This window comes from Psychrobacter sp. MES7-P7E, assembly GCF_002863645.1.
Taxonomy (GTDB): Bacteria; Pseudomonadota; Gammaproteobacteria; order Pseudomonadales; family Moraxellaceae; genus Psychrobacter.
Genome location: NZ_PJBU01000103.1, coordinates 1 through 45428 on the forward strand (window position 1 = coordinate 1; position 45428 = coordinate 45428).

General features: G+C 43.5%; 39 protein-coding genes, 1 pseudogene and 1 riboswitch. Of the genes and pseudogenes, 17 read left to right on the forward strand and 23 right to left on the reverse strand.

What is annotated here, in order from left to right; all coding sequences use genetic code 11:
- Positions 1-1250, forward strand: a 1250-nt coding sequence (locus tag CXF62_RS14725; protein ID WP_197707708.1) for an NACHT domain-containing protein, incomplete at its 5' end; no start/stop codon positions are given.
- 133 nt (positions 1251-1383) lie between these two features.
- Positions 1384-2682: a VWA domain-containing protein gene (locus CXF62_RS09105; RefSeq protein ID WP_102094042.1), complete on the forward strand. Its 1299-nt coding sequence runs from the start codon at positions 1384-1386 to the stop codon at positions 2680-2682.
- Between the two features lie 108 nt (positions 2683-2790).
- Here CXF62_RS09105 and CXF62_RS09110 read toward each other — a convergent pair whose 3' ends face one another.
- Complete coding sequence (locus CXF62_RS09110) at positions 2791-3687, reverse strand: ABC transporter substrate-binding protein (RefSeq protein WP_102094044.1); 897 nt, start codon at positions 3685-3687, stop codon at positions 2791-2793.
- A riboswitch (TPP riboswitch) is annotated at positions 3677-3793 on the reverse strand. Its footprint overlaps the gene before it by 11 nt.
- On the opposite strand from CXF62_RS09110, the gene CXF62_RS14730 reads away from it, so the two are divergent.
- The 3 genes from CXF62_RS14730 to CXF62_RS09120 all read left to right on the forward strand — a co-directional run bounded on the left by CXF62_RS14730 (position 3754) and on the right by CXF62_RS09120 (position 5088).
- Positions 3754-3933, forward strand: a complete 180-nt coding sequence (locus CXF62_RS14730) for a hypothetical protein (RefSeq protein WP_185156628.1) — start codon at positions 3754-3756, stop codon at positions 3931-3933. Its footprint overlaps the riboswitch before it by 40 nt.
- A gap of 279 nt (positions 3934-4212) precedes the next feature.
- Entirely contained in the window at positions 4213-4635 is a 423-nt protein-coding gene (locus CXF62_RS09115) for a YbaN family protein (protein WP_102094045.1), read from the forward strand.
- Positions 4636-4878: 243 nt separating this feature from the next.
- Positions 4879-5088, forward strand: a complete 210-nt coding sequence (locus CXF62_RS09120) for a cold-shock protein (protein ID WP_045453470.1) — start codon at positions 4879-4881, stop codon at positions 5086-5088.
- Between the two features lie 242 nt (positions 5089-5330).
- Here the strand turns inward: CXF62_RS09120 and CXF62_RS09125 are convergent, their stop codons facing one another.
- Positions 5331-6455, reverse strand: a complete 1125-nt coding sequence (locus tag CXF62_RS09125) for a YeiH family protein (RefSeq protein WP_102094047.1) — start codon at positions 6453-6455, stop codon at positions 5331-5333.
- A gap of 221 nt (positions 6456-6676) precedes the next feature.
- Here CXF62_RS09125 and CXF62_RS09130 point away from each other — a divergent pair, with 221 nt between their 5' ends.
- A complete protein-coding gene (locus CXF62_RS09130) occupies positions 6677-7612 on the forward strand; it encodes a LysR substrate-binding domain-containing protein (protein WP_102094048.1) in 936 nt (311 codons plus the stop codon).
- Between the two features lie 110 nt (positions 7613-7722).
- On the opposite strand, the gene CXF62_RS09135 is transcribed toward CXF62_RS09130, so the two are convergent.
- Complete coding sequence (locus CXF62_RS09135; RefSeq protein ID WP_057761630.1) at positions 7723-8184, reverse strand: universal stress protein; 462 nt, start codon at positions 8182-8184, stop codon at positions 7723-7725.
- Positions 8185-8283: 99 nt separating this feature from the next.
- Entirely contained in the window at positions 8284-8745 is a 462-nt protein-coding gene (locus tag CXF62_RS09140) for a universal stress protein (protein ID WP_102094050.1), read from the reverse strand.
- A 290-nt stretch (positions 8746-9035) separates the two neighbouring features.
- Here CXF62_RS09140 and CXF62_RS09145 point away from each other — a divergent pair, with 290 nt between their 5' ends.
- Complete coding sequence (locus tag CXF62_RS09145; RefSeq protein ID WP_102094051.1) at positions 9036-12116, forward strand: insulinase family protein; 3081 nt, start codon at positions 9036-9038, stop codon at positions 12114-12116.
- Between the two features lie 82 nt (positions 12117-12198).
- Here the strand turns inward: CXF62_RS09145 and CXF62_RS09150 are convergent, their stop codons facing one another.
- The 3 genes from CXF62_RS09150 to CXF62_RS09160 all read right to left on the reverse strand — a co-directional run bounded on the left by CXF62_RS09150 (position 12199) and on the right by CXF62_RS09160 (position 15122).
- The gene (locus tag CXF62_RS09150; RefSeq protein ID WP_102094053.1) at positions 12199-12762 is read right to left on the reverse strand and encodes an NUDIX hydrolase; all 564 of its coding nucleotides are present in this window, start codon (positions 12760-12762) and stop codon (positions 12199-12201) included.
- 268 nt (positions 12763-13030) lie between these two features.
- A complete protein-coding gene (locus CXF62_RS09155) occupies positions 13031-14302 on the reverse strand; it encodes an AGE family epimerase/isomerase (protein ID WP_102094081.1) in 1272 nt (423 codons plus the stop codon).
- Positions 14303-14306: 4 nt separating this feature from the next.
- Positions 14307-15122, reverse strand: a complete 816-nt coding sequence (locus CXF62_RS09160) for an SDR family oxidoreductase (protein WP_102094054.1) — start codon at positions 15120-15122, stop codon at positions 14307-14309.
- A 619-nt stretch (positions 15123-15741) separates the two neighbouring features.
- On the opposite strand from CXF62_RS09160, the gene CXF62_RS09165 reads away from it, so the two are divergent.
- Complete coding sequence (locus tag CXF62_RS09165) at positions 15742-16476, forward strand: NUDIX hydrolase (protein WP_102094056.1); 735 nt, start codon at positions 15742-15744, stop codon at positions 16474-16476.
- A gap of 132 nt (positions 16477-16608) precedes the next feature.
- Here CXF62_RS09165 and CXF62_RS09170 read toward each other — a convergent pair whose 3' ends face one another.
- The 3 genes from CXF62_RS09170 to nhaA all read right to left on the reverse strand — a co-directional run bounded on the left by CXF62_RS09170 (position 16609) and on the right by nhaA (position 20095).
- Positions 16609-17997, reverse strand: a complete 1389-nt coding sequence (locus CXF62_RS09170; protein ID WP_228153210.1) for an oxygenase MpaB family protein — start codon at positions 17995-17997, stop codon at positions 16609-16611.
- Positions 17998-18074: 77 nt separating this feature from the next.
- The gene (locus CXF62_RS09175; RefSeq protein WP_102094059.1) at positions 18075-18677 is read right to left on the reverse strand and encodes a DUF2799 domain-containing protein; all 603 of its coding nucleotides are present in this window, start codon (positions 18675-18677) and stop codon (positions 18075-18077) included.
- A gap of 215 nt (positions 18678-18892) precedes the next feature.
- Positions 18893-20095, reverse strand: coding sequence for a Na+/H+ antiporter NhaA (gene nhaA, locus CXF62_RS09180; protein ID WP_102094060.1), 1203 nt, complete (start codon positions 20093-20095; stop codon positions 18893-18895).
- A 465-nt stretch (positions 20096-20560) separates the two neighbouring features.
- Between nhaA and CXF62_RS09185 the strand changes: the two genes are divergently transcribed.
- Positions 20561-21316, forward strand: a complete 756-nt coding sequence (locus CXF62_RS09185; RefSeq protein WP_101206038.1) for a TSUP family transporter — start codon at positions 20561-20563, stop codon at positions 21314-21316.
- A gap of 123 nt (positions 21317-21439) precedes the next feature.
- On the opposite strand, the gene CXF62_RS09190 is transcribed toward CXF62_RS09185, so the two are convergent.
- The 3 genes from CXF62_RS09190 to radC form a co-directional block, all read right to left on the reverse strand.
- Positions 21440-22816: a dicarboxylate/amino acid:cation symporter gene (locus CXF62_RS09190; protein WP_057761609.1), complete on the reverse strand. Its 1377-nt coding sequence runs from the start codon at positions 22814-22816 to the stop codon at positions 21440-21442.
- 524 nt (positions 22817-23340) lie between these two features.
- Positions 23341-26268 (reverse strand): acyl-CoA dehydrogenase, encoded by a 2928-nt coding sequence (locus tag CXF62_RS09195; RefSeq protein ID WP_102094062.1) that lies wholly within the window; start codon positions 26266-26268, stop codon positions 23341-23343.
- Positions 26269-26617: 349 nt separating this feature from the next.
- A complete protein-coding gene (gene radC / locus CXF62_RS09200; RefSeq protein ID WP_102094064.1) occupies positions 26618-27301 on the reverse strand; it encodes a RadC family protein in 684 nt (227 codons plus the stop codon).
- Between the two features lie 128 nt (positions 27302-27429).
- Here radC and coaBC point away from each other — a divergent pair.
- The 3 genes and pseudogenes from coaBC to CXF62_RS09210 form a co-directional block, all read left to right on the forward strand.
- A pseudogene (coaBC, locus tag CXF62_RS15000) lies at positions 27430-28203 on the forward strand (bifunctional phosphopantothenoylcysteine decarboxylase/phosphopantothenate--cysteine ligase CoaBC); the annotation flags it as partial.
- A complete protein-coding gene (locus tag CXF62_RS15005; RefSeq protein ID WP_416220488.1) occupies positions 28198-28842 on the forward strand; it encodes a phosphopantothenoylcysteine decarboxylase domain-containing protein in 645 nt (214 codons plus the stop codon). The pseudogene coaBC and the gene CXF62_RS15005, both read left to right, overlap by 6 nt.
- 80 nt (positions 28843-28922) lie before the next feature.
- A complete protein-coding gene (locus tag CXF62_RS09210) occupies positions 28923-29705 on the forward strand; it encodes a sulfite exporter TauE/SafE family protein (RefSeq protein ID WP_101206033.1) in 783 nt (260 codons plus the stop codon).
- A gap of 32 nt (positions 29706-29737) precedes the next feature.
- Here CXF62_RS09210 and CXF62_RS09215 read toward each other — a convergent pair whose 3' ends face one another.
- From CXF62_RS09215 to CXF62_RS09225, 3 genes are all read right to left on the reverse strand, one after another.
- On the reverse strand, positions 29738-30652 hold the full coding sequence (locus CXF62_RS09215; RefSeq protein ID WP_102094067.1) for a histone deacetylase family protein: 915 nt from the start codon (positions 30650-30652) through the stop codon (positions 29738-29740).
- Positions 30653-30965: 313 nt separating this feature from the next.
- Complete coding sequence (locus CXF62_RS09220; protein WP_102094069.1) at positions 30966-31820, reverse strand: YbjN domain-containing protein; 855 nt, start codon at positions 31818-31820, stop codon at positions 30966-30968.
- Positions 31821-31850: 30 nt separating this feature from the next.
- Positions 31851-32960: a hypothetical protein gene (locus tag CXF62_RS09225; protein ID WP_185156629.1), complete on the reverse strand. Its 1110-nt coding sequence runs from the start codon at positions 32958-32960 to the stop codon at positions 31851-31853.
- 162 nt (positions 32961-33122) lie between these two features.
- Here CXF62_RS09225 and ccmA point away from each other — a divergent pair, with 162 nt between their 5' ends.
- From ccmA to ccmE, 5 genes are all read left to right on the forward strand, one after another.
- A complete protein-coding gene (gene ccmA / locus CXF62_RS09230) occupies positions 33123-33752 on the forward strand; it encodes a heme ABC exporter ATP-binding protein CcmA (RefSeq protein WP_102094070.1) in 630 nt (209 codons plus the stop codon).
- A gap of 84 nt (positions 33753-33836) precedes the next feature.
- A complete protein-coding gene (locus CXF62_RS09235; protein WP_102094084.1) occupies positions 33837-34544 on the forward strand; it encodes a heme exporter protein CcmB in 708 nt (235 codons plus the stop codon).
- A gap of 300 nt (positions 34545-34844) precedes the next feature.
- Positions 34845-35633 carry a heme ABC transporter permease CcmC gene (gene ccmC / locus CXF62_RS09240; RefSeq protein ID WP_057761594.1) on the forward strand — a complete coding sequence of 263 codons (789 nt, stop codon included), beginning with the start codon at positions 34845-34847 and terminating at the stop codon, positions 35631-35633.
- A gap of 16 nt (positions 35634-35649) precedes the next feature.
- On the forward strand, positions 35650-35880 hold the full coding sequence (gene ccmD / locus CXF62_RS09245; RefSeq protein ID WP_102094072.1) for a heme exporter protein CcmD: 231 nt from the start codon (positions 35650-35652) through the stop codon (positions 35878-35880).
- Between the two features lie 243 nt (positions 35881-36123).
- Positions 36124-36624, forward strand: coding sequence for a cytochrome c maturation protein CcmE (gene ccmE, locus CXF62_RS09250; protein WP_102091822.1), 501 nt, complete (start codon positions 36124-36126; stop codon positions 36622-36624).
- A gap of 100 nt (positions 36625-36724) precedes the next feature.
- Here ccmE and CXF62_RS09255 read toward each other — a convergent pair whose 3' ends face one another.
- The 7 genes from CXF62_RS09255 to CXF62_RS09285 form a co-directional block, all read right to left on the reverse strand.
- Positions 36725-37573: an aldo/keto reductase gene (locus tag CXF62_RS09255; protein ID WP_102094073.1), complete on the reverse strand. Its 849-nt coding sequence runs from the start codon at positions 37571-37573 to the stop codon at positions 36725-36727.
- Between the two features lie 327 nt (positions 37574-37900).
- On the reverse strand, positions 37901-38878 hold the full coding sequence (locus CXF62_RS09260; protein WP_102094075.1) for a MetQ/NlpA family ABC transporter substrate-binding protein: 978 nt from the start codon (positions 38876-38878) through the stop codon (positions 37901-37903).
- Between the two features lie 170 nt (positions 38879-39048).
- Entirely contained in the window at positions 39049-39705 is a 657-nt protein-coding gene (locus CXF62_RS09265; protein WP_414559345.1) for a methionine ABC transporter permease, read from the reverse strand.
- Positions 39706-39754: 49 nt separating this feature from the next.
- Positions 39755-40525 carry a methionine ABC transporter ATP-binding protein gene (locus CXF62_RS09270; protein ID WP_057761581.1) on the reverse strand — a complete coding sequence of 257 codons (771 nt, stop codon included), beginning with the start codon at positions 40523-40525 and terminating at the stop codon, positions 39755-39757.
- 256 nt (positions 40526-40781) lie between these two features.
- Positions 40782-42929: a sensor histidine kinase gene (locus CXF62_RS09275; RefSeq protein WP_102094078.1), complete on the reverse strand. Its 2148-nt coding sequence runs from the start codon at positions 42927-42929 to the stop codon at positions 40782-40784.
- An 85-nt stretch (positions 42930-43014) separates the two neighbouring features.
- Positions 43015-43737 carry a response regulator transcription factor gene (locus CXF62_RS09280; RefSeq protein WP_102094079.1) on the reverse strand — a complete coding sequence of 241 codons (723 nt, stop codon included), beginning with the start codon at positions 43735-43737 and terminating at the stop codon, positions 43015-43017.
- A 259-nt stretch (positions 43738-43996) separates the two neighbouring features.
- Positions 43997-45217 carry an efflux RND transporter periplasmic adaptor subunit gene (locus tag CXF62_RS09285; protein ID WP_102094085.1) on the reverse strand — a complete coding sequence of 407 codons (1221 nt, stop codon included), beginning with the start codon at positions 45215-45217 and terminating at the stop codon, positions 43997-43999.
- Between the last annotated feature and the right edge of the window lie 211 nt (positions 45218-45428).

The window sequence follows — 45428 nt, forward strand, 5'->3', positions numbered from 1 at the left end:
AGATTTGTCCTTTACAAAACAATCAAATAATGGCTATTGTTCAGTCTTATTATAAGCCTGGAAAAAATGTAAGATCAGATATATCTAATTTACAACTCTTCAATATGTTGCCAAAAACACCTATGACTGCAATATTGTTAGGTCAAATATTAAGTCATGATCCAAAGGAAATTCCTTCTACTCTTACTGAGCTATATAGCAAGTTTACAGAAATTGTATTATTCAGATGGAGTGGAGATAACTTACAGTCACAAACAGAATATGAAATATTTAAAAATGTTTGTGGTATTTTTTCTAAATACTTATTAGATTATAATTTGACTACTGTATCTATGGGTGAATTAAAAGAAATTATTGATGAGTATCTCTCTGAGAGGAATTTGGATATCGATAAAAATAAAATTTTTGAAAAACTTGCTTATAACAATGAGATTTTCATTACTAATTATAAAGCTAATACAATTCGTTTTAAGCATAGATCTTTTTGTGAGTTTTTCTACGCGAGAGCTTTATTTCAAAATAAATCATATAAGATGAATAAAGAGATATATAACCCTTACTGGCAAAATGCTTACTTTTTTGTTTTCGGATTAATAAAAGATAGTTCCAATTTGATAACTAGTCTGAGTGAAATAGAGTTTGATAGCTATGGATTGAAGATAAATCAAGTAGCTACGAACGCGCAATTTCTTCTAGCAGCTTACGTTTCACCATATACTGCTATCGAAAACCAACTTGACCATAGTATTAATATCGCCGCTAATACAGTTTTAGAAATTTTAAATGATCCTGCAGAGGCCGAAACGCTAAAATCTCTGGACATGGGTCGAATCGAATTAATGATTTTTATGTGCATAGTTATATCTCAATGTTATAGCTATGATTTTTTTGATAAGGCTCTAAGAAATATTGGTGATACAATTACTGGCGATACAAAAGAATTTTCTGATACTGATTGGTTAAAGTTACTTTTTATATCTGCTACATTAGCTGTCAAAGGAGATTCGCAATACATAGATATAATTACAAAAAACTATGTTGAGAAGAAAATGTATTTAGATAATGACCAGTTAAGTATTTTATTGAATTTAATTTACAGTAATAATTTCGAGATAAATAGTAGCACTAGACAGTTTTTGAAACTATATAGACGGAGGGTTCCAAAGAGCTCGAACTTAAATAAAACTATTGATTTGCTGAGTAAAGGTAAGCGTGAAGATGCGCGGATTTTTAATAACTCTAATAGGTAATTACTATAGACATCTTACACAACTCTTCGCTAGCCTGTTAAGGGAAGTCAACGGAATGGTACTTTTACAAGAAGCCTTATGATTTATTAAAATGAGTATTTAATATTTTAAGTATTATCTTTGAGGGAATACCATGAAACATCTTACCGTCGGACAACGCTCGCCTTTAAGCAACCTTGCTATTGACGATACCGCACCCATCACGCTCAAGTTCACTCGCCAAAGCCTGATAGAGATGGACATCAGCTGCTTTGCCTTAGACGCAGCAGGCAAACTGATCAATGATGATTACATGGTGTTTTATAATCAGCCAACCTCACCGTGCGGGCAAATCAAGCTCACCCATTACGAGTCGCAGCCAACGGCAAATAAAGGCATCCAAGCCGAGTTTGAGGTGAATTTATCTAAACTGGCGGATAATATAGACAGCTTGTTTTTTGTATTATCAGCCGACACGCCGCTCAATCAAATTCAATCGTTAGAGATTGGCATTTGGCAGCAGTCGCAAAAAGCGCACGCAGAGTATCAAGCAGCAGACTTTGCTCAGCAGCAAGCCAGTATGCTGATGCAGCTTTACCGTAAGAGTGGCGTGTGGCGAGTCTCCAACGTCGCGCAAGGCTTTAATGGTGGACTTGCCGCCATCGTGCAGCATTTCGGTGGCGATGTAGAAGAGAGTAACCCACAAGTACGCGAGCCGACCGTAGCACCAGTGCAAGCAAAACCGTCGCTCGAGAAGGTCATGCTAGACAAAGCGCCAAAACTGGTCAATCTGGCCAAAAAAGCCACCATATCGCTTGAGAAACGCCAATTGCAGCAATTAACCGCAAAGGTAGCTTTGGTGCTAGATGCCTCAGGCTCAATGAATAGACAGTACAAAAAAGGCCGCGTGCAAGAAGTGGTCAATCGCATATTGCCATTGGCAGTGAACTTCGATGACGACCAAGCACTAGACTGCTGGGCATTTGCCCGAGATCCGCAGTATTTGGGCGAGATTGGACTGAGCAACTATGACGGTTTTATTAACAACGCTCATGGCGGCTGGCGTAAATGGGCACTTGGCCCGCGCATCAACAATGAAGCAGAGGTCATGAAAGCCGTGACAGAGTTTTATCAAAAGGACGGCTTGGATGTGCCTATCTACGTGCTATTTATCAGTGATGGCGGGGTAAATGACAATCGCGGTATCACAAGAGTCATGACGGAAGCCGCGAAACTGCCGATATTTTGGCAGTTTGTGGGCTTAGGTGGTCGTGGTTATGGCATCCTAAAAAAACTAGACGACATGACAGGGCGCGTGATTGATAATTGCGACTTTTTTGAACTCGATGATTTGGATGACATTAGCGAAGAAGCACTGTATGAAAACATGCTAGAAGAGTTCCCAATGTGGCTAAAAGAAGCCAAGCAGCTTGGTATAGTCACTTCACTATAAAAGTATTAGTGCGCTAACCTCACTATTCGATTACAGCTAAATAAAAAACCGCCACAGTTAAACGATGGCGGTTTTTTATTATTTAAAATATTGTAACTTCTAAAGTGTCTATAGCGCCCACAGCGACTGATATTGCTCATCAGTCAACGTCACGATATCGATTTCGGCTAGCATCTCGCGCAGTTCTTGCCATTTATCCGCATCAGGCTTGATAGGCGTGAGCAATCTGCCCAGCGTATTATCAATAATGGCATCCATCAGCGTATCTGCTTCGGTTTTACTATAGTCATAATACATACGGTGGGCTGTGGTTGGCTCGTTTTTACACAGCTCTGTCATTTGATTGGTCACTTGGATAAAGGTATCTATCGCTTCCTTTTTCGCGCTATAGATCTCATCCGTCGTCAGAATCTCTAACGCTGAAAAGTTCGGATAAGGTGACAGATGCTGATCGATAAACGTAAAGTCCAACCCTTCATGAATCGCCTCAATGCCCTCAAAGTTATAGAAGCATAGCCATGCACCATCTAGGCTTGGGTCTTCTTGCAGGTTTTTGATGTGATAAAAGTCTTTTTGTACAAAGCTCACATTATCACGGCTGATACTAAAGCCGTTCTTCTTGGCATAGCGAGCCAATATCTCAAAGCCAATACGATTGGTTTTTTCCTCAGCGGCAGGGGTGCAGATGCGAATCGGTTGATTGTTTTTTAATTTTTCCATGCTAGCGCGTTGCATCAATATGCCGCCATCGGTCTCAAAAAAGCAGCCTAGCGCACGTAGATTAGGCGCGTAATGTTCAAACAGATGGATAGGCTCATTGACATGCAAATCGATACTTTGGTTTTGTAATTCGGCAAAGCCATCATAGTGGTCATCTGGCTCGATAATGGTGATATCAAGCCCTGCTTGCTCATATGCGCCCGTGGTCACACCCGCAATAAAGGGCAGGTGATCAGGGTTCAAAAACCATTCGAGAGTGAGGGTCAGTTTGGTGGTCGACTGCATGGTTGTTTCCTACGTCAGTGCTAACTGCTTCAGGTTCACGGGTGTGTCTCAGCGATGATGTGGGCTGTGTTTACAGCGTTAAATCAAAGCACCCCGACAAGATTGATTGGTATTGCATTGCATTATTTTCGATCAGTACTGCTAATGGCTATTATCGATAGCTACTGCGTCATCATAGACGACTTACAAGATGGGATGCAAGCGTATCGGGAAAGACGATGGCAGGTGATGACTGGTGTTCGTTAACCGCTCTTTACGACAGCTGTTGCTTATCATGGCTTACCATAGCTTTTTATAAATGCTTTCAATCAACGTGTTAATAGAAGAATGCAGCATTTATTATTGGTACTTACCCAATTACTAACCAAACATACCTATCAATAGCAAAAACCTCATATAAATAGTCTTGTGCACAGACGGACGATATTGCATGATTAGCCTTCTATGCCACCGCTTATATAATAGGCGCTACTCTAGACAATCGACATTTGGCATAACTGACAACTTACACGACCGAAAACTTATATGACCGACAATAAAAAAGCGTTCTATTACCGACCCAAGACTGATCAATCCAACAGCCCAATGCTGCGTTGGACCTTTGTGACGCTTGGTTGGCTGTTTTTTATCTTAGGTATTATCGGTATATTGTTGCCAGTGATGCCTACTGCGCCTTTTATCTTGCTAGCAGCAGGCTGCTGGGCACGCAGTTCTCGACGTTTTCATTTTTGGCTGATTAATCATAAATACTTTGGTAAATTCGTCCGTGACTGGGAGGAGAATCATGCCGTTCCGCTTTATGCCAAGTGTTTAGCGACGGTTATGATGGCAGCATCAACAATTATGTTATTTTATCGTTTGCCTGCCGATATGATGTGGATGGCATGGGCGGTAGCCGCTGTCTGTAGTGGGGTAGCGATATATTTGTTCCGTTTACCAAATGCCTAAATCCGTTGCAATTTGCGCCAAAATCAGCCAATAAACGGCTCTGGTTACACGAAACATGAGATAAGACTTGCGATACTGGGATGTACCCCTTATAATACGCCCAAGCTTAAGAGCAGTTCTGCACCAAATCATTACCTCGTAGTATTAGTTATAATCCTTCGTTTTAATATTTATCGTTCAGTAGCTATTTGCAAGCGTTACCGGTCACTAGACCATTAATAAATTTAAAAGTAGGATTATACTATGTCAGACGTTCAAAAAGGTACAGTTAAGTGGTTCAACGAAGCTAAAGGCTTTGGTTTTATCGCTCCAGAAACTGGCGCAGACGTTTTTGCTCATTACAGCGAAATCACTGGTTCAGGTTTCAAAACTTTGGCTGAAGGCCAAGAAGTTGAGTTCACTGTAACTCAAGGCCAAAAAGGCCCACAAGCACATAACATCGTTGCTATCTAATTTGTCTTTATAGACAGATAGATGAATAGATGTAGAAAAGCGAACCTTCGGGTTCGTTTTTTTTCGTCTATGTTTTGGTATTTAAGATATGAGTACTGAAGCGAGTAGAAGTCTTATTCGAAAGATTTTAACTAATCATATTAAATCAAATAACAGATGCAAAAGGGCCTCCGACTATAGATAGTTGGAGGCCTTTTATATTGTGCAATGATACCAGCAGTTAAGAGTGAACATTTAGCTTATTATATAAAGCTAATGCCGATATTAATCAGACCACCGCCCAGTATTAACCAGCCAAACATAATGGCACCTAAGATAAGCGGTCTAACGCCAGCTTGCTTGATCGCACTTAGATGAGTGGTTAGACCTAATGCAAACATGGCCATCGTAAGTAGCACATCATCTAGCATCACCATACTGCGTACGACACTCTCAGACATCGGCACCCATGTATGTATCAACACAATACCGATAAAGATAAACGCAAACCATGGCACTTTAACTTGTTTAACACGAGTCATAAATGATGCTGTCTCGTTTTTACTGCTCTTATCTTCTATAGCGGTATTATCTATGGTGCGCTCTTTGGTTAGCGCAAACGATAACACAAGCAGGAAAGGCGCAAGCATCATGACGCGTATCATCTTGGTCACGACAGCGGTATCACCAACCTCGGTATTGATTGCATTACCTGCGACTACGACTTGCGCCACCTCATGGACGGTTGAGCCAGTGTACATGCCGTACTGCTGGGCGCTTAGCCAAGGTTTTAACCAACCAAGATGATAAAGAAAAGGATATAGCAGCATCGCGATAGTGCCAAAAACCACCACAGTTGCCACGGCGATAGTGACTTTATGAGCTTGCGCGTTGACGACTGGCTCTGCGGCGACGACGGCAGCAGCACCGCAAATACTTGCCCCTGAGCCAATCAAAATCACCGTTTCTTTATCAACTTTTAACCATCTAGTACCTAACCAGTAGGTCAGCATAAAGGTCGATGTCAGTACGAGCGCATCAGTCATAATCGCTGGCATACCGACGCTCGCAACTTGTGTCATGGTTAGCTTAAATCCATAAAACATAATCGCAAGTCGCAATATCTGACCTTTGGCAAAGCAAACGCCACCGTTTAAACGTTCAGCGAGTTTAGGATAGATGGTATTGCCTAATATCATGCCTAGCAAAATCGCTAGCGTCAAAGACGACAAGCCGACGATACGGCCGTTTGACCATACATCCAGACTACTGTCCAACCATAAGCAAAATAAACTACCGATCAGAACAACTACCAATCCTGCCAAGTGACGGTGATTAGGGGTATAGTTATGAACAGAGTTGCTGACTGATTGGACGAGTGTGTGCATGACGCGGCATCCTATTACTTATATTAAGATAAGCATAAGCTTATGAATAGACAGTATATGCCCGCTATATTTATAATAAAAACAGATTAATAAGATATAAACTATCGATTTTTTAGGTTAAGGCTTATGATAGAAGTCGATATGCCGCGTATAAGCTGCAATGAAAGACATGCATATTGAACAAGACAAGCTAAAAAATGACATAAGGTATTATTGATATCATGAAAAAATCTGTGCAGACAGTGCCAAAGATTACGCTTAAGCAGCTTGCTGTTTTTGTCAGCATTTATCAGACAGGCAGCACCAGTCGCGCCAGTGAGGAGCTGCATTTATCACAGTCAGCGGTCAGTAGTTCGCTGACAGAGCTGGAGTCCAGACTACAGATGCCACTGTTTGAGCGCGTCGGTCGTCGGCTCAATCAACACCCTAATGCCCATCCTATTTATATACAGGCTCAGGCTATCTTGGGTCAGTCGCTCACGCTTGAGCATTATCATCAGTATCAAGCAGGACAGATTCATATCGGTGCTAGTACCACTATCGGCAATTATGTGCTGCCATCATTGCTTGGTAAGCTATATGAAGCGCTGCCCGATGCTAATGTTGATATGTATATTGCCAATACCCAAGAGGTAGTTAGCGAGGTTGAGCAATTGAATATAGACATCGCACTGGTAGAAGGAATGCCGCGTCCGATAGATATGAAAGTTATTGAGCAGCGCGAATGGCGTACTGATACACTGATGATATTTGCCAAGCGTGATAGCAAGTGGTTAAAGAATGTGGCTATTTATAGCCAAGATAAGGACTGCTATCAGCTGACCATTCATCAGCTAGCGCAGTTACCACTATTGGTACGTGAGGCAGGGTCGGGCACACGGCAGATTATCGATGAGCAACTGCTTAAGTATCTACCTAATGCAGAAGTGGTGAAGGCGATACATCAATCAGAGGCCATTAAGCACATGGTGAGTGCAGATATTGGTCTTGGTTGTCTATCACAGCATGTGATTGAGACGGAACTCGCGACAGGTGAGTTGGTACAAGTAAATGTAGCAGGAATTGATTTATCGCGTACATGGTGGCTGGTCTGGCACAAAGCTCGGCACCAAAGCCCCATTTGGCAAACCTTTATAGATATTATTCAACAGGGTTAAGCAATGACTCTAAAACCTATCAACCATAAAAAAGCGCAGCGTTAAAAGTTACGCTGCGCTTTTTTGTTTAGGATATGCTTGATATTAGATAAGACAATCGAAGCATATTGTTATGCTGAAACAGGCTTGTCCAGTCGCACCACAAAGCTATCGCAAGGTACATTAGGTAAGATATTATCTGCTGTCGCGCCACTAATCCATGCAGCGATACCGGTACGCTTATGACGACCGATGACCAATAGATCGACATCATGTTTATGACAATAGCTGACGATACCTTCACTGCTAGAGATGGCAGTTGTGACTTCTGACGTTGCTGCATTTAGCTGATTGCGTTCAAGGAACTGCGCCAGCTTTGCACGAGCTTCTTGGCAGCGTTCATCATCAATCTCATCGTATAGGCTAGAGGCAGGTACCAGCTCGTAGCCAAAGCCAACCATGGTGTCTTTGACAATATGCAGAACTGATAGCTTAGAGCCTGGACGGTTTTCGACGATGCGCTTGGCCTTTTGTGCGACTATATCTGCATCAGAGAGTAAGTCGGTAACCAGTAAAATATGTTCGTAACTCATAGCGTCTTCCTCGTGTCAGATAGTATTTACTATAGCACTACTCTAGGGCGCTGTTAAGTAAAGCTTGTCGTCTTTAGCAGCGGATTAGAGTAATGCCAATTATTCCAAGACAGGCTGATCAAGCTTCACCACTAAACTGTCGCAAGGGACATTTGGCAAGATACTATCGGCAGTGGCTCCTACCAACCAAGCGGCAATACCATGGCGTTCATGACGTCCAATGATAAGTAAATCGACGTCTTTTTCACGGCAGTAATTAATGATACCTTTGCTATTAGAGATGGCAGCGGTGACCTCAGAGTTGATCGCTTCTAGCTCGTTACGTGCGAGGAATTGCGCCAGTCTAGCCCGTGCCTCTTGCCACTTTTCACTATCGACATCACCCGAGAGACTAGAGGCAGGCACAAGTTCATAACCAAAGCGTACCATATCATCTTCAACGATATGCAAGACGGACAGTCGGGCTTCAGGAGAGCCTGCGAGAATACGCTTGGCTTTTAGCGCCACTTTGTCCGCATCGGATAGCAAATCAGTGACCAGTAAAACATGTTGGTAGCTCATAAGGTACTCCACTCCTGTTAATAGTTAACTTTATAGTAGCAGTGCAAATCACCTTTGTTAAGCGATAAATCCATAATAAAATTGTGGATATTGATGGATTTGTAATTATAAGGCTTTAATGGCTACCCGCGTAGATTACTGTGTGGTGGATTATTACATGGCTGCTGCCTTGACTTATCCATGTCGCAGCCCCACTAATAGCGCTAAGCCAACTCTTTTTTAGCCAATTTATTACTCTATTTTCCCTGATAGTCAGGGCACTATACGCATGATAAGCGATAAGGATAACTATGACGGACACGCCATTTACTGCTGATTTAACGCTGCATCCAGCATTTGAGCTGATTGAGCATCGCCATATTGAGGCGCTATCGATGGATGTGCTGATTAGTCAGCATGTAAAAACAGGAGCGATGCATTATCATCTGGCACACCCAAGTGATGAAAATGCGTTTTTAGTCGGTTTTCGCACCCAGCCAATGGACTCAAAAGGCGAGGCGCATGTCTTAGAGCACGTGGCATTATGTGGCTCGAACAAGTTCCCAGTACGTGATCCGTTCTTTTCAATGATTAAACGCTCGTTAAATACGTTTATGAATGCGATGACTGCAGCCGATTGGACTGCGTATCCGTATGCGACGCAAAACAAAAACGACTATTTTAACTTGCTCGCTGTATATCTGGATGCGTCGTTTTTCCCAAATATCCATCCGCTCGATTTTGCCCAAGAAGGCATCCGCGTAGAGCTTGACGAAAATGATAAGCCGCAGTTTAAGGGTGTTGTTTTTAATGAGATGAAAGGCGCGATGAGTGGCGAGATTGATCAGCTATATCATACGGTTGCTCATCATCTGTTCCCAACGACGACCTATCATTATAATTCAGGCGGCGATCCTGCTGATATCCCTGACTTGACACACACTGAGCTGACAGAGTTTCACCAGAGCCATTATCATCCGTCAAACAGTGTCATTATGAGCTTCGGTAATATCCCTGTTGCTGAGACGCAAGCGAAGATACACGAAGATGCTTTGATTCAATTTGAAGCAGGCAAAAAGCATGTATCGCGTCCAGAGCAACGTTTGTCTGCGCCAATCAGCGCGGTTGATACTTATACTGCTGACGAAGCCGGCCCAGATCAGACGCATCACGTGGTTGCTTGGTTACTACCATCGATTACCGATCCTAAGCAGCGTTTGGCATTGCGTCTATTAGAGGGCGTGCTGATTGAGCATGCAGGTTCGCCATTGCGTGCTTATCTCGACAGCCATCCGCTGGGTAAAGCACCAAGTCCACTATTGGGTCTTGATGACAGCCATTATGAAATGGTCTTTTATACGGGTCTACGTGGTTCTAACCCTGAACACGCCGAAGCGGTCGAGCAGGGCATTATTGATTTGCTGACCGAAGTGGCAAATTCACCAGTTGATGACGAGACAATCGAAACCATTCTGCATCAGATTGAGATTGATCAGCGTCACATCGGCGGCGATAGCATTCCTTATGGTCTAAACCTTATGCTAGAGGGCTTTAGTACCGCCATTCATGATGGCAACCCTATCGATGTTTGGGAAGTAGACGAGCATCTACAGTGGCTACGCGAGCAAGTCGTCGATCCACAGTGGCTACCGAACTTGATTAAAACGCATCTATTGGACAATCAGCATCGCGTACGCGTAACGATGACCCCTGATAGCGAAAAAACAGCCCGTTTGGCAGCAGCTGAGCAGACTCGTTTGGATACTATCGCGATGGATTTGACTGCTGATGATAAAGCTATTTTAAAACAGCAAGCCTTAGATTTGGCTGCACGTCAAGCTGCGCCAGATGATTTGAGCTTATTGCCAAAGGTAGGTCTAGAAGACGTACCAACGGATATCAGCTTTAAAGAAGGCACCCAAAAGCAGGTGCGTTTGAGCGGTCAAGACAGCACGCTATTTGAGTATGAAGCTGGCACCAATGGTATTTACTACTATCAAGTGATTGTTCCACTGACTGAGGCAATCGGTAATGCGAGCGCAGATGAGCTACCAGTCAATGATGTAATCAATCATCCATTGTTGCCTATTTATTTAAGTCTATTGTCTGAGCTAGGTACTGACTCGCTTAGCGCTCATGAGATGCAAGCTAAGCAGGCAGCGCATTCTTCTGGTGTGACCGCGCGTATTAGTCAGCGTACCAACGTCGATGATAGCCAAGCGATTAGCAGCTACTTTGTCGTGGCAACGCGTGCGCTAAATCGCAAGCCTGAAGCGATTGATTTGCTCAAGGAAGTGATGGAGAACAGTATCTTCTCTGAGCATGACCGTATCAAAGAAATCTTGCAACAGCGCCAAGCAGGCTGGCAGTCAAATTTAGCGGGATCTGGTCACTCTTATGCAATGCAAACAGCCAGTCGCGGCATGAGTCGCCAAGCGCAGTTGGAATATGTGCGCAGCGGCCTACCAGCATTAAACGCACTGAAAGATTTCTTGGCACATGCTAGTACAGATGATGCGCAGTGGGATCAATTGGCTACGAGCTTGATGGATTTACATCAACGTCTGATCAGTTTGCCGAAGCATGCCGTTATTATTTGTGAAGCAGAACAAACCGAACGTTTAAGCAGCTTAATCGTTGATAGTTGGAGAGACAGCCAAGCGTCAACCGCTGGGAATGATTTAACGACTGCGGTAGTAAATATCCCAAGCGAGTTTGCAAACCTGCAATTAGATACTGCGTTAAATGGTGCGACTGATACAGTTAAAACATTAGAAAATGGCGACGATGTTAAAAACGACGTGCTCGAGGTTGCAGATCTAGCATGGCTAGTACCAACGAATGTCTATCACAATGCCAGTGCGTATACTGTACCTGCTGCTGACCATCCTGATACCGCTGCATTAATGGTATTAGCGCCTTACTTACGTAACGGCTATTTGCACAGTGCGATTCGTGAGCGCGGCGGTGCCTATGGCGGCGGTGCAGGTTACGATGCCAACGCTTGTGCCTTTAAGTTCTTCAGCTATCGTGATCCACAGTGCGCTGAGACCTTTGCTCACTTTGACGCCAGTATCGAATGGCTATTGAACGAGCCACAAACTGATGAGCAATTGGAAGAAGCTATCTTAGGTATTATTTCAGGTATGGATAAGCCGGGCTCTCCTGCAGGCGAAGCAATCAAAGCGTGTTTTGCAAATCTACATCATCGCGGTGTCGACTGGCAGCGTAAAATGCGTGCGTCAATATTGGCCGTGACAGTTGCTGATTTACAGCGCGTTGCCAAGCAATATCTGCAAGGGCAAAAGCATGTACGTGCAGTACTAGCGCCTTATGACAAAGAAGAGGCAGTAAAAGGCCTAGGCTTTGAGGTTTTTAGAATTAAGAGCTAAGGTAATTAGGTTTGTTTTTGATTAAAAGTTAAGCACAAAAAAGCCAAGCATCATGCTTGGCTTTTTGCGGTTAGATAATTGACTAATATCGCTTGATACTCAAATCTTTGCCAATTTTTTCTTGATGAATCGGAAATTCTGACAACTCGTTATACTGCTTACGATCAGCAAAGTAGCTTTTTAAAGTACGGCGAATGGCTTCAAACGCCAGTGTATCCCATGGGATGTCTTCTTCGCTAAACAGTGCACAGTCGAGGCTTTCTGAGCCAATACCATACGCGCCATCTTTTAGATCGGCTAGATAAATAGAGTAGATCTGCCCAATATCTGGTAAGTCATAAATGCAGTATAGATGCGGATTCAGTACGATGGCATCAGCCTCTTCATAGCTCTCGCGTGCTGCGCCTTCAGCCATGGTTTCGCCGTTTTCCATAAAACCTGCAGGTATCGTCCATAGCCCATATTGTGGCTCAATGGCACGGCGGCAGAGTAGTACTCTATTTTCATGTACTACCAGCGAACCACAGATAACTTTTGGGTTTTCGTAGTGGATATAGTGGCAATTGGGGCATACCAAACGCGGCATATTGTCTGTAGGTGGGATTTTTCGTTCTGCTTCATGACCGCATTGGAGGCAATAGCGCATATCAACTACCTTTATTAATAAATATTGTGTGTCCACTTATCTTAAAAGTTTTTTCGCCATGCTGATGTTTGCTTTTGTATACAGCAACGATAGTGGAAAATGCTTTTAAGCATATCCTTTAATTTTTAACGAGAAAAGCTATTTTATTTAATTTTTATGATTACAATGAAAACGCTCTGACAGCGCATTTCAATCGCCATCAGAGTGTTCTTATCTTATCGAGTATATCCTACCTAGAAATCAGGTCATAAAAATTAGGTTATAGCAATTAGGCTTTTGTTTCGAGCAACTGTGTGAGTAGTCCACCGGCTACCGACGCAGAAATAGGAATCAATGGCGTTACAGTGGCTTGAAAGTCATGATAAAGATCTTCGCGAGTTGGATACACCACCGTACTTAAATTGCCATCTGCATCCACTTCATGACGCCAGCCGCCGTGCTCAAGATCAATCAAAGTACTGGCGATATAATCCCAAGCTAAGCGGTAGTAATGTTCAAAGCGTGGATTACCCGTACGGCGCGATAGCATCAGTGCGGTATTTGCCATTTCAGCCTGTACCCAGTAAGGACGGTTGGGTATTGAAATCTCATCATTCCAGCCAATGGTATAGACCATGCCGGGCTGACCGTCAGGTGCCCAGCCACGATCGATAGCGCTATTAAATAATGTGACGGCATCAGGTAGCAGCCAATCAGGTACGTCATAATCATGCGCGATACAAGCAGACTCAACTTTGAGTAGCAGTCCAGCCCATTCTGCAAAATGACCAGGTGTGAGTCCCCAAGGTCGCAGGTCATCAGAAGGTTCATTTGCATCGTAGTCGGGTAACAGATTCCACCCACTATCAAAATGTTCAGGTAGGCGACCATCGTAAGTACTAGGAATATCGTGTCCGAAACGCTTGGCTAAGTGTAGCGCACGATCTAGCCAACGCATCTCACCCGTGGCATCTGCTAGTGCTAAGCAGGCTTCGGTCGTATGCATGTTGCAATTGGCACCGCGATAATCTTCGGGGTCAGACCAGTCAGCCGCAAAAGAGGGCAGCATCGATTGTTCATCTTCTAACCAAAAATGCTGATCAATGATTGTTATTGCAGCCTCCATCAACTCTGTACCGCGCGGGCGACCAGCAATGCTAGCAGACGCGCCAGCAAGCGCGACAAACGCATGCAGATAGGCGTTTTTGCGTGATGGGTTTTCATGAGTTGAGGAGGTATCACTGAACCAACCGCCATGTACCGAGTCGCGCAATGGGCCATCGAGCAACGCATCTAGGCCATGGTCAGCAAGTGTTGCTGCACCTGGTATACCCATTAGTGCCGCTAGCGCATAGCAATGCACCATCCTCGCAGTGATGATGCTCTTTGCTGTGTCATCTACCATGCTCCCATCATGACCGAGAGTCGCAAACCCTGATGGCGCGCGCGCTTTGGCATAATGTTCGAGCAAACGCTGTCCTTCAGCGAGCAACCAACGGCGATGAGTACTGCTATCTGCCCAACAGACAGATAGCAGGTCAGAAGAGTCAGGAGAATCCATGATATCAGCCATTGGTAATCATACCTCCGTTTATGTGTAAGGTCTGCCCAGTCACAAAGCTACTATCTTGGCAAGCAAGAAATACATAGGCAGCACCCATCTCACGTGGCTGACCCATACGTCCCATTGGTGAAGACATAGACTCTAAAATATCTTTATTAAAGTCTTTAAATACCAGTTGAATCTCGCTCACCACAGGACCTGGTGCTACCTGATTAACGCGAATACCGCGACTAAGTAGTTGTTGAGATAACGCGCGGGTGTAGCCAACGATAGCGCCTTTGGTTGCGGTGTACGGCACCAATACATCATTGCCGACGTACGCATTCACTGAGGTGGTATTGATGATGCTATCGCCTTCTTTCATATACTCAAGGGCGGCGCGGGTTGCATAAAACATTCCTGCCATATTGACATCAAAATGCTGTTGCCAGTCTTCATCACTGACTTCAGACAGGTCATGATACGGCTTTTGCATACCAGCATTGTTGACTAACACATCAATGCCGCCCCATTTTGTCACGACGGCTTCTACTGCCTCTTTGCAACTACTACTATCTGCGGTATCACCCTGCAATACCAACGCATCTGTGCCTTCTGCTTCAATACCTTCACGCGTCTCATTCGCGCTTTCTTCATCAGAGTGATAAAGGATGGCAACTTTGGCACCTTCGCGTGCCATATGAAAAGCCACTGCGCGACCGATACCACTGTCTCCGCCAGTGATTAAAACGCGCTTATCAGCCAGTTTTCCTGAGCCTTTATAATTATCATTGATGTATTCAGCAGGTGGCATCATGTTGTCGATTTGGTCTGTCATAATCTGTATCCTTCGTTCGTTTGAGGTGTCATCTATTTTTATTACAGCAAACCTATGACGCTGGCATCGATATTTTTATAATGCTATTTTAGAATGTCCGCCTCATAGCCCTGCTAACAACTATCATAATGCTCAGATACATTTTTTGAAATATTACTCGGTTAATGTTTGGTAATTTAAAATGCGGTTATGAGACTTATTACCATGAACGAATATCAAGAAAAAAGGATATTGGGAAAGTCTTATTCAATAAAGTTATCACCGTCTAAGAAAGACGAGATAAGGAATTGAGTGATTTAAAAAGTTGTGAAGGCACGGAAAAAAAACAGTCATTTAGTTGAAATATTCACCTTGATAGAGACTTAGTCTAGATAACAAAGCATATACATAAGCGGCAAGAAATTTTATATTTATCATAATTGCCCGATATATGTGTAGTAATCAGCCGATACGTTAATACGTCGCACCTTGCCTGAAACGACATCAATATGAGATACATCTACTAAAGCAATAATCGGACTAATAAGAAAGGCTGCCATACTAGTAACAGGTTATACTGGTATGCTGGCACAGGTATTTTCATGAATAATATGAAGATGACCACTCATAGGATTTGATAATGACCATACCTGAAAATATTGATTTCTTTAACAAGTTTAGCGTCGCTGTCCCAAGTTTTATTCGTCATCCTACACTCAGAAAACTGGCCGAGCGAGTACAGCACGAGACATTGAACGCGCTGACGAGTCCAACGATGTACGAGAGTGGCAACACCTCACAAAGTACGCGTATTTTGGACAGCTTATATCAGACACCGATTGCTGATGCCTCAATACTGGTCGCTATTACTCATGAGCGCAGGCCTAAACTATTATTAACACGCCGTGCCGCCCATATGAATAGTCATGCGGGTGAAGTGTCTTGTGTGGGTGGTAAACATGATCGAGGCGATGGCAATAATGTCGTTACCGCATTGCGTGAAGCCTGTGAAGAAACAGCGCTACCGCCCAATAAAGTCCAATTACTTGGTCAGCTACCGATCCAAACTTCAAAAAGTGGTATGAGCGTACGCCCAATCGTCGCGCTTATCGCCCCAGGTCTAGTGCTAGTTCCTGAAGCGGGAGAAATATCACGTATCTTTTGGGCAGACTTAGAATCGTTAGTCACTCAACCAACGGTAGAGTATGAAATTGAGTATAAAATGCAAGAGCAAGTGGCTACCATACTGACGCCGAGCTGGCAGGTCGATGGTGAGACAGTGTGGGGACTAACAGGACGGGTAATTGCCAACCTATTAGAAACAGGGTTTGATCGACAGCTCGAATGGTATTACCGCGTAGAAAAAAAACGCTGATAAATGTCATCTACTTATAATATAGTCGATGCAATTCAAAAGTAGTACAAGGCAACCGAGTGTAGATGTATATGTGATACTTCAAACGAGGTTAACGCAGTAATGCTTTTATAGTGGAATGACTATGGTCATCTATTTATAATAATCATCATTTTTCTTAAGCCACCAGTTCATATTGTCTTGGCGCTTGGCACGGAATGCTTCTAGCTTATGAGCAACGGACGAATTATGCTGCCGTGCAGTATCGAGCGCAAAAAGAATCGGTACAGAAGATAACACGCCAAAGCGTATCTTTGACTTTGGTAAGTCCAGACCATCGCCTATATCATCACCGACCAAAGTCCGAGTGACACTCGCGTTGACCATTTCGACAAAACGTCCACGGCGATTGTCTTCACCCATCAGCTGACGCGGTAAATCATGCAAGGCTTTTGCCAGTGGCTGTCCCATCTTAAAATCTAGCTGCTGAATCGATAGGTACGTATACAGCCACTCCCAGCATGCCGCTTCATCTTTTGGCAGACGATCTAAATCAACGCCCATCCAATAACTGGCCAGATTCCATAAGTGCAAAATTCCTTCGGCTTCTTCTGTGCTAATACGCGCGCCCAGCAGTCGCAGGCCGCGCATAATCAATAAGGAGAACTGTAAGTGGGTGGCAATCATATCGGTTTGATTGATAGGGATGCCCCAATAGTCGGTATTCCAACTACCGTCAGGGTTATGATGTTGCTCGGCGTTTGGTATCACGCCTGTAGCAGCATTGCCTTTACCTTTGAGTAAGTTTTGCCGTACCAAAGTATGTATTTGTCGTACTTGGATCGATTGTCGCCAGCCCTCAGAGCCAATGGATAACACTTGCTCGATAGGTTTATTTTGATTGTGTGTGCTCACATCAGATGAGGGATGTTCAGACACAGCCAAGATATAAGCATAAGTACGCATCAATCGCGGTAGCGCATCGTGCATCAGTGCGCCTGTCTGAATAAGTGGTAGCGAGAGGGCAGGGATGCTATAGCCGGCCATCAGAGCAACATTACGCAGTAGCCAAATGAGCATTAATGGATAGCGCCGATAGGCAACCGCACCTATCTGGGCAAGCTTTGGGTCGAACCAGTCAGGATGGCTGCTAAATTGCTCAGTGAGCGCGCTAAATGATGAATTGTTTACAAGGTCCTTGTTTCCAAGATAATTGCTTGCAGGATTGTTGTTTGGACTATCGCTAAGAATAGTATGCTGTAAGGGCTTCGCAAACTTTATGCTCTGTGCAGCTAACGCGTCTGCAAGCGGATCGCCAATATCATAACCTGCCACGATCTCATCAAGTAGAGCAGGCGAGATCGTAAAGTCTTTTGGTAATAAATAACGTTTAATGCGTTTTAGAACCTGCAAATCGCTATGGTCATCGATAGCAGTGGTACGTCCATGACGCTGATAAGTGTTCGATGATTGAGCATTCGATGATTGAAAGTCAGGTTTGTCAGTTGGAGTACTTGCCGTATTGATGATTTTCTTATCCATAGTTATCAAGTACCATTTTCAGAGTTAGGGCGTGCCTTAGAAAGTCAAACTTGCATTGCGATAGCTTCGCATCGCAGTTATTCGTAAAAATTACTGGATTGGTTCAATGAATCTAATTGCTGCTGTGTTGTTCGGGTACGGCGTTTGGTATCACGAATCTCATCAGATAGAGATAGCAGCCGTGCACGGGCTTCTTTTTCATTAGAAAAGTCTAGCATTTCACCATTTTCTAGCTTATCGAATTCTGATTGGTAAGTATCTAAGAGGTGATTGTCTTTGTCTAATTGACTGTCTAAGGCGTAATAATCTAGCCCTTTTTGATTAGCCGCTTGCAATGTGTTGGCCATAGCAATTGGACAAACATTGTTTAATTGACGACCACGTCTACCGATGTTATAGGCATTATTGATAGTGCAGTATTGTTGTAGACCAAGTTTACGACCGCGCTCCCATGCTTGGTAGTCGGGGGCGACACTGGCTTTGGCACAGGCTTTTGTATGAGATGCTAATCGGTCTGAATGATAACCTGCCACGCCATCGTTATAGCCGATAGCTTGCCAATCACCGATGAGACATTCTTGCTTGGAGAGTGTTGCACAGCCTGCTAGCAGATAAATACTACCGAACACAGATAACCCTAATGCCAGTTGACGTACAACGCGGTGTATAGGTCGGTACATGGTTAGCTCCGATAGCTGTAATAATTATGATAACGATAATAACTATGAACACAAATAAATGATGCAATTAATCACGTTATATAGTCTAGTCATCGATTGCTAGGTCACTTGTAGGTATCTCGATAACGTACATACAAATAAAATAGAGCAGCTTATAAGTGGGATCAATATTAAGCAGTACCACTATAAGCTACTCTATATCTCAAAGGTATTCATTAATGCGGGCGAGTCAAGTCGACCGATGTACCGCTAGCATTATCTTTCAAGCTCATTTTTAGCATGATGTAACCTGCGATACCAGAGACGATTGAACCCATGATAATGCCCAAGCGCTCATCAAACATAGTGGTATCGCCAGCAAATGCCAAACCACCGATGAACAAACTCATGGTAAAACCAACACCGCACAATAGAGCTGCACCGTAGATTTGCTTATAGTCCATACCTTTTGGCATGGTTGAGATACCAAGTTTGAAGATTAACCAGCACATCATCATGACGCCTAACTGCTTACCAATAAACAAACCAGCGGCAATACCTAGCGGCACTGAGTGGAATAGCTCAGCAAAACCTGCGCCTTCGAGAGAGATACCCGAGTTGGCAAAAGCAAAGATTGGCAAAATACCAAAAGCGACGGTATTGTGCAGATCGTGCTCTAGCTCTTCAAGCGGAGAGTGCTCAGGATCAGTGCGGTCGAACATCGGGATAAACAGTGCTAATACCACACCTGCCAATGTTGCATGGATACCAGACTTGAGTACGGCAATCCACATGATCAGACCAATGAGTAGATATGGCGTGATATTGGTGACGTTACGGCGATTAAGAACATATAAAAACGGCAAACATAAACCAGCTACTGCCAATGACTCTAACGACAACTCACTGGTATAAAACAAAGCGATAATCAGAATCGCACCAATGTCATCAAAGATAGCAATAGAGACCAAAAAGACCTTTAAAGAGTTAGGTACACGGTTACCTAAGAGACTCAAAATACCGAGTGCAAAGGCAATATCTGTCGCCGCAGGAATGGCCCAGCCTTTCCAAAACTCAGGCTCATTGTAGTTAAAGAGCAGATAGACAATCGCTGGCATAATCATACCGCCAAGTGCAGCCCCTGCTGGCAGTATTATCTGTTTGACGTTGGACAGCTCACCGATGAGTACTTCACGCTTAAGCTCTAATCCAACCAAGAAAAAGAAAACCGCCATCAGACCATCGTTAATCCAGTGATGAGCGTCTTTGGCAATCGCAAACTCACCAATCTGAATGGCGACTGGTGCATGAATAAAACCTTCATACCAAACATTAAGAGGGGAGTTGGCAATGATCATTGCAGCAATGGCAGCCAATGCTAAGACGATACCGCCTGCTGCCTCAAATTCAAAAAATGCTTTAATCCTTCGTATTGCCATATCATCCTCATTCGCTAAATACAATTTACTAAATAACCTCAAATATCCATCAATGTCTGCGCTACCTATAATTTTGAGGTAGCAAATAGACAGAAACAGTTTCTCATACTCTTATCAATATAGACAACAAAATACGTTGAGCCAGTGCCAACGGTCTACTTTTTTATATTCACAATAGCAATATTATAAAGAGGATTTGACGAGCACAATAGTTGTAAGTCGTTACATCTTTTTAATAAGTCGCTATTCGGTTGAGCATATTCGGAATGTTATTAGACAAATTTAGCAGACTTTGTTACGTTTTTGGCTTTTTTTACGGTTTTATCTTTATAATGAGCAGCGCTGTGCGACGTGTCATTATTTCTTTTGCTAGCACTGGTAAGCTGTCAGCTTATCGATAACGATATTTTAGCCTTATCTCATAACTCCTTTTTCTCTTCTTATAATATTTTGCAGGTCAGTGTCATGGACTTAACTTTCTCGTTAGAGATTATTTTAATGCTTACTGCGGTGGCCGCATTGGCAGGATTTATTGATGCTATCGCTGGCGGCGGCGGATTGTTGACTATCCCTGCCATGCTACTGGCCAACATCCCACCAGTATTAACGCTTGGTACCAATAAACTCCAAGCGGCATCAGGCGCGCTAGCTGCGTCTATTACTATGATTAGAAAAGGGGTCGTCAAACCGCAACGTATCAAAGTCGCTATTATCGCCGCTTTTATTGGTTCCGTTATTGGCACCATCGCTGTACAGATGTCACCACCTGACTTGCTTGAAAAGGTTATTCCATTTTTAATTGCGGCTATCGGTATCTATACATTATTTGCTCCTAGATTGGGTGAAGTAGAGGCGGCACCGCGTATCTCAGAGAGTAAGTGGCAAAAAGTCGTGGCACCGTTGATTGGTTTTTATGATGGTTATATTGGTCCAGGTACTGGGATGTTTTTTGCGCTTGGCAATGTGGCATTACGTGGTCGTCAAATTATCGAAGCAACAGGCGCGGCTAAAGTATTGAATTTATCGACCAATATCGGTTCGTTAATCTTCTTTATTTTGGGTGGTAACGTACTGTGGAAAGTGGGGCTAGCGATGATGGTTGGACAAACCATCGGCGCCTATTTTGGCTCGCATATGGTGGTTAAAGGCGGTAGCAAATTGATTCGTCCAGTGATTGTACTGGTCTGTCTGGCGATGTTGACCAAGTACGTGTTTGGCTAATTAGCCATTGATAGAACCGTATCAACCATTGTTATTTACTGGTTATTGATCATAAAAAAACCTCAGCCAATTTGACTGAGGTTTTTTATTTTATGCACTTCTATCTTATCTAGCAAGCGTGGGTTAGCGGCGACGATCAACATCATCGTATTCACTACCCATGATGCCATCACTAAAGACTTCAGAGAACTCACGCTCATTGTCTTCATCGATATGACCATCAAATACATCTTTTGCACCAGCGTTAGGATCGTTGTAAATAGCCAGATCCATTTTGCCTTCTGATTTTGCCACGATAGTAGTAACAGCAGCATCGCCACCAACGTTTACAGCAGTACGTAGCATATCAAGGATACGATCCACACCCAAGATTAGACCAATACCTTCGATTGGTAGACCCACTTGAGCAAATACCATAGACAGCATGATTAGACCAACACCAGGTACACCAGCCGTACCAACAGATGCCAGTACTGACATCAAGATGACGGTTAAGTATTCGGTCACGCCTAAATCAATGCCGTAAATGTTGGCAATAAAGATGGTCGCAGTACCCTGCATGATAGCCGTACCATCCATATTGATGGTAGCACCAAAAGGAACAGTGAACGATGCAACTGAGTTGTTTACACCCATACGTTTGGTAACCGTACGCAAGGTAATAGGAATCGTCGCGTTTGAGCTTGAGGTACTAAAAGCAAAGATTTGTACTTCACGCATTTTTGCCAAGAACGTCTTGATAGACAGGCCTGAAGAGACCTTAAGTACAATCATCATGGTGACAAAGAAGTGGAAGGCCAATGAACCGACCAATACCGCGACATAGCCAAGTAGTGACCAAATCAAGTCTAAACCTAGCTCTGCCATTGCTTTGGTCAATAGCGCAAATACACCATATGGTGCAAGGTTCATGATGATCGTGACCATCTTTAAGATAACTTCGTTGATCAGCTCTAGGCTCTGCACTAAGCCTTTGGCAGGTTTACCTACCATCAAGATACTGACACCGATCAAAATAGCAAAGAAGATGATCGATAACATATCGCCATTTGCCATCGCACTGATGGGATTCGATGGGATAATGTTAGAGAACACATCAAGTAGAGGCGGCGCTGACGCAGCTTCAAACTCGGCTTCCGTTCCGATATTCATGCCTTTACCGATACCGAATAACGAGCCAAGACCAATCGCAGTCGCAATAGCGAGTGCAGTGGTTATCATATAAATAATGAACGTTTTGGTACCAATACGTCCAAGTAGGCGAATATCACCAATACCGCATACACCGCAAATCAGTGAGATAAGCACCAAAGGTACGACCAACATTTTTAGCGAGTTGACAAATAGTTTACCAACAATGGCAAGGAAGCCATTGGTGATGTAAGTGTTAACAAAGCCACCTTCGCCGTTCAATCCTGAGTAGTTTAGAAATAGACCCAGTCCAATACCGAGCACCATGGCAACAATGATCTTGCCCGTCAGTCCCAAATTCTTCCACATAATTCATATCCTTTGTGTGCATAACAGCTTTATAGTAAGTGTTCATTAGCCAACATGATTGTACTTATCAGCCTTACTACAAAGCTTGTTATGACTATTAAGTTCCCGTGATTGTCGCTCGATGTCACATTTTCGTGGACAATATAAAAGAATAGCTAAGGGCACTGCAAGATTTTTTTCTGATTTTATTCTAAATGTACATTCCTCGTTACAACTATGTGCCCATAATATAGTCAATATTTATTCTAAACGGTTTGTTTCCCATATGAAACAAAATATTCATGAAAGAGTTTTTAGGGTAAGCAAATATGTCAAACTATTGATATTGAACCATTGATTTCAAATTATCGAAATGCAAAGAAAAGAATAAGACTCATATGATTAATTAAGCTTAAAATTTTCAATAGACCAAAAAAAGCCAGACTATCGTTTATAGATAGTCTGGCTAATAAGAAGTGAAAGTTTTATTATAAAATCTAATAATACTGAGTTTCTAATAGCAATATTAAAAACAGAATAGACCATTAATCGTTTTCTTCGCGTGACAAAGGAGATTGGCGTTCTAAAGGTTTGATATCATTATCACTTACTTCAGTATTGATCTCGTCAGGTGGTGAAATATGACGATTATGATTGTTGCCCATACGCTCGTTAAGATGTGATTCAGCGTCACGATGGCGATGATCGAGTGCCTCTATCTCAGGCTCTGATTCTTCAAAATCTGTCTGCGAATTTACTTCTTTGACAGTATCTTGTTCACTGACCAACTCTACATCGCCATCACTTTCATAACCATGGTTAGGATTGGCATCGCCAGTATGATTGTCTGTGTTTGCAGTACTGTCTAGATCATTAATAGTTGGTTCGTTAGTGGTGGCTAGCTCATCGATGACAGATGCATCGGTATCCACAGCGATACCGTTTTTACTCTGAGCTTGTCTTTTTAGCTGTGCGTAATCAGTCAGTTGGTGAACTGCATTTTCAAGCGCATGTGGATTGTCACGTTCTAGCGCTTCCGATAGATGCTTATCAAACGTATCGGTCAATAATGAATCAAAACGCATGGCGTTATATTGAATCAGAACTTCTGCTTCTTCTTCGGTAATGCCGCCATTTTGACTGGCGTGTACCACATGATCTTCAAAGGTTAGACCTTCAAAGCTGTCTTGATGCTCTGCCTTTTTAAACTTCTGCCACAATGGTTCGATTTCGACCAACGTCTGATAAGCATGCTCCATACGACCAGTTACATCGTCTGCATCTGTGTTGTAATAAACCATGGTTTTTAGATAATCGCGGAACGGGTTGGCTGCAAAATCATCCATGAAAGTCTCGCCCAACTGGCGTTTTAGCTCATCGCTTGTTGGGGTAAAGATACGTCCACTTGGGAAAGTCACAAAGCTAACCACATTGGCTGCCATACGATTTGGGAAGTTGGCGAAGAATGACACAAAGGCTTCTTGAATCGTATACAAGCTATTTTGTAGCGCAACTTCGGCATGCAATCGCTCAGATTCTGATTTACTACCATGCTCATAGAATTGCAAAATAGCAGTCGCAATAAATAGATGACTATGGATGTCTGCTAAACGACCAGAGAGCATTTCTTTACGCTTTAAGTCTCCTGCTAGTAGTCCTAATGCCATATCAGCAGTTAGGGCAAAGCTCGCACTTAAACGATTAATATGTTTGTAGTAGGGACGGGTAAAGGCGTCTGCGAAACTCGGGGCCTTATCGCTACCACCGATGTAACCTGCGACAAAGGCTTTGGCGCCACGGTTAAACGTGTAGCCTAAATGTTTGAAGAAAAGGGTATCAAATTTTTCAGTAGCAGCAGCTTTGTCTTCGTTCTGTAGTAACTGAAGCTCGTCGAATAAATAAGGATGACAGCGCATCGCACCTTGACCAAAGATCATGAGCGAGCGGGTCAAAATGTTGGCGCCTTCTACCGTGATAGAGACAGGAATCGCCTGATAAGGTGTCGCTAAGAAATTACGCGGACCCATTTGCACAGCACGACCACCGACCACATCCATACCGTCGTTGACGACGCTACGCATGGTTTCAGTCGCATAGTATTTGGCCATGGCAGTCATGACTGATGGCGTGCCACCTTGGTTTAATCCGCAAGTGACCAAATGTCGGAACGCTTCTAACATATAAGTGTTACTCGCCATACGGCTAGTAGCGTCCTGTACACCTTCAAATTTACCTACTGATATCTTGAACTGTTCGCGAACTTTTGCGAACGCACCGACAGACAGATAGGTCATTTCACTGGCTGATGTCGATAGAGCCGGCAGAGAGATACCTCGACCAACGCCCAAGCATTCCATCAGCATACGCCAGCCGCGACCAGCGTTCTCGACACCACCAATGATGTAATCTAATGGAATAAAAACATCTTTACCATCAACCGTACCATTCATAAATGGCGAGCCAATTGGATTGTGACGTGGCCCTGTTACGACACCTTCGTGGTTGGCTGGAACGAGGGCACAAGTAATGCCGTAATCGGTTTTTTCAGGATTACCAAGCAGACCTTCAGGATCGTGCATTTTAAATGCTAAACCAACGACAGTGGCGACAGGTGCTAGGGTAATCCAACGTTTAGAGAAGTTCATGCGTAGGCCAAGCACTTGCTCGCCTTCGTGCATACCGTAGCAGACTACACCTGTATCAGGAATCGCACCTGCATCAGAGCCCGCTTCGGGCCCAGTTAAACCAAAGCAAGGCACTTCATCACCTTTGGCAAGACCTGGCAACCAGCGCTGCTTTTGCTCGTCTGTACCATAGTGCATCAATAGCTCACCAGGGCCGAGCGAGTTGGGAACCATACAGGTCACAGCGGCAGTCGGCGAGCGCGAAGCGATTTTACTCATTACACGGCTTTGCGCATAGGAGCTAAATTCTAAGCCGCCAAATTCTTTTGGAATGATTAAACCTAAGAAGCCATTACTTTTGATAAATTGCCATGCCTCAGGTGATAGATTTTTATCTTTATGCTGGATTTGCCATTCATCAAGCATGGCACATAAGGTTTCTACTTCATTATCGATGAAACTTTGCTCTTCTTCCGAAAGCTGCGGATAAGGATAATTGGCAAAGGTATCCCAATTCGGCGCACCCATAAACAGCTCTTTTTCCCACCAACTAGTACCCGCATCAAGTGCTTCACGCTCCGTATCACTCATACTCGGCATCGCACCGCCCAGCGCCTTATAAACAGGTTTAGTGATTAACGATTGGCGAAGCGGTGCAATGAGTAAGACCAAGCACAGTAATGCCATTGGTATACCCAAAATGAGCGACCATGGGCTGATAATTGCGGTAACGATAACCGTAATCAGGGCGACGATGCTACCGGTGACCCGTGATAAGGACAACAAAAAGATGGCCAAGACCACGGCTAACTGAATGATGACTGCCAAAATAAACAAGCCAATTGCCATGACTATCTCCTTTAAAGCGCTGAATAAAAAATGCGAAAAGTACGTGAATGAAAGAGCTAACTATAATTGTTTTTCGTCTTGCCATTCACTGTCTTACAAGTAAATCGAATGATTTGTTAATCCATAAATGCTCGGTTTTACGTCTCTTAAGTACTAGTATTAACGGTCTAGCAAGTAATTGACAAATAAATGACAAGAATGGCTACTAATATGAAACAGTTGTCGATAACTATCAAGAGCCAAAATGCTACGCTCTGTCGATGATATGTATCAAAAATAATTGTTTGCAGGTTCATCATATGTCTAGTTGGAACACGTAGCCAGCTATTATCGAAAACTTGTCAAAGAGCTAACCAAAAGGGGCAAGGCAGCTTTCGGCATAAGACAAAGTGTCGTTACGTCCGACGATGATGTGATCGACAAGCGAGATATCTAACAGGTCACAGGCTTTTTTTAGCTCATAGGTCAGTAAGTTATCTGCCGTCGATGGCTTGGCATCGGTATGAGGATGATTGTGGGCGATGATAAGTTGACTGGCAGCGTGGCTTAGTGCGTGTCGCAGTACATGCTTGATGCAGACCGAACAAGATGAGATGCCACCAGTAAATAATATCTCGAAGTTCAAAAGGTTGAGGGCATTATCCAGACAGAGTACCGCAAATACTTCACGGTGCTCGCCGCGCAACTGTGTACTGATATAGTCTTTGACCGCTTGTGAGCGTCCTAGTGCTTGCCCAGTTTTGAGTTGGCTGTCCAGATAGCGCGTACCCATCTCAAGTGAGGCTAATATTTGGGCGTACTTTGCAGGGCCAATACCATGACAGGCAAGAACCGTCTTTTGAGGGGCGGCTAATAGCTCGGCTAAGCTACCAAACTGATCAATCAAATGCCGCGCTAATTCAATCGCTGATTGAGACTGAGTACCCGTACGCAAAAATATGGCCAGTATCTCGGCGTCAGACAAATGAGCTGCACCAAATTTTAAAAGTTTTTCGCGTGGCCTGTCATCCTCATGCCAGTCTTTGATCGCCATGGTCACTCCTTGAAAATGGGTTGATACTTGTTATCTGAGATAGATACGGAAAATCTTACCCAATTTATCTCATAATTGTTACTATAAGCGCAATTTTATCTTTTCACTTTTTTGTTGATGCCACGCTTATGTCCAATATTGTGCTTGCTATTACTGGCGGTATCGCCGCTTATAAATCTGCTATATTTGCCCGCTTGTTAGTTAAGGCAGGCTTTGATGTGCGCGTTATCATGACGACAGGTGCACAAGCATTTATCACACCGCTGACTCTACAGGCGTTGACGGGTAACGAGGTGCACGTGTCGTTGCTCGATGAGCAGGCAGAGGCAGGCATGGGGCATATTGAGCTGGCCAAGTGGGCCGACTTAATCGTCATTGCACCTGCTTCAGCCAATACGCTTGCGCGTCTGGCCATGGGTATGGCTGATGATCTATTGACTACAGTGTGCCTTGCCACTACAGCGCCTGTCATTATTGCTCCTGCCATGAATCAGCAGATGTGGGCGCATCCAGCGGTCAATCTAAATGTGCAAACCTTGCGCGATATGAATTATCAGATTATCCAGCCAGCTAGCGGTGAGCAAGCGTGCGGTGATGTCGGAGCAGGGCGATTGCCTGAGCCTGAGCAGTTATTGGGTGAGGTTTTACTGTTCATAGCGATGAACACAACGCCGCAATTGCTGGCAGGCAAAAGAGTGGTCATTACCGCAGGTCCCACCGTAGAAGCGATTGATCCTGTACGTTATTTATCTAACCACTCTTCAGGAAAAATGGGCTTTGCATTGGCGCGCGCCTGTGTGGCTGCTGGTGCAGACGTTGTCTTAATCGCTGGTGGTAAAGTGGCATTGCCCACGCCGCTTAATGTCACACGGATCGATGTGCTGTCTGCTGAAGATATGCTGATAGCGGCGCAGCAATGTGTAGATGGCACGCATAGCGAGCTTCAATTGGTCTTTGAAGATGAGCACGACCATTCTCATGATCACACGCATGGTCATTCTCATAACCATTCCCATTCTGAAGAGCATTATCATGGCGACTGTGGTTGCGGTGATGACGATGTAAGCGACCATGACCATAATGACTTGCTACATTCTTATGATGACAACCAATTTGTAAAAGCAGATATCTTTATCGCGACCGCAGCCGTGGCAGATTATCGTACAGAAGAAGCCGCACCGCAAAAAATCAAAAAGACACAAGATGCCATGACGCTCAGTCTGGTTAAAAACCCTGACATTCTAGCGACGATTTCTCTTGCGCATCCGGAGCTATTTGTCGTTGGTTTTGCCGCAGAGACGCAAGATGTCGAGCGTTATGCCCGTGGTAAGTTGGTAGCAAAAGATTTGGATATGATTGCTTGCAATGATGTCTCACGTGTAGATATCGGTTTTGCTAGTGATGACAATGCGATGCAGGTGTTTTTCTCTGAGCGCTATGAGCGTGACGCGGTAACACTTGAGAAGACCAGTAAAGATAAAATTGCTGAGCAACTGGCTAGCATTATTGGTCAAGCAATCGGTCAACGTAAAGATAGTTAGAGCTACAGGCGCTAAATCTGATAGCTAGCATGTAGATAGTGTGTAGATACAGACGCTGAGCCTAAAATGGTGTGACCGATATGATGAATATAGCTGGTAACGATAGCACTCAGATGCTAGTGCTGACGATCATTTTTGCGCTTGCTTCACTGCTACATGGTATTAGCGGACTTGGCGCAACGCTAGTAACGACCACTGCGCTTGCTAGTATGTACCCATTGCAACACGCCATTGTGTTAGTGATTTTCCCCTCGCTAGTCGTTAATGTGATGACATGGCTAGTAGGCGGTGAACGCACCATTTGGCAAAACTTTATCTACTACGGCAGACGCTATTGGTTGCTTGCGCTTACTAGCCTATTGGGTAGCATTTTAGGTGCGAAACTATTGCTATGGGTTGATAGCGCTTATATTCTCTTATTGTTGGCCGCGGTCATTGCTTTCTACGTTGTGAGTAGTTTACTTGGTAAGCAAATCCGTCTACCAAACACCAAGCCTATGTTAATTGCCGTTGGTTTTGGTGCAGGCGTGATTGGCGGCTCGACCAATGCAATGTCGACCATCCTGATGATGTATTTGTTGTCTGCCAGTGACGATAAAAATACCATCGCCAAAGTCGGTAACATGTGCTATTTCTTAGGAAAGATTGCTCAAATTATTGTGCTGCGTGAGCCTATCATGGCACTGAGCAGTGGTGAGTGGCAGCTGATTACTTTTTTGAGTGTGCTGTCTATAGTCACACTGCTAGTTGGAATCCGTTTACGTCGTTATTTACCGCAAGCGCGTTTTCGTCAGCTTATTTTATTGATTTTAATCGTGCTTGGAATACGCGTTGGCTGGCAAGGCATTACGGCATTGTTATAGCTAAAGATATAAGCCTTTTCAACAATATTTTATTAGACCAATTCTTCAAAAAATATCTGCTGCGCCAAACGAAAGGTATTGCAGTGCGCCTCGACCACATCTTCAATATCTTCTGAGTAGCCGCCACCCATCACGATAGCGACAGGGATATTGGTGGCTTTTGCTTGCTGCAGGACATATTCATCACGCGCCTTGCACCCTGCTTGTGTCAAACCAAGTTTGCCGAGCTTATCGGTAGCGAGCACGTCGACCGCAGACTGATAAAAAATCATATCTGGCGCAACTTCAGCGATTAAACGTGGCAGCGTATCTTCTAATATCTGTAAATACTCAGCATCGCTGGTATCATTGTCTAGCTCAATATCTAAGTCTGATACTTGCTTACGAAACGGGTAGTTCTTTGCCCCATGCATGCTAAAGACAAAAACGCGTGGCTCATCTGCCATGATACTGGCGTTGCCATTGCCTTGATGAACGTCCAAATCGATAACTAAAATCTTCTTTGCCTGTCCGCGATTTAGCAATAAGTTGCTAGCGATACAGACATCATTAAATACGCAAAAGCCTTCTCCATGACCAGCAAAAGAGTGATGGGTGCCGCCTGCAACATTCATAGCCACGCCATATTGCTGAGCATATAGCGCGCACTCATACGTTGCATGAGCAATATAACGACCGCGTTCTACCAACTGCGGCGTCATCTCAAATCCGATGGCACGTGCGGCCTTGCGCGGCAGTGTTTGGGTCTTAAGCTGATACCAGTATTCTGCGGTATGCGTGGTCAAAATCTCATCTTCGCTTAAGCGAGCAGGGGCAAAGAAGTTATCCTGATTAATAGTCCCTTCTGCTAGTAAACGCTCAGGAATCAATATGTATTTTTGCATAGGAAAGCGGTGCTTTTCGGGCACAGAGTAGCGAAAGACATCAGAGTAGGCGATTTTTAGCATAAGAATTCTAGCTTAATATTGATGGTTTTTTGGATAGATAAAGAAGCAAGTATTAGGGCGTGTCCTCAATTCAAACGAGTGTCCTCTAAATGGGCTAAAAACAGCTAAATTTTGCCAAACATCGTCAAATAGTTGGTCAATATCTCGATATTATCTGCACTATTTTCCTCGTTTGACGGCAATTTATCTCATTTTTATCACCATTTTTAAAATGAGGACACGCCCTAGCTATCGTAGATTATGGCTTGATTGAAAAACCAGTTTATCGAATGAACTGAACTATTGAACAAACTGAGTTATCGAACGGACTGAACTATTGAACAAACTGAGTCGGTAAAAAGAACGTGCGCGCGTCTGACTGTTGACGTAGCTCGACAAGTAGCGTTTGCATGTCTTCAGCAGGGTCTTGGTTATTAACCAAGTTGCCAAACAGCTCATTGGCGACCGTGGTCATCGCAACCACACTTTGCAATAAATGCTCAATGATCTCATTGTCGATCCCAACTGCTTCGACATCGATAGCGTTTTTGTAGCGTATTTCGCCATCGTTGACATCCATCTCTAGATTACCGACTAGCATGTCATAGTTGATTTGGGTAATAAGTAGCATCGCGGCACTTTGATGACTTTCTGGTATCAGAAATGGCAGAATGCCATAAACTGCCAGCAGCTTATTTTTTTCTTGCACCCGAAACAGATAGCCACAGTTTATTTGCTTATGACGCATTCTTAAGGATAAATGATGTGATTTTTGGCTGTCGTTGGTTTTGGGTCGATAATGCGTGTAGTGCCACTGTTTGTCATTGAAGTATTGCTTTAAACAGTCGACGATAGGTGTGTCACTCTGGTTTTGAGGTTCTGCATTTGCGCTATCGGTTTTTAAGTTATCGGTTTTGAGTTGAGATGTATGTGCTTGTGCTTGAGGGTTATTCTGTTCGCTGCCCTGATTCGCCTCTAACTCATGAGAGATATCAGAGACAGTACTGTCAGTAGCTTGAGAACTGATATTAGAAATATCAGCCGATATATTTTTTGTATTACTAATCTCGCTGTCAGCAAGTGATGCATGTCCTTGCTCGCTTGCAGCATCGACGACTGACTGCGGTGCGGAAGCAGTCAGTAACCGTTTGATCTTTTGCCACAAGCTGAGTTTATTGCGTTGACTCATAATAGTATGCTGACAAGTAAGAGTTATAAATTAATCGTGAGTGAATGCTAAACCTTCTTTGATAGCAGGCTGTGCATAAAACGCTGCTAGCATTTCACGAATATGAGCCGTTAACCAAGGCGTCTCAAGAGCATCGTACACGATAGGCAGTAGTGTAGTGCTACATTGCTTCATGGCCGCTTCATCAATGTGCAAACTCGCCGCAATGGTCGCCATCGTGTCAGACTGATGATTGGCATACCAAGTGTCAATGCTTGCCGAGACTAAGCTGTGCAGATACGGTGACAGTCGCAGGCGGTTATAGCTTTGTTGGATACTGGCTTCGATATGGTCGATGCTACTATTACCAGGCTCATCGCTTAAGTAGGTTTGTATCTCACTAATCGGTTGGTCTTTGATGCGATCCCAGCCCATAACCATCAGACGCGCCACTTCTTCGTTCGATAAGTGTTCCTGTGCATTGGCTTCAGCTTTGCGCGTCAAATCTTTGATATTGCGATGCAAGTAGGTTCGCAGTTTTTCATCGAGGTTTCTGTTGGTCGCCTTTTCAAAAGAGCTACGTCCAAGTTTCATCAATTTACCAACGCCACCTGCTTTATCGAGGGTGCTTTCCATAAAGTCATTGATAGCGTGATAAAGTGTTTGGGTCAACAAATCTGCAAAGGTTTCGTTACCGACCAGCGTATGAATTAATATGTTGCGCTGCTGCTCGTGACTACCGATATAGTTGGCCAAAGTTTCAACTTGGGCATCATCGACCAGCTCAGATAAAGGCACATTGTCATTGACTGGGTGATAAATAATAGTGTGCAAAATATCACGGATGTCGGTACGCATTACCTCAGTCATCGGCTGATTTAACAGCCAGTCTTTCATCAGCTGCTGTAAATGGTCACAGGTAATATATTTGCTTAAAGGCTGCGCACCAAACCATTGCCAAGCTTCCATCGCTAGTGGCTCAGCTTGATTGTGCAACCACTGCTGTATAAAGTTAACTTGAGCATCGATCAAGCTATCTACTGTCAAACGGCTGGCTGATGGCTGTTTTGACAAGTTAGTGTCTGCGTTGTCATTTTTAGTTTCTGCAGCAGTATTAGGTTTTTGGCTATCTTGTGAAGTCGGCATAGGTTTTGAAGTCATATTTTAAAGTCGTATTTTTTTGAGGTCGTACTTTTTGAAGTCAGAGTAATCGACAATTTGCTATACTGTGTGTTTGTAGCGAGCATAGGGTATTATGCCACGAACATTGCCTTTGTTTGTGATGAATATTGACTACTGCTTGATAAATAACCAGAGGTTTTGATGACGGTTTTGGATACGCCTTTACTTGCACTTGATGAGCTGACAGTTCAGCGCGGTGAGATACCGCTGTGCGAAGGCGTTACGTTGCAGCTATCTGCGGGTAGTATTTGCCATCTAATCGGGGCAAATGGGACGGGAAAGACCACGTTACTCATGCAGTTGGCTGGATTGTTACCTGTTTTGTCAGGTGAAGTTACTTATCAACGACAATCGTGCCTGCCCATCCAGCCTTTATATGTCTCGCACCAGTTGGGCATTCATCCGAATTTGACAGTGGCACAAAACCTGACGTTTCTACTGAACTTATATGGTATTACGCCAAGCGCTGCTGATATTGACGATGCACTCACATGGGTTGGACTACAAGGGTTTGAAACGATCAGCTCAAGTCATCTATCAGCTGGGCAAACGCGGCGCATCACGCTGGCACGATTGTTCTTGTTAACTCCTGACGTGACACCGCTCTGGCTACTTGATGAACCTTTCACGGCGCTAGATGTCGATATGGTGGCACGTATGGAAGAGCGATTATGCGAATTTGCACAGGCTGGCGGGTCGATACTAATGACCAGTCATCAGGCAGTCGGTGTCGCCAATCAGGTGCTCGATTTGTCAAATTACATGGTATAAGTTTGATTGCTATCAGTACCATCAGTATACGTGCAAGGACAAATAATGACAGACAGTCCAATACAAGTAGGATCAGTAGCAGCCATGAATAAAAGCCCAAATGCTATTGTCGCAGTGCCTCGCAGTATTGGCTTCCTGCAGCTGTGGCGCCGTGAATGGCAAGTCAAGCAGCAAGGAGCGGTACAATGGTTGTATCCGTTAGTACTGTTCTTAGTGATTATTACTTTGTTTCCGTTGGCAGTCGGTAGTGAGCCTGCGCTATTGCAGCGTCTGGGCGTATCAGCAGTGTGGATTGCTGCATTGCTGTCACTGGTAATGGGTGTTGATGGATTATTTAAGCCTGCGCTTGATAATGGTACGCTTGCGCAATTGGTCGTGGCCAAAGCGTCACTACCGCTATGGGTGCTGATTAGACTGGTCATTCATTGGATTTTTAGTAGTGGTATTGTGGCAGTGCTTAGCTTGCTTGCCGTGCCGTTATTTCAGCTCAGTTGGTTTGAAGCGTGGATCTTGATGGCTTCTATCGTGACAGGTAGCCCAATGCTTTTGATGTTATCAGCAGTGGCCAGTAGTTTGACGCTATCGTTAAAGAATGGGGCAGTATTAGTGCCTTTGATTGCTTTACCGATGCAGTTGCCAGTCTTGATTTTTGCTACGGGTGCGGTTGATTTATTTGCCTCTGGGCTGAATGGTTTGCCTATCTTAGCTTTATTACTAGCAGGAAGTATTGTTTCTGTCCTAGTTATGCCTTGGGTGATTGCTACCACTTTAAAGATGTCATGGCTCAATTAAACGATTTGCTTGTTGCAATCTTAAAATCCAGATTTCGAAATTTGATTATCTAAACCCAGTTATATAAATCTAGTTATCTAAACCTAGCAATATAAATCTAGTTATCTGAACCTAGTTGTTTGAACCCTATATATTAACATCGTGGTGAAAACTGACAATTTTGCTATAATAGTCAATTGAATACGTAAACAGCTCTTTGTAGATTCTATCCAGTGTTTAACGCCAGCAGGTGAGTTGATAGTGTTGCTTTGATAGACCGCATCATTTATCACCAGTAAGCTGTGTAATAGGTTTCTTCCCATGCCCAACCTGAATAACGTCTCATCCCCTAGCTTGTGGCAGCGCATTTGGCAGGGTTTCTTGACCACTGTGGGTACCAAGCAGTTTTTTCGTATCTTTAGCCCTTGGGTCAAGTGGTTAGCGATATTAGCCAGTCTCTGTTTGCTCATTGGTAGCGTATGGGGCCTTGCTTTTGCGCCGCCTGATTATCTTCAGGGCAATAGCTATCGCATTATCTTTATCCATGTGCCAGCGGCCAGTCTTGCCATTTCTATCTATTTTTCCCTTGCAGTTCTGGGAGTGATTTATTTGGTATGGAAGATTAAGACAGCCAGTTTGGTCGCGCAGGCACTTGCCCCGATGGGGTTTTTGCTGTGTGTCATCAGTTTGCTTACAGGCTCTATCTGGGCAAAACCAACATGGGGTACTTACTGGGTATGGGACGCACGCCTTACATCAATGCTGATATTAGCGTTTTTATACGCGGGCGTGATGGCGCTGTTTGCCGCTTTTGAGCATACGGCCAATCGCGGTAAAGCGGCCGCCATTTTATCTATTGTGGGCGCAGTGAACCTGCCTATTATCAAGTACTCAGTAGAGTGGTGGAATACCTTGCATCAAGGCGCGACCTTTAGTTTGACTGCCGCACCGAAGATGTCGGCAGATATGTGGATGCCCTTGCTACTGATGATTATCGGCAGCTATTTACTGGTTGCGACATTAGCGATTTATCGTACTAACACGCTGATTTTATACCGTGATCAAGGCAAAGCGTGGGTTAAAGAATACATTCGTGGTCAACACAAATAACGGCTAGGAAAATACTATGCAGCCTTACTTTTATAGCGTATCTGAGTTTTTCGCCATGGGTAAGCATGGGGTTTTTGTGTGGTCGTGCTGGGCGATAACGATCGGCGTGATGTTGGCCTTTATTATCTATAGCCGCAGACAGCGACAGTCACTTATCAAACAGCTGACCATCCAGCAAGCGCGTCAAGCACAACGGACGACCAAAACTTCAACGCCTGTGACTTCTGTGATTAGGCAATCTGAATAAAAATCAACTTAATATCATGGTTTTAGCGTAAGAAGCCGTATCCTTTTACTGACAAAAATATGACCTTGCGAATAGCGATGGGGCTTATTGATTTGTCCGAAAAATGCTACCATATAGCGATTAGAAGAGTACGATTAGAAAGACATTTTTAGAACGTTTTTCTAATGGTGGTTTCTTCAAATTTTTCTGCTTTATAGATTGATTATGATTTATAAAACAGTGACTCATTAATGGGGTAGTGGTATGAATGCAGTTCGTCGGAAAAAACTGACGTGGGTTATGTTTACACTGGCAGGTGCGGCCGTAGCAGTTATGTTGGTTATCTATGCCATCGGGCAGCAAACTGACTACTACTTTGATGCAACCGCTATTGCCCAAGGTGAAGCGCCTCAAGACAAACGTATTCGTGCTGGTGGTATGGTGGTTGCAGGCAGTGTGCAGCGTGCAGCAGACAATCCATTAAATGTTGAGTTTGCGATTACTGATTTTCAATCAACCGTGCCAGTGACTTATCAAGGTATTCTGCCAGACTTATTTGCTGAAAATTCAGGCGTCGTGGCTACGGGTAAAATGCAGGGTGATACTTTCGTCGCTGGTGAAGTACTGGCTAAGCATGACGAAAACTATATGCCACCAGAAGTCGCCAAATCTATGAAAGAAAATAACCGCAGTGGAGCGATACCTACTTCTGAACAGTATAATCCTGCTGAAAAAATACATGAGACTGAAACGCTGCAACAGTAATGATTGTGAGTTTTTATACCACATAAAAAAGCCACCGATAATCGGTGGCTTTTTATTGAGCTTTGTTTAGCTAATCAAATAATCGTACTTATTAATCCTATTAGTCATCCCATACTGGGCTATAGTCAGGATGTTCAATTTTACGACCGTCAGAGCTAGCTAGGTTACCGATTTTTTCTAACTCATCTGCACTTAACTCAACTTTGATGGCATCTAGATTGCCTTGCAGGTGATCAGGGTTAGACGTTTTTGGAATAGCCACACGATGCTTGTCTGATAAGATCCAAGCTAGTGAGATTTGTGCTGGTGTGACGTTGTGCTTATTTGCAATCTCTTTAATCACTTCGTTATCAAATACATCACCACGCGCTAATGGCGAGTAGGCTTCTAGTAGAATATGATGATTATTCAAGAAGGTCTGCAATGTGTTTTGCTTAATAAACGGATGAAACTCTACTTGGTTGACGACGATAGGCACATCAGCATATTTCTTGGCTTCGATGATATTAGCGATATTGAAGTTTGAAACACCAATATGACGCGTCAAGCCTTGCTTTTGGAGTTCACACAGCGCAGGAATGGTCTCAGATAATGGCACGCGGTCATCAGGCCAGTGCAATAGCAACAGATCGACATAATCTGTACCCAAATCTTCCAAAGAACGTTTCGCTGCTGAGACTAGTTTTTCTGGCTCAAACTTCATATCATCTGGGAAAATCTTGGTAGTCAAAAAGAACTTATCACGAGCCACGCCCGATTGTCTGATACCTTCGCCAACTTCCTTTTCATTACCATAAGCTTGAGCGGTATCGATATGCTCATAACCCATTTCTAGCGCTTTTTTGACCACGTCTACGCAATCTTGCCCAGTTGACTGCCAAGTACCTAGCCCTAGGATTGGGATATTTGCTTGTCCAGCGGTACGAATATTATAGTTTTTAGCGCTCATATTATTATCCTTGTTATGTGTATTTTATAATTTTCATTAGTTTTAAATGTCATCAATAGTATGGTCTAACGAGTAAATTACTATTGAGCCTGTCCACTATAGAAAAAACCAAGGACAAGTGGAAGAGTGAGTGACGGTTTCCTACAAAGGGTAAACAGGCTGTAACGTGATTTTTAATAGTTATTTAATGCACAGTTAGTCTTTTGATAACGGTATTGGAAGACAGCACTCCCAAAATTAAAGACAAAAAAACGCCCATCACTTTAAGTAATGGGCGTTTCTATTAATCATAACACTTAAAAAACTAGGTACTTTTGATTTAAAGTCTTACTGAGCAGCAGCTTCTGCAGTTTCTGGAGCGTCAGCGCTTTCAGTTTTAGCAGCAGTGTCCATGTGTGCGCTATGATCAGTACCCCAGATTTTTGGATACTTGTAGCCAGGGAACGTTTCATGAGCGTATTTTTTGAAAGCTTCTGAATTATAAGCGTTGGTCACATCTTCAACCCATTTTTTACCAGTATCAGCAGATTTGATCGCTGACCAGTTCACATAAGCAAAGCTTGGCTCTTGGAATAAAGCTTCAGTCAGCTTGATACCAGAGTCGGTAGCATAGTTACCATTGATAACCGCGAAGTCAACTTCATCACGCGCGCGTGGTAATTGAGCCGCTTCTAGCTCAACGATATCGATATCGTATTTGCTGTTGTCAGCGATGTCAGCTTTTGATGCAGTCAATGGGTCGATGTCGTCTTTTAGTTTAATCCAGCCAAGATCGTCCATCATGACCAACGCACGAGCAAAGTTACTTGGATCGTTTGGTGCAGAAACACTCATACCTTTGAATGCAGCGTCAAGGCTGGTCTTTTTACCTGAGTAGATGCCAAGTGGAGCCGTTGGTACTTGGAATACTTCAACCAAATCAAGGTTGTTTTCTTTTTTGAAGGTATCAAGGTAAGGCTTATGTTGGAAGATGTTGATATCCAAATCGCCTTCAGCCAATGCAAGGTTAGGACGGACATAATCAGTAAAAGCAATCAACTCAACTTCATAACCTTGAGCTTCAAGCGTGCTCTTCACTTGGTTACGAACCATATCAGCAAAATCGCCTTCAGTCGTACCAATAACGATTTTGGTATGGTCAGGATCGATATCGCTAGCGGCAGTTTCTGCAGTGGCACCCTCGGTTACTGGCTCTTTAGTCGCTTCTGGCGCTGATGAATTGCTGCAACCAACTAAGACTAGACCTGATACACCAACAGCAGCAAATGCGGTAGCTAACTGACGGCTGATATCTGTTAATTTCATAATATGTCCTTAATAATGAATGGGATTGAGTAAAACGTTTATCGTCTGAACATTAAAAAAGCAACATTATAAATAGTAATGCTGCTTTTGTTGTAAGAGCTGAGATAAGGGTTGAGTGTTGCCAAAAATAAACCTAGTCGCTCGTAAAGTCAAGTATTCTCTAAAGCGGTTTAACGTTTATCTAAACGATTGGCGAGCCAGTTACCAGAGGCTTGAATCGATACGACCATGATGGATAATACAATCACGATAAAAATCATTACCTCGGTTTGATAGCGATAATAGCCATAACGAATGGCCAAATCACCCAAACCGCCACCACCGATCATACCAGCCGCCGCTGAATAAGAGAGCAAGCTGATACAAAGAATAGTGACTGACAATACTAAACCTGAGCGTGCTTCATTAAGTAGTACTTTAATAATGGTAAAAGGTCGTGCACCCATCGATTCAGTGGCTTCGATAATACCGCGCGGCACTTCACGTAGATTTTGCTCAACCAAACGCGCAAAATAAAACGAACCAGCGATAGCAAGTACTAGTGATGCAGCAATTGGTCCGATACCCGTACCAACGATGGCCTTGGTAAACGGACTCATCGCAATCATCAAAATCACGAAAGGGAAGGCGCGCATAAAGTTGGTAATACCGCCAAGCACACCGTACAACGTCTTGTTTTGCAAAAACTGTCGATCACTAGACAAAAACAAGAATATGCCAAACAGTCCACCGATGACGATTGCGACCGTGGTTGAAATACCGAGCATCACAAACGTATCAATAAATGCGCTCACGATCTCTTTGCGTAACACAAGTAACTTGTCTATAGAGGCGGATAATTCAGTACCAGTTAACATATCTATTTCTCCTGCCTCATTAGTCCTCGACGACTAGGCCTTTGCCAATCGGGGTGGTTGCTTGAATCAGACCGTCTCGCACATCCGCAACTTCTAATAGTTGTCCTTGATGCAATAACGCTGCGCGATCACAAAGTCTACGAATAACACTCATCTCATGGGTCACGATGACGATAGTCACGCCAAGTTGCTCATTGATATCGCGCAGACAAGTCAGCAAACTACGGGTCGTTGCAGGGTCAAGCGCACTGGTTGGCTCATCGGCCAACAATACTTTTGGACTAGGGGCAATCGCGCGGGCAATACCCACACGCTGTTTTTGTCCACCTGACAACTGCGCAGGATAGTGACCAGCTCGATCAGTCAGATCAACAATCGCAAGACAATCCATGACGCGCTTATGAATGTCGCGACTTGGATAACCAGAGATTTTTAAGTTAAATGCCACGTTGTCAAAAACCGTTTGATTAGACATCAGATTAAACTGCTGAAAAATCATACCGATATTATGACGGGCAATGCGTAGTTCACTGGCAGACAGCGTGGTTAGGTCAGTACCATCTATCACGACTTGACCCGAATCTGGACGTTCAAGCATATTGATTAGGCGCAATAAGGTAGATTTACCTGCGCCTGAATAACCCATTAGACCAAAGATTTCGCCTTGTTTGATAGTCAGAGATGTCGGCTCAACAGCGGTAAACCAATGTGGTTTGCCGTCTTTGTCTTTGATTGATCGGTCGCTTAAAAAACTTTTGGTCACATCGTTTAAGACAATCATGTCATTCATGGAGGGCTCAAAATTTAATAAATTTTTTAATGGTTAAAAACGCGTCATCAGGCCTCTTTCAATATGTAAGAAGCTTGTCAAAACGACAACAGTCAATAACCGTATAATAAGGGGCGGTAATATAGCATATTATCAGGTACTTTGGATATGCACATACGTGTCCGGCTTATGATTAATAGCTATTAAGAATAAGCAGTTAAAATGGCAAATGTGAAGGCGACAGCGTAATAGCTATCTATATAACGATGGGGATTGATTACTCGTGATAGTTGTAATGAGGGTCATGATGAATTGGGATGGTCACCAAAAATCTAGTATGACCATTTAAGGTATCTGTAATAATACGCCCTTGATGAGCGGTAACGATTTGTGAGACTAAAGATAACCCTAATCCAGAGCCTTTGTTTTTCTGCTGTAAACGTACAAATGGACTGAAGACTTCTTCTCGCTTGCCTTCAGGGATACCAGTGCCTTCGTCGATTACAGCTAGCACGGCATATTTTGGCAGAGGACGTTCGGGCTCAGTTTTGGCTTTTTTCATATGCTTGGCAAATAAGCCTTCTTTACGCACAACTGCGCCTGAGCTCTCATGGTTTGAACTGTTAGATTTGGCGTCATCTTTCGTATTGTTTGAGCCATTATTTTTAGTAGCGGTATCAGTAATAGATTTATCTGATTTTTGAGCACTATTATTAACAAGAGTGCCAGTATTCTCGCTTTCTACTTTGCTTATAAAGTTTGTGGATGCTACTTCAGTCATGTCAGTATTACTAATACTGTCAGCATCGTTAGTATTATCGGCGTGATTAACAGGTGAAGTAGAATCTGGAACAGCCTTCCAAATAACTTTCTTAATTCTGTCGGTCAACTCACTGGTAAAGCTGTAATAGTCAGCAAGTAGTGATGATTCACTAGTAGTAGGTTGGGGTTTGCTAGCATTGTCTATCAAGCTGTCATCTGAAAAATCGTCGTCAATACTGACTTCATCATTGCTCTCGTTGTTCTCATTGCGAGCAACTATATCCTCACCGTTTCTGTAGATGATAGGCGTCGGTAGCTCTGCTATTGAGTCAGTTGTATCTGATTTATTTTTGTCAACCGAACTAGTAGCTTCATGCTTAGCAGTTTGGTGTTCAATTACTTTGGCATCAGCGTTTTCTTCATAATCGTCAAAGTCTAAACTGTTGTAATCGACAAAGCTGCTGCATAGCACTGTTTGTAATAGATAGTCAGGTACGTTGCCTGCCTCTTCGATCTGCTGCACGCCATATAATAACACGGTAACAGGAGGCACTCCGTGGAGCATCGCATTATTAAGTAAGTTACGGATCAGGTGAGTCAGCATCGCCGATTGACCATCGATAATTAAGTGTTCACCAATTAGCGTAGCTTCAGAATAGTGCTGGCGCTCTTGATTTACCAAATCGTATAAATCTAAGTTTTCAACTTGCTGTAAGGCATGACCTGCATCCAAACGACTAACCAGTAATATGCTTTCTACTAAGTCATTAAGACCTGATAGGTCGCGATTGATAGCTTGCGCGCGTTTATCAAATTTGGTTTTGATGTCATTTGGCATCGCGCTTGCTAGCATATCCATCATCTCGATCTGCAAACGGATACGGGTAATAGGGGTGCGCAGCTCATGCGAAGCGTGGGCTAAGAGTAAGTTATTAGCATTGATAAGATGCTCAATCTTTTGCGCCGCTTGATTGAAGCCATGCGCGAGTGAAGCAATCTCATCATTGCCGCGAGCATTGACCCGAACGCTAAAGTCGCCGTCACCCAATTGACTCATTTGCTGGCTTAACTGATTGATTCGCCAAGTCATGGTCCGGGCAATCAACCATAGTACACCTGCCATAATGAGCAAGAGTAGTAGCGTACCAGTAAAGAGGTTAAGGACGGCAGAAAGTACGGGTTTTTTGGGTGGTAAGCGCGACTCATATAATAGGGTATAGCCTGTGCTACTGTAGACTTGCGCTTGCTGGTTGGGCGGAGTATCGGCAAAGGAGGGAAAAACACGAGTCATCAAAGAGGGTTCTTCAGGTAGCAGCAAGGGCAGATCGCTATTGTCCGTCTGCATCAGTAGATGACCGTCGTTGTCATATAAGCCCATCTTCGCTTGCAGGGACTCATCAAAGATATCGAAGCTTTTTTTGACCACCGCTAGCATAAAGCGAGCTTGCAAACGATTGTCTTTGCTGATAGAAATATTCAATTCATGCAAGAAGGGATCGATTTGCCCCAAGATCTGCGTGGCTAATATCTCTGAGCGAATACCCGCATCTTTGTCATGGACAAGTTGGGTCAATAGCACCATTGCTACAGCAAATAAAGTAAGTGCCAGCATGACGCTGGCAAATAGTTTGGCAAATACGGAACGAAAACCCAATTGCTGCATTAAACGATCTCTATTATTAAACGCTTGTACCGACTCATGATATAGAGTTTACACCATGAGTCAGCTAATTAGGCATCCTTTATGATTACACCTGATCAGTGGCAAATTGATAGCCGACGCCGCGTACGGTAATAATACGCTTTGGCTGGCGTGGATTGTCTTCGATCAAAGCACGTAAACGCGAGATATGTACATCAATTGCACGGTCAATATTGTCTGAGCTGTCATCATTTGGCATCGCTTGCCAGAGTTGCTCACGATTCAACACCTTGCCGGAATGAGTGGCAAAGTAGTGTAACAACTGAAACTGATGCGTGGTTAGACGTACTGGTTGGTCATCGATAGTGACTTCATGACTATCAGGGAACACACTCAAACGACCAAAGGTTAAGCTGTCTGATTGGCTATCGGCTTGATTTGGTTGCTCATGACGACGAATAACTGCACGAATACGAGCTAAAAGCTCACGCGGCTCAAAAGGCTTGGCGATATAATCGTCAGCACCCATCTCTAGCCCCAACACGCGATCGGTTGTATCGCCTTTTGCGGTCAGCATGATAATAGGTACTTTATTGGTCATGTTATTCTTGTTGCCACGAATCTTTTGACATACTTGCATACCGTCCATATCAGGTAGCATAAGATCCAATACAACCAAGTCAATATCGCGCTCTTTGGTGTCTAATAAGTCGAGACCTTCTTGACCAAGACCAGCATGATGCACATCATAATAGTTCATGTTCAAATAATCGCTGATCAGCTCAGCCAAATCTGGATCGTCTTCAATCAATAAAATCTGCTTACTCATGGGATGTCCTCTAATTGTTATTGTGATTTATAAAAGTATAACGTTTCTGGTAATAACGAGTTGTTGGTAATGATAAATAGTTAAACTATTAAGCCTCTACGTTTTCAAATATACAGAATAGCGCATAATTAAATGTGAGTCGTATTTTAATACTCGGATAATGCTATATATAGTAGGGTCATATTGCCTAATTATGCTGTTACAAAACAAGAGAAGCTTTGTTAATGTTTCTACGCAATGTAACTGTCAACGTAAACTATTACGACACAATAACTTTTTTACCTTTAGAATCAACAGGTAAGTCAGCCAAACAAATTAAGCTATCATTGCTCACCCCTGCTATCAAATACTGCTGCGTAGTAGGATCGTATTCCACTACCTCAATAGGTTGGCGTGTTAAACGCTGATCTTGTCCGATTATCCAAACATTTGCAGTCAATGGTTGTAGCGGCATATAAGGAGGAGTTTGCAACTCTGTCAGATCAACATCATGTAGCGCGCGCTTAGGTACGATAGTGCCTACATCTATTTGACCATAGTTGACGCGCCCTGTGACTTTCATATTTGGCAGTAACTTATCACGACTAACTTCATTGTCGATGACATTAACATAGACCAAGAGCTTTTTGGGTTGACTGGTCGATACCAGTTTGCTGACCTGTCCCGTAAACTTGTCTGAGATACCATCGGCAGTAAAATTGACCGTTTGTCCCACTGAAAGCTGTGGTTTTGCTTGTATAGGCAGGGTAGCCATAAAGTGCAGCTTGGTTTCGTCACTGATCTGTAGTAGAGACGCGCGCGCCGCCAACTGTTGTCCTGCATCAGCAGATAAGTTTTCTACTCGCCCTGAGAAACTAGCATGAATGGTAATCGAATTATACTGCGCATCTTGTTTAGCCGTATTAATGTCTGCATTTTGATTAGTGATGTTGCTATCAGTATCTATCGCAGAATTTGCTTCTAACGTTTTATCACTGTCAGTTTTTCTTACAACAGCGATATCTGCGTCTGGCGCAGCTTGTGCGGAGTTAGCATCAGAGTTTTGCGTATCTTCTTGATTGTTTTGATTAGTACCCCCTGATTCTGAATTACCTTGTTCAGGCTTTTTCAAATCTTCAGCTTTGCTAGCCGTGCCCGTACGTCTAAAGACAAGCAGTGGCGTGCCTTTTTCTACCCATTGACCTTCACTAACCAGTGTTTTTTCTATACGAATCGGATGTACCGCAACAAATGTGGTCTGCTTGATAGGTTCGATATTACCTTGTAATCCGAGACTCGGCTGATACCTTGAAGGTTTGATACTCAAGATATGTTCTGGCGTCATTGTGACACTATCACTTGTGATGATAAGTGGCGTGTCAGCGGTCTCTGCTTCAGTGTCAGTAACAGTCGATTCATTTACAGGTGACGGCTGACAAGCTGCGATAAATAGTACGCTGAATAAATAGAGGATTTTTCTTAAACGTCTAGAAGCTGTCATAGCAGTCACCATTGTAATCGTCATATTATTATATAGTGAATTGTAACGCGGTGGAACGACTGTAAGATATTTACTAAACTTAAGAAAGTTGATAACTCAGTATTGAGAAGAGTTGAAGTTATAGCTTTAATAAATAAGAACAGCTATTTGTAATACTAATGAGTTCGAACATAATTTTGCTAATTACTGGAAAAGCAATAATAACTGTGCT

Bases quoted from the DNA above. Each gene is read 5' to 3' on its own strand.
- CXF62_RS09105 (WP_102094042.1), top strand. From the start codon at position 1,384: ATGAAACATCTTACCGTCGGACAACGCTCGCCTTTAAGCAACCTTGCT.
- CXF62_RS09110 (WP_102094044.1), bottom strand. From the start codon at position 3,687: ATGCAGTCGACCACCAAACTGACCCTCACTCTCGAATGGTTTTTGAAC.
- CXF62_RS09115 (WP_102094045.1), top strand. From the start codon at position 4,213: ATGACCGACAATAAAAAAGCGTTCTATTACCGACCCAAGACTGATCAA.
- CXF62_RS09120 (WP_045453470.1), top strand. From the start codon at position 4,879: ATGTCAGACGTTCAAAAAGGTACAGTTAAGTGGTTCAACGAAGCTAAA.
- CXF62_RS09125 (WP_102094047.1), bottom strand. From the start codon at position 6,455: ATGCACACACTCGTCCAATCAGTCAGCAACTCTGTTCATAACTATACC.
- CXF62_RS09130 (WP_102094048.1), top strand. From the start codon at position 6,677: ATGAAAAAATCTGTGCAGACAGTGCCAAAGATTACGCTTAAGCAGCTT.
- CXF62_RS09135 (WP_057761630.1), bottom strand. From the start codon at position 8,184: ATGAGTTACGAACATATTTTACTGGTTACCGACTTACTCTCTGATGCA.
- CXF62_RS09140 (WP_102094050.1), bottom strand. From the start codon at position 8,745: ATGAGCTACCAACATGTTTTACTGGTCACTGATTTGCTATCCGATGCG.
- CXF62_RS09145 (WP_102094051.1), top strand. From the start codon at position 9,036: ATGACGGACACGCCATTTACTGCTGATTTAACGCTGCATCCAGCATTT.
- CXF62_RS09150 (WP_102094053.1), bottom strand. From the start codon at position 12,762: ATGCGCTATTGCCTCCAATGCGGTCATGAAGCAGAACGAAAAATCCCA.
- CXF62_RS09155 (WP_102094081.1), bottom strand. From the start codon at position 14,302: ATGGATTCTCCTGACTCTTCTGACCTGCTATCTGTCTGTTGGGCAGAT.
- CXF62_RS09160 (WP_102094054.1), bottom strand. From the start codon at position 15,122: ATGACAGACCAAATCGACAACATGATGCCACCTGCTGAATACATCAAT.
- CXF62_RS09165 (WP_102094056.1), top strand. From the start codon at position 15,742: ATGACCATACCTGAAAATATTGATTTCTTTAACAAGTTTAGCGTCGCT.
- CXF62_RS09170 (WP_228153210.1), bottom strand. From the start codon at position 17,997: ATGGATAAGAAAATCATCAATACGGCAAGTACTCCAACTGACAAACCT.
- CXF62_RS09175 (WP_102094059.1), bottom strand. From the start codon at position 18,677: ATGTACCGACCTATACACCGCGTTGTACGTCAACTGGCATTAGGGTTA.
- nhaA (WP_102094060.1), bottom strand. From the start codon at position 20,095: ATGGCAATACGAAGGATTAAAGCATTTTTTGAATTTGAGGCAGCAGGC.
- CXF62_RS09185 (WP_101206038.1), top strand. From the start codon at position 20,561: ATGGACTTAACTTTCTCGTTAGAGATTATTTTAATGCTTACTGCGGTG.
- CXF62_RS09190 (WP_057761609.1), bottom strand. From the start codon at position 22,816: ATGTGGAAGAATTTGGGACTGACGGGCAAGATCATTGTTGCCATGGTG.
- CXF62_RS09195 (WP_102094062.1), bottom strand. From the start codon at position 26,268: ATGGCAATTGGCTTGTTTATTTTGGCAGTCATCATTCAGTTAGCCGTG.
- radC (WP_102094064.1), bottom strand. From the start codon at position 27,301: ATGGCGATCAAAGACTGGCATGAGGATGACAGGCCACGCGAAAAACTT.
- CXF62_RS15005 (WP_416220488.1), top strand. From the start codon at position 28,198: ATGCTGATAGCGGCGCAGCAATGTGTAGATGGCACGCATAGCGAGCTT.
- CXF62_RS09210 (WP_101206033.1), top strand. From the start codon at position 28,923: ATGATGAATATAGCTGGTAACGATAGCACTCAGATGCTAGTGCTGACG.
- CXF62_RS09215 (WP_102094067.1), bottom strand. From the start codon at position 30,652: ATGCTAAAAATCGCCTACTCTGATGTCTTTCGCTACTCTGTGCCCGAA.
- CXF62_RS09220 (WP_102094069.1), bottom strand. From the start codon at position 31,820: ATGAGTCAACGCAATAAACTCAGCTTGTGGCAAAAGATCAAACGGTTA.
- CXF62_RS09225 (WP_185156629.1), bottom strand. From the start codon at position 32,960: ATGACTTCAAAACCTATGCCGACTTCACAAGATAGCCAAAAACCTAAT.
- ccmA (WP_102094070.1), top strand. From the start codon at position 33,123: ATGACGGTTTTGGATACGCCTTTACTTGCACTTGATGAGCTGACAGTT.
- CXF62_RS09235 (WP_102094084.1), top strand. From the start codon at position 33,837: ATGAATAAAAGCCCAAATGCTATTGTCGCAGTGCCTCGCAGTATTGGC.
- ccmC (WP_057761594.1), top strand. From the start codon at position 34,845: ATGCCCAACCTGAATAACGTCTCATCCCCTAGCTTGTGGCAGCGCATT.
- ccmD (WP_102094072.1), top strand. From the start codon at position 35,650: ATGCAGCCTTACTTTTATAGCGTATCTGAGTTTTTCGCCATGGGTAAG.
- ccmE (WP_102091822.1), top strand. From the start codon at position 36,124: ATGAATGCAGTTCGTCGGAAAAAACTGACGTGGGTTATGTTTACACTG.
- CXF62_RS09255 (WP_102094073.1), bottom strand. From the start codon at position 37,573: ATGAGCGCTAAAAACTATAATATTCGTACCGCTGGACAAGCAAATATC.
- CXF62_RS09260 (WP_102094075.1), bottom strand. From the start codon at position 38,878: ATGAAATTAACAGATATCAGCCGTCAGTTAGCTACCGCATTTGCTGCT.
- CXF62_RS09270 (WP_057761581.1), bottom strand. From the start codon at position 40,525: ATGAATGACATGATTGTCTTAAACGATGTGACCAAAAGTTTTTTAAGC.
- CXF62_RS09275 (WP_102094078.1), bottom strand. From the start codon at position 42,929: ATGCAGCAATTGGGTTTTCGTTCCGTATTTGCCAAACTATTTGCCAGC.
- CXF62_RS09280 (WP_102094079.1), bottom strand. From the start codon at position 43,737: ATGAGTAAGCAGATTTTATTGATTGAAGACGATCCAGATTTGGCTGAG.
- CXF62_RS09285 (WP_102094085.1), bottom strand. From the start codon at position 45,217: ATGACAGCTTCTAGACGTTTAAGAAAAATCCTCTATTTATTCAGCGTA.